This window comes from Chloroflexus sp. (assembly GCF_056331925.1).
Map to the genome: position 1 here is coordinate 155,040 of NZ_JBWGQH010000002.1, position 57,671 is coordinate 212,710.

The 57,671-nt window shown below is 55.3% G+C and carries 48 protein-coding genes and 1 tRNA gene (1 of these 49 only partly in view); 18 read left to right on the forward strand and 31 right to left on the reverse strand.

What is annotated here, in order from left to right:
- Nucleotides 1–616 precede the first annotated feature (616 nt).
- The 6 genes from AC01ZF_RS02035 (at nucleotide 617) to AC01ZF_RS02060 (ending at nucleotide 8,598) form a co-directional block, all read left to right on the forward strand.
- Nucleotides 617–889, forward strand: a complete 273-nt coding sequence (locus AC01ZF_RS02035) for a hypothetical protein (protein ID WP_428131080.1) — start codon at nucleotides 617–619, stop codon at nucleotides 887–889.
- Between the two features lie 318 nt (nucleotides 890–1,207).
- Nucleotides 1,208–1,672 (forward strand): hypothetical protein, encoded by a 465-nt coding sequence (locus tag AC01ZF_RS02040; protein WP_424675293.1) that lies wholly within the window; start codon nucleotides 1,208–1,210, stop codon nucleotides 1,670–1,672.
- A 676-nt stretch (nucleotides 1,673–2,348) separates the two neighbouring features.
- Nucleotides 2,349–2,654: a hypothetical protein gene (locus AC01ZF_RS02045; protein ID WP_424675294.1), complete on the forward strand. Its 306-nt coding sequence runs from the start codon at nucleotides 2,349–2,351 to the stop codon at nucleotides 2,652–2,654.
- A 460-nt stretch (nucleotides 2,655–3,114) separates the two neighbouring features.
- The gene (locus AC01ZF_RS02050; protein WP_424675336.1) at nucleotides 3,115–3,297 is read left to right on the forward strand and encodes a zinc-ribbon domain-containing protein; all 183 of its coding nucleotides are present in this window, start codon (nucleotides 3,115–3,117) and stop codon (nucleotides 3,295–3,297) included.
- A gap of 160 nt (nucleotides 3,298–3,457) precedes the next feature.
- A complete protein-coding gene (locus AC01ZF_RS02055; protein WP_428113163.1) occupies nucleotides 3,458–4,906 on the forward strand; it encodes a tetratricopeptide repeat protein in 1,449 nt (482 codons plus the stop codon).
- Between the two features lie 86 nt (nucleotides 4,907–4,992).
- A complete protein-coding gene (locus AC01ZF_RS02060) occupies nucleotides 4,993–8,598 on the forward strand; it encodes a substrate-binding domain-containing protein (protein ID WP_428113166.1) in 3,606 nt (1,201 codons plus the stop codon).
- A 12-nt stretch (nucleotides 8,599–8,610) separates the two neighbouring features.
- Here AC01ZF_RS02060 and bcp read toward each other — a convergent pair whose 3' ends face one another.
- Nucleotides 8,611–9,084, reverse strand: coding sequence for a thioredoxin-dependent thiol peroxidase (gene bcp, locus AC01ZF_RS02065; protein ID WP_424675297.1), 474 nt, complete (start codon nucleotides 9,082–9,084; stop codon nucleotides 8,611–8,613).
- A 153-nt stretch (nucleotides 9,085–9,237) separates the two neighbouring features.
- On the opposite strand from bcp, the gene AC01ZF_RS02070 reads away from it, so the two are divergent.
- Nucleotides 9,238–10,272 (forward strand): ketopantoate reductase family protein, encoded by a 1,035-nt coding sequence (locus AC01ZF_RS02070; RefSeq protein ID WP_424675298.1) that lies wholly within the window; start codon nucleotides 9,238–9,240, stop codon nucleotides 10,270–10,272.
- Nucleotides 10,273–10,333: 61 nt separating this feature from the next.
- Here AC01ZF_RS02070 and AC01ZF_RS02075 read toward each other — a convergent pair whose 3' ends face one another.
- The 9 genes from AC01ZF_RS02075 to AC01ZF_RS02115 form a co-directional block, all read right to left on the reverse strand.
- Entirely contained in the window at nucleotides 10,334–11,077 is a 744-nt protein-coding gene (locus tag AC01ZF_RS02075; RefSeq protein ID WP_424675299.1) for a response regulator transcription factor, read from the reverse strand.
- A gap of 73 nt (nucleotides 11,078–11,150) precedes the next feature.
- Entirely contained in the window at nucleotides 11,151–11,753 is a 603-nt protein-coding gene (locus tag AC01ZF_RS02080; RefSeq protein WP_424675300.1) for a protein-methionine-sulfoxide reductase heme-binding subunit MsrQ, read from the reverse strand.
- 136 nt (nucleotides 11,754–11,889) lie between these two features.
- Nucleotides 11,890–12,837: a protein-methionine-sulfoxide reductase catalytic subunit MsrP gene (gene msrP, locus AC01ZF_RS02085; RefSeq protein WP_428113172.1), complete on the reverse strand. Its 948-nt coding sequence runs from the start codon at nucleotides 12,835–12,837 to the stop codon at nucleotides 11,890–11,892.
- 80 nt (nucleotides 12,838–12,917) lie between these two features.
- A complete protein-coding gene (locus AC01ZF_RS02090; RefSeq protein ID WP_424675302.1) occupies nucleotides 12,918–13,502 on the reverse strand; it encodes a hypothetical protein in 585 nt (194 codons plus the stop codon).
- A 155-nt stretch (nucleotides 13,503–13,657) separates the two neighbouring features.
- Nucleotides 13,658–14,233 carry an ANTAR domain-containing response regulator gene (locus tag AC01ZF_RS02095; RefSeq protein ID WP_012257866.1) on the reverse strand — a complete coding sequence of 192 codons (576 nt, stop codon included), beginning with the start codon at nucleotides 14,231–14,233 and terminating at the stop codon, nucleotides 13,658–13,660.
- A 137-nt stretch (nucleotides 14,234–14,370) separates the two neighbouring features.
- The gene (locus AC01ZF_RS02100) at nucleotides 14,371–17,037 is read right to left on the reverse strand and encodes a CapA family protein (protein WP_476575072.1); all 2,667 of its coding nucleotides are present in this window, start codon (nucleotides 17,035–17,037) and stop codon (nucleotides 14,371–14,373) included.
- A 70-nt stretch (nucleotides 17,038–17,107) separates the two neighbouring features.
- Nucleotides 17,108–17,944 carry a metal ABC transporter permease gene (locus AC01ZF_RS02105; RefSeq protein ID WP_476575073.1) on the reverse strand — a complete coding sequence of 279 codons (837 nt, stop codon included), beginning with the start codon at nucleotides 17,942–17,944 and terminating at the stop codon, nucleotides 17,108–17,110.
- A complete protein-coding gene (locus AC01ZF_RS02110; protein ID WP_424675305.1) occupies nucleotides 17,937–18,773 on the reverse strand; it encodes a metal ABC transporter ATP-binding protein in 837 nt (278 codons plus the stop codon). Before AC01ZF_RS02110 ends, AC01ZF_RS02105 begins: the two co-directional genes overlap by 8 nt.
- Before the next feature lie 91 nt (nucleotides 18,774–18,864).
- Nucleotides 18,865–19,962, reverse strand: a complete 1,098-nt coding sequence (locus AC01ZF_RS02115; RefSeq protein ID WP_476575074.1) for a metal ABC transporter substrate-binding protein — start codon at nucleotides 19,960–19,962, stop codon at nucleotides 18,865–18,867.
- A gap of 155 nt (nucleotides 19,963–20,117) precedes the next feature.
- On the opposite strand from AC01ZF_RS02115, the gene AC01ZF_RS02120 reads away from it, so the two are divergent.
- Nucleotides 20,118–21,086: a GDP-mannose 4,6-dehydratase gene (locus AC01ZF_RS02120; RefSeq protein ID WP_424675308.1), complete on the forward strand. Its 969-nt coding sequence runs from the start codon at nucleotides 20,118–20,120 to the stop codon at nucleotides 21,084–21,086.
- Between the two features lies 1 nt (nucleotide 21,087).
- Nucleotides 21,088–21,954, forward strand: a complete 867-nt coding sequence (gene rsmI, locus AC01ZF_RS02125; protein ID WP_424675309.1) for a 16S rRNA (cytidine(1402)-2'-O)-methyltransferase — start codon at nucleotides 21,088–21,090, stop codon at nucleotides 21,952–21,954.
- 382 nt (nucleotides 21,955–22,336) lie between these two features.
- On the opposite strand, the gene AC01ZF_RS02130 is transcribed toward rsmI, so the two are convergent.
- The 13 genes from AC01ZF_RS02130 to AC01ZF_RS02190 form a co-directional block, all read right to left on the reverse strand.
- Nucleotides 22,337–23,416, reverse strand: a complete 1,080-nt coding sequence (locus AC01ZF_RS02130) for a CHAT domain-containing protein (protein ID WP_428131094.1) — start codon at nucleotides 23,414–23,416, stop codon at nucleotides 22,337–22,339.
- Nucleotides 23,417–23,742: 326 nt separating this feature from the next.
- A complete protein-coding gene (locus AC01ZF_RS02135) occupies nucleotides 23,743–23,967 on the reverse strand; it encodes a TIR domain-containing protein (RefSeq protein ID WP_476575077.1) in 225 nt (74 codons plus the stop codon).
- 778 nt (nucleotides 23,968–24,745) lie between these two features.
- Nucleotides 24,746–24,943, reverse strand: a complete 198-nt coding sequence (locus AC01ZF_RS02140; RefSeq protein WP_424675311.1) for a tautomerase family protein — start codon at nucleotides 24,941–24,943, stop codon at nucleotides 24,746–24,748.
- Nucleotides 24,944–24,960: 17 nt separating this feature from the next.
- Nucleotides 24,961–25,782, reverse strand: a complete 822-nt coding sequence (locus AC01ZF_RS02145; RefSeq protein ID WP_424675312.1) for a 2-keto-4-pentenoate hydratase — start codon at nucleotides 25,780–25,782, stop codon at nucleotides 24,961–24,963.
- Nucleotides 25,764–27,218, reverse strand: coding sequence for an aldehyde dehydrogenase (locus tag AC01ZF_RS02150; protein ID WP_424675313.1), 1,455 nt, complete (start codon nucleotides 27,216–27,218; stop codon nucleotides 25,764–25,766). Before AC01ZF_RS02150 ends, AC01ZF_RS02145 begins: the two co-directional genes overlap by 19 nt.
- The gene (locus AC01ZF_RS02155; protein WP_476575075.1) at nucleotides 27,218–27,952 is read right to left on the reverse strand and encodes a 2-keto-4-pentenoate hydratase; all 735 of its coding nucleotides are present in this window, start codon (nucleotides 27,950–27,952) and stop codon (nucleotides 27,218–27,220) included. The genes AC01ZF_RS02150 and AC01ZF_RS02155 overlap by 1 nt, the downstream gene beginning before the upstream one ends.
- A 42-nt stretch (nucleotides 27,953–27,994) precedes the next feature.
- The gene (locus AC01ZF_RS02160; protein ID WP_424675315.1) at nucleotides 27,995–28,210 is read right to left on the reverse strand and encodes a tautomerase family protein; all 216 of its coding nucleotides are present in this window, start codon (nucleotides 28,208–28,210) and stop codon (nucleotides 27,995–27,997) included.
- 79 nt (nucleotides 28,211–28,289) lie between these two features.
- Nucleotides 28,290–28,790, reverse strand: coding sequence for a flavin reductase family protein (locus AC01ZF_RS02165; RefSeq protein ID WP_428113191.1), 501 nt, complete (start codon nucleotides 28,788–28,790; stop codon nucleotides 28,290–28,292).
- The gene (gene dmpG / locus AC01ZF_RS02170) at nucleotides 28,787–29,818 is read right to left on the reverse strand and encodes a 4-hydroxy-2-oxovalerate aldolase (protein WP_424675317.1); all 1,032 of its coding nucleotides are present in this window, start codon (nucleotides 29,816–29,818) and stop codon (nucleotides 28,787–28,789) included. Before dmpG ends, AC01ZF_RS02165 begins: the two co-directional genes overlap by 4 nt.
- A complete protein-coding gene (locus AC01ZF_RS02175) occupies nucleotides 29,815–30,726 on the reverse strand; it encodes an acetaldehyde dehydrogenase (acetylating) (protein ID WP_424675318.1) in 912 nt (303 codons plus the stop codon). Before AC01ZF_RS02175 ends, dmpG begins: the two co-directional genes overlap by 4 nt.
- Complete coding sequence (locus AC01ZF_RS02180; RefSeq protein ID WP_428131098.1) at nucleotides 30,678–31,484, reverse strand: IclR family transcriptional regulator; 807 nt, start codon at nucleotides 31,482–31,484, stop codon at nucleotides 30,678–30,680. Before AC01ZF_RS02180 ends, AC01ZF_RS02175 begins: the two co-directional genes overlap by 49 nt.
- Nucleotides 31,485–31,566: 82 nt before the next feature.
- The gene (locus tag AC01ZF_RS02185; RefSeq protein ID WP_428113195.1) at nucleotides 31,567–32,547 is read right to left on the reverse strand and encodes a catechol 2,3-dioxygenase; all 981 of its coding nucleotides are present in this window, start codon (nucleotides 32,545–32,547) and stop codon (nucleotides 31,567–31,569) included.
- Between the two features lie 24 nt (nucleotides 32,548–32,571).
- The gene (locus AC01ZF_RS02190; RefSeq protein ID WP_424675339.1) at nucleotides 32,572–34,161 is read right to left on the reverse strand and encodes a 4-hydroxyphenylacetate 3-hydroxylase N-terminal domain-containing protein; all 1,590 of its coding nucleotides are present in this window, start codon (nucleotides 34,159–34,161) and stop codon (nucleotides 32,572–32,574) included.
- A 266-nt stretch (nucleotides 34,162–34,427) separates the two neighbouring features.
- Between AC01ZF_RS02190 and AC01ZF_RS02195 the strand changes: the two genes are divergently transcribed.
- Entirely contained in the window at nucleotides 34,428–35,243 is an 816-nt protein-coding gene (locus AC01ZF_RS02195) for an enoyl-CoA hydratase (RefSeq protein WP_424675320.1), read from the forward strand.
- A 45-nt stretch (nucleotides 35,244–35,288) separates the two neighbouring features.
- On the opposite strand, the gene AC01ZF_RS02200 is transcribed toward AC01ZF_RS02195, so the two are convergent.
- Together AC01ZF_RS02200 and AC01ZF_RS02205 are read right to left on the reverse strand one after the other, a co-directional pair.
- Nucleotides 35,289–35,365: transfer RNA gene (locus AC01ZF_RS02200), tRNA-Glu, on the reverse strand.
- 619 nt (nucleotides 35,366–35,984) lie between these two features.
- Nucleotides 35,985–36,548: a hypothetical protein gene (locus tag AC01ZF_RS02205; RefSeq protein ID WP_424675321.1), complete on the reverse strand. Its 564-nt coding sequence runs from the start codon at nucleotides 36,546–36,548 to the stop codon at nucleotides 35,985–35,987.
- Nucleotides 36,549–36,716: 168 nt separating this feature from the next.
- On the opposite strand from AC01ZF_RS02205, the gene cysK reads away from it, so the two are divergent.
- On the forward strand, nucleotides 36,717–37,646 hold the full coding sequence (gene cysK, locus AC01ZF_RS02210; RefSeq protein ID WP_424675322.1) for a cysteine synthase A: 930 nt from the start codon (nucleotides 36,717–36,719) through the stop codon (nucleotides 37,644–37,646).
- Between the two features lie 471 nt (nucleotides 37,647–38,117).
- Here the strand turns inward: cysK and AC01ZF_RS02215 are convergent, their stop codons facing one another.
- Entirely contained in the window at nucleotides 38,118–38,498 is a 381-nt protein-coding gene (locus AC01ZF_RS02215; protein ID WP_424675323.1) for a single-stranded DNA-binding protein, read from the reverse strand.
- A 161-nt stretch (nucleotides 38,499–38,659) separates the two neighbouring features.
- On the opposite strand from AC01ZF_RS02215, the gene AC01ZF_RS02220 reads away from it, so the two are divergent.
- From AC01ZF_RS02220 to AC01ZF_RS02230, 3 genes are all read left to right on the forward strand, one after another.
- On the forward strand, nucleotides 38,660–41,674 hold the full coding sequence (locus AC01ZF_RS02220; protein ID WP_428111945.1) for a GAF domain-containing protein: 3,015 nt from the start codon (nucleotides 38,660–38,662) through the stop codon (nucleotides 41,672–41,674).
- Complete coding sequence (locus AC01ZF_RS02225; RefSeq protein WP_424675325.1) at nucleotides 41,671–42,198, forward strand: hypothetical protein; 528 nt, start codon at nucleotides 41,671–41,673, stop codon at nucleotides 42,196–42,198. The genes AC01ZF_RS02220 and AC01ZF_RS02225 overlap by 4 nt, the downstream gene beginning before the upstream one ends.
- A 457-nt stretch (nucleotides 42,199–42,655) precedes the next feature.
- On the forward strand, nucleotides 42,656–44,266 hold the full coding sequence (locus tag AC01ZF_RS02230; protein ID WP_428131100.1) for a C40 family peptidase: 1,611 nt from the start codon (nucleotides 42,656–42,658) through the stop codon (nucleotides 44,264–44,266).
- 92 nt (nucleotides 44,267–44,358) lie between these two features.
- On the opposite strand, the gene AC01ZF_RS02235 is transcribed toward AC01ZF_RS02230, so the two are convergent.
- The 3 genes from AC01ZF_RS02235 to AC01ZF_RS02245 form a co-directional block, all read right to left on the reverse strand.
- Complete coding sequence (locus AC01ZF_RS02235; protein WP_428111941.1) at nucleotides 44,359–45,147, reverse strand: hypothetical protein; 789 nt, start codon at nucleotides 45,145–45,147, stop codon at nucleotides 44,359–44,361.
- A 380-nt stretch (nucleotides 45,148–45,527) separates the two neighbouring features.
- On the reverse strand, nucleotides 45,528–46,382 hold the full coding sequence (locus AC01ZF_RS02240) for a BtpA/SgcQ family protein (RefSeq protein WP_428111938.1): 855 nt from the start codon (nucleotides 46,380–46,382) through the stop codon (nucleotides 45,528–45,530).
- 17 nt (nucleotides 46,383–46,399) lie between these two features.
- Complete coding sequence (locus AC01ZF_RS02245; protein WP_424675329.1) at nucleotides 46,400–47,374, reverse strand: carbohydrate kinase family protein; 975 nt, start codon at nucleotides 47,372–47,374, stop codon at nucleotides 46,400–46,402.
- A gap of 124 nt (nucleotides 47,375–47,498) precedes the next feature.
- Here AC01ZF_RS02245 and AC01ZF_RS02250 point away from each other — a divergent pair, with 124 nt between their 5' ends.
- Entirely contained in the window at nucleotides 47,499–49,904 is a 2,406-nt protein-coding gene (locus tag AC01ZF_RS02250; protein ID WP_424675330.1) for a hybrid sensor histidine kinase/response regulator, read from the forward strand.
- 90 nt (nucleotides 49,905–49,994) lie between these two features.
- The gene (locus AC01ZF_RS02255; RefSeq protein ID WP_424675331.1) at nucleotides 49,995–50,927 is read left to right on the forward strand and encodes an eIF2B alpha/beta/delta subunit family protein; all 933 of its coding nucleotides are present in this window, start codon (nucleotides 49,995–49,997) and stop codon (nucleotides 50,925–50,927) included.
- Here the strand turns inward: AC01ZF_RS02255 and AC01ZF_RS02260 are convergent.
- Together AC01ZF_RS02260 and AC01ZF_RS02265 are read right to left on the reverse strand one after the other, a co-directional pair.
- Nucleotides 50,918–52,039, reverse strand: coding sequence for a glycosyltransferase family 4 protein (locus AC01ZF_RS02260; protein ID WP_424675332.1), 1,122 nt, complete (start codon nucleotides 52,037–52,039; stop codon nucleotides 50,918–50,920). The genes AC01ZF_RS02255 and AC01ZF_RS02260 overlap by 10 nt on opposite strands.
- Entirely contained in the window at nucleotides 52,036–52,809 is a 774-nt protein-coding gene (locus AC01ZF_RS02265) for an MBL fold metallo-hydrolase (protein WP_428111931.1), read from the reverse strand. Before AC01ZF_RS02265 ends, AC01ZF_RS02260 begins: the two co-directional genes overlap by 4 nt.
- 359 nt (nucleotides 52,810–53,168) lie before the next feature.
- On the opposite strand from AC01ZF_RS02265, the gene AC01ZF_RS02270 reads away from it, so the two are divergent.
- Together AC01ZF_RS02270 and AC01ZF_RS02275 are read left to right on the forward strand one after the other, a co-directional pair.
- On the forward strand, nucleotides 53,169–55,427 hold the full coding sequence (locus tag AC01ZF_RS02270; RefSeq protein ID WP_424675334.1) for an ATP-binding protein: 2,259 nt from the start codon (nucleotides 53,169–53,171) through the stop codon (nucleotides 55,425–55,427).
- A gap of 112 nt (nucleotides 55,428–55,539) precedes the next feature.
- On the forward strand, nucleotides 55,540–57,671 hold part of the coding region annotated (locus tag AC01ZF_RS02275) for a Calx-beta domain-containing protein (RefSeq protein ID WP_476575076.1) (this coding region is incomplete at its 3' end). Its footprint extends 885 nt past the window's final position; 2,132 of 3,017 annotated nt are visible.

The window sequence follows — 57,671 nt, forward strand, 5'->3', positions numbered from 1 at the left end:
GCGCCGCGAACGTGGAGGGTGCGGCGAAGGGGTAACGCCAAGGCGCCGCGAACGCGGAGGGTGCGGCGAAGGGGTAATAGGGACCCCTAGCAGTATAGATACCCCTTGGCAATGATGGCGAAGGAAATGAGTCGTCGCCACGCCTGCTCGCTTGCGAACAGATGCTGTTGAATTCCACGTCGCTCAGAATCGTGAAAGACCGACAGGAGGAAAATTGGTGTTCCCATATCTTGGTCAGTCAAGCTGTCTAAACCAAGGGACAGGGAAGCGACTACGATACGGCATGCTAATCATGGTGGCTATGCTCGCGTCGGTGATGAGCGGGTGGTGGAGGATTCCCTTCACGGGCGTCGCCGGTGGGCCGGCAGTTGTCTACCAGGCCGCGACGAGCGGTGCCGCGGCTGGACCCCGCTTCCACCGAAGCTACGGTTTGGCAGGGAGCAATGAGAGAGTTATTACGGTGCTACCCACGTCTGATAGCGGGTTGATATTGGTCGGTTTTACCCACCGAAACTCACCCTGGTATCTAGGACCTTATGTCGTCAAGATAGACGCTGCCGGGAATGTCTAGTGGAGCCGGACGTATGGAGACGGGAACAAATGGACCGGCCGTGCTGTGGCTGCCACGGATGGAGGGTTCTGGCTGGTCGGTTCCACCGACCGCGACATCTACCTGGCAAAGATGGATGCGGCCGGGAACGTGGAGCAGACCAGCACTTACGACGGCGGCGCCATTGAGGGAGCAGGAACCATCCTGACCACCTCCGACGATGGTTTTCTGCTAGTGGGCAGCACTTCGCCTGGCTACCCCTCTCCTGTGCAGGCGCTGGTGATCAAGCTGGAAGTCTCAGGCAGCGTGCAGTGGAGCCGCACCTATGGGGTCTTCTAGAGGAACAGGAGCGTTCTTGTCTTCCACGGTTCAGACTTCTGATGGGGGATTCCTCTTGAGAGGGAACCGATCCGTCTACGACTATCGGACAGGTCAGTATACATATTCTATTGTCCTGTTGAAATTGAACGTGGATGGCACGGTTCAGCAGGGCTGGGAGCTAAGCATCCTAGCTTCGGAAGCATTAGCCTGGGGGATATGGTGACCACATTCCGACGGTGGTGTTCTGCTGGTAGGGACCACCATAGTTGGGATGAATGGGAATCTGGAGGACGACGATGTGCTGGCGGTGAAACTAGATGATGCGGGGAACCTCCAGTGGGCTGCATCGTCGCCGGCAATACCCAATCTTTCAGCGACTTTGACGGTGACTTCTGGGTGCTCAAGCTGGATGGTTCCGGCAATATTCAGTGGCAGAAGACCTACGGCGGGCCAGATTGGGACTTGGCCCAGGCAAACTATCCGACTGCGGATGGAGGATACGTGGTTGCGGGACTCACGGCGTCATTCGGGGCCGGCGGAGTTGATGCGTGGGTTTTGAAGCTGGACGGGCAGGGGGATCTGTCCGACTGCGCGTCGGCCATCGTCGGCACCCCCTCGGCGGTGCCGTCCCCGGCTGGTCTCGTCGTATACACATCCAACGCCACGCCGGCGGTTTCTTCGGCCACCGTGAGCGTTTCCTCCGCTACGCCTGTCGCGTCTTCCGCCATGGTTGGAGACCAGTGCCCGCCGTCGGGACCGGCTCACAGGCTCTATCTGCCGCTGGTGGTCCGAGCACAGTAGGTAGTAATGTACGCAATCTGAAAAGGAGGTGACGGATATGAAGAGCAATGGTAATAACGCTCGGAGGTTTCTCCGGATTCTCCCTGGGCTTCTGCTCACCGCAACAGCCCTGTGGGTGGGCATCACTGTCCGCAACGAGCCTGTTCAGACCCAAACCACCTTTACGGTGACGATAAGCGGCACAGGCCTTGGGAGCGGAGTGGTAACGGATTTTGACTTACCATTAACTGCACGATCACCGCAGGTGTTTCTTCAGGGATTGTACGGAAAGTTATCCATGGAGGAACTACGTCTCGCTGAAAGCTTCACCTGCCCCTGGCTCCATTTTCGTCCGCTGGCTGGGCGACTGCTCCGGCTCTTCGTCTGACATCACGATAGGTCCACTAAATCGAAACATGACCTGTATTGCCTGGTTTGCGCCGCCGATAACCTTGCTGGAGGAGCATTTCGACCACGACATCCCCAGCACGTTGGAAATTGTAGACGGGGGGAATAACGCCGGCAATCAGGCCGCCCGCACATGGACCACCGATAACCCCGGCAACCGCAATTTCGGCCCACCCTTCGAACCACCGTTTGCCATCGTGGATTCGGACGCCGCCGGTCCCGGGGCAACCCAGGCCGAACGACTCATCACGCCCTGGGTCTCCGTCGAAGCATGTGGGGGAAAGTGTTCGTGTCCTACGCCGACTACATGCTCGGCTTCGAGGCTGAGATCGCCGACATGGATATCCTCACGAGCACTAGTTGGGTGCGGCTGCACTGGTGGGTTGGGGGAAGTTATCCCGTCGCGCCACGAACAACCGCCCTTGAGCTGACGCCCAAGCTGGGCAATGCCAGCTTGTTCCGTCTGCGCTGGCACTATTATAATGCGAGCAATGAAATAGTACTGGGCAATGACAGTGTGCGCGTTTTCTGCCAGCCGCCCGTGCCCTCAGGTGGCTATCCGCTCTACCTACCCCTGGTGGTAAAGGGGCCGTGAGGAGGCGAGGTGTTGGTGCAGAAGCGCGCAGGAGTCATACATCTGATCAAGTGAACTCTTTCCCATGAACGGCTGAACCGTTGTCTCAAGGAGGTCGCAATGAAGGGGAGGGGAGAAGGTGCGTGGGGCTGGGAGTGTGAGGCCCTGCAAGGACGCCGGCGGCTGCTCTCGTGCTCGCAGCAGAGGTACGGCGCTTCCAGGCCGGTTTTCGGCCTCTGCACGCGCCTGGATTAGGCTAGACCTGGTTGTCGTCTGGTAGAACGAGCGTGTGCTCAGTCGGGGCAGTTGAGTTTTTAAGAAGAGACGTCGTTGCCAATCAATGTACCAGTAGGTGCGAAGCACGCGCTGCCGTGTAGTGTCGGTCTCCATGCACATGGTGCGTTGCTTATGGTACAATAAAAACGCGGTCTATTGCTCATACATTCGGTAAGCGCTTATGGCTATAATCTTTTACCGCGATATGGAATTGATTTGCCGCAGTTGCGGCGCGAAGTTTATCTTCACTGCGGGTGAGCAGGAGTTTTACGCTGATAAAGGCTTTCTTCACGAGCCGACACGTTGCCCCAAGTGCCGCAATCGTCGAGAAGCCGCATCCTTACGGCGGCGCGCGGCCACCCCCCTGTCGGAGGATGAGGAAGAGTGAGGGTGGAAACTCGGTGTGCTGGTTGCGTTATGTACAGTGCTTCTCGGTTGGGTACAAAAGCTTATTGTTGTGTTGACCAAAGCTATCATGCGAATTGCTCGACACTCAGATAAGCAGTTCCTCCTAACGCTGCATTGATACCACTTCGACTCACATATCCGTGAATCATCGTTGGCAACGGATCATTGCTTGGCTCGGTATTACGCTAACGGCGTATATCGCTGTCTCTATCGCGCTCCGTCCTGATCCTTACGATGCGCTCCGGACAGCCGACGCGCAATTTGCCGTTGGTGCGTATCACGCTGCCCTCACTACGTACACGGCGCTCAGTGCCGATCTGGCCGAGGCAGCGTTGCGCCGTGGCATTGTGTATGCGGTGCGAGGTGAGGCCGATCCGGCGCGTCGGGCATTAGCAGCCGCTATTCAGGCCGGGCTGCGTCCACCGGATTATCAGCGTGCCGTGCTTTATCTCGGCGACGTTGCTTTGCTGGAGGGTGACCGCGATGCGGCGCGTCGCACGTGGCAGTTGCTGACCGTCTGCACGCCAATCCATTGCGCAGTACGTGATGTGTTGCTGGCCGATGATGATCTCGTTGCCGGACGGTTTCAGGAGGCGTTGGTCGGCTATCACCGTGTACCTCTTGAGTTATTGCCTACCGATTGGGCATCGTTGATCATGATACGACGAGCATGGCTCACAACGTTACTTGACCCGGCGCGACCGCCGGTATTCCCTGCTGTATCCACCGATGTGCCGTCCGATCCACTGTTACGGCCATTGTTACTACCGACGCCCGATCCGGTGACACTGGCCGAGGTGTTAGCGGCAGAACCAGCAGCGCGACCACAACTGCTTGGTCAATTGGCGCTCGATCTGGGCTATGACCGTCTCGCTCTCGCGTTCTTTGCGCAGGTTGATCCAGCAGGGCCATATGGATTAGCTGCTGCCATTTATCGTGCCTATGCTCATCTCCGGCTCGGCGACCGTCAGCAAGGCGTTGAGCAACTCGAACAATTGTCTACCGCACACCCGAACGATCCACGGCTTGGCCCACTGTTGGCACTGGCCTATGTCAACAGTGGAGACCTCGATGCTGCCGCCGCACGGTTACAACGGATCCGCGACGCCGGCATCAGCGGCCCGGCGGTAGCGTTGGCCCAAGCCGGGCTGGCTCTGGCACAACGCGATTTCGTTGCCGCCGCCGATGCCTATGAACAGGCGGTGATCGTAGCACCGGCTGCCGACCGAGCGCGCTACGTTACCTTGGCCGCCCGTTTTCATCTCGATAGTGGCTTTGAGCGTTGTACAAGCGGGTTACTGGCCGCGCAAGCGGCAGTCAATGCGCAGCCGTCTGATCCGGAGGCGCTGACGATTCTCGCCGGTACTCGCTACTACTGTGGCGATTTTGCCGATGCACGGGATACCGCAGCGACAGCGCTTGCTGCCGGTGCAGGGGTTGAGGCTCGGTTCTACTACGGCTTGGCGCTTAGTGCAACCGGTGATCTGGCCGGAGGTAGCGCCGCACTCATTGCAGTAGCCGATCAAGCGCCGGCAAGCCGGTGGCGTAGACGGGCAGAGACGGCGCTTGCACTGATTGAGGGGCGATGACGCGGCGTGGTCTGATTTGTTGATCAGCCCATTCTACTTTATGATTCTCCATACACGAGACATTCACCGACTTAGAGACAGACCCTATGCACACCATTGCTGCAACGACGCAACGCCGACGACGTCCAACGGTGGGAGTCATCGCTGGCTGGCAGTTTTATGGCACCATGCTGACGATGAGCTACCTTAGCCCGATTTATCAGGGTATTCGTCAGGCTGCGTATGATCTCGGCTGTAACCTCTTGTTGGCCTGCGGTATGGGTCCGTCCGGTCAGATCAATGAGCCACTACGTCCGGCTTGGTTCGATGTGATCGAAGATACCGATTTCGTACCGGTGGGGCCATGGAACACCCACGGACTGATTATCATCAACCCCCTGCAACGCCCCGAACGGTCGCAGGCGGTACAGGCTACCCGTGCATCCGGTCATCCGGTGATCTTTGTGGGGTCGGGGGAACGAGGACCAACCATTGTCGCTGACAACGTCGGTGGGATCTACGCAGCACTGCGCCATATCGTGGAACATGGTCATCGCCAGATTGCCTTTATTGCCGGTAGTCAGACCGATCTCGAAGGTGATTCGGGTGATCGATTACGTGCTTTTCAGGCGGCGATGGTCGAGTTTGGCTTGCCAATCGATCCGCGGCTGATCGTGTTTGGTCGGCATGTCTTTACCGGTGGTTATGAAGCGATGCACCGATTATTGGCAACCGGCGTACCGTTCACCGCGGTGTTGGCGAGTAATGACGAGTCGGCAATTGGAGCCATCACAGCTCTGCGTGAAGCCGGTAAGCAAGTGCCGCACGATATTGCTATCATCGGCTTTGATGATCGGATCGAGGGATTGTTGCAAGAACCGGCCCTGACGACGGTACGGATCCCTCTCTTCAAATTAGGCTATCAGGCGCTTGAGCTGATGGTGCGCCATATACGTGAGCGTGAACCGTTGCCCGAATTGGTGCAAGTGCCTACTCGCTTGATCGTCCGTGAGTCATGTGGGTGTAGCCAGAGTGCTGTATTGGCCGATACGCTGGAGATGATTGCTCATCACCCAACTGAACCGACTGTGACCAATTTGCCTGCACAAGCCGCCCAAGCGATGAGCACGATGCTGGCACCTAAAATGCATGGGTTCACAGCAAGCGAGGTGTCTCGACTTTGCCAACAGCTTATCACGGCATTCAGGCAGAGTGTGCAATCTGCTCGTTCGGTTGCCTTTCGTACCGAGTTGGCACAGGTGCTCAAGCAAGTCGCTGCTGCCGGCGATGACACCCATGATTGGCAAATTGCTATTTCCTTCTTGCGCGATCTTGTGCCGCGGATGTTCGATCCGACGTTGCAACCACTTGCCTTTGAGTTACTCGACGAAGCTCGGGTGACGACAAGTGCGGCCATGCGTTGGCAGTATTGGCAGTATTTTAATCGGCAACAACAGACCAACAATCGGGTAGGGCGATTGACCGCACGCTTGTTACATACGCTGGCTGAAAGTGATATTTACGAAATTTTGGCCCACCATCTCCCCGAACTCAATATTCCCTTGCTCTGGATTGGCTTCTTTGAGGCCGAAGATAGTGATTCAGTGGCATGGTGTCGGTTGCGCGCCGTGACGGCGTCGCAGCAACCCGTTGTGCGCATTCGCAGCCGGGCCTTTCCGCCTCGTCAGTGGTTACCGACTCGCCAATCGTTCCAGCTTGCCTTGATCCCACTTGGTGGGACGGGCAGTGAGGCGGGTTTTGTGACGTTTGATGCATCACGCCTTGACCTCTACGGCACCATTACCCAACAAATCAATGCCGCTCTCAACACTGCTCGGCTTTACCGAGCGGCGAGCGAGGGACAGCGGCTGGCCGAAGAGGCTAATCAACTCAAAAGTCGCTTTCTGTCAATGGTAAGTCACGAATTGCAGACACCGCTGAATCTGATCGTCGGGATGAGTGATCTCCTTCTGCGCGAGATTACTCAGAGTGGAAACCCATTACCGTCATCGATCCGTGATGATCTCAAACGCATCTATGCTAATGCTCGACATCTCGGTCGGTTGATTAGCGATGTGCTTGATTTGGCAAGCAGCGATGCCGGCCAATTGCGGCTAAACTGTGAGATAGTTGATCTCGGTGAAGTGATGCGGGTAGTGGCCGATGCCGGTCGGCAAATGGCTGCCGATAAACAGTTGACGTGGTACGACTCGATTCCTGCCGAAGGGCCGTGGGTTTGGGGTGATCGGACCCGCCTCCAACAGATCGGGCTTAATCTCGTTGTCAATGCGATAAAGTTTACTGCTCGCGGTCGTGTTGGCCTGATTGTGACCCCTGAAACCGATGCGGTTACCGTTACTGTGCGTGATACCGGCATTGGTCTGCCGCCTACCGAACAGGCGCGTATCTTCGAGGAGTTTCAGCGTTCCGAACGGAGTGTCAGTCAGGGTTATGGTGGGATCGGCCTGGGGTTGGCAATCTGTAAACGGTTGGTCGCGATGCACGGTGGGGAGATTGGAGTGCGTTCGAGTGGCATTGAGAGTGAAGGTACAGAGTTTTTCTTCCGCTTGCCGACTATCACCGCCCCTGCACCACGTCGACGACCCAATCCACCGGCGTTGCCTGTCCAGCCGCGTGTGTTGCTCCTTTCTGCCGACCACGATGAACCGTTGCAGCGTTACCTCGAACAGCGAGGCTTTACCGTGACCGTCTTTTCCATTGACGCGAGTGCTGCATGGTTGAATGAACTGCTCCACCGTAGCTACAGTGCGGTCGTTTTGCATGCCACCCAAGGTGAGCGGGCATGGTGGCAGACGATCCAAGTGTTGAAAGCCAACCCAACGACACGCGATTTGCCGCTCTTGTGTTACGCCATGACCGAGCAACATGGTGCAGTGATGGAGTTTAACTACCTGACCAAGCCGATTGAGTTGGCCGATCTGTCGCGTGCGCTCGATCAGTACTGGCGAGTTACCGGTACCATCGGTACGCCCCAGATCATCCTCGTGGTTGATGACGATCCCGATACGCTCGATCTGCATGCGCGCCTGATACAGGCCCACGGTATCGCAAAACTGGTCTTGCGGGCACGTTCGGGGCGCGAAGCGCTGGAATTGATGGAACAGCAGCGTGTCGATTTGGTGTTGCTTGATCTGATGATGCCCGAGATGGACGGGTTTGACGTGCTGGTGGCAATGCGGAACCATAAGCAGATGCGAGAGATTCCGGTAATCGTGATTACCGGACGTGTTCTCAGCGAAGAGGATATGGCTCGTCTCAATCAAGGGGTAACTGCGGTACTGAGCAAAGGTGTGTTCAGTGCGCACGAGACTCTCGCCCGCTTACAAGCTGCGCTCGAACGTCGCCGACGGCTCAGTGATCAGGCGCAGACACTGGTACGTAAGGCCATGGCGTATATCCACAGCCATTACGACCACCCGCTCACCCGGCAAGATATTGCGCGTTACGTCGGCATGAGTGAAGACTATCTTACCCACTGTTTTCGGCAAGAACTCGGCACCACGCCGATTGATTATCTCAACCGCTATCGGGTGTTGCAGGCACGCCGACTGCTGCTCGAGAGCGATAAGAGCATTACCAATATCGCGCTAGAAGTCGGCTTTTCGAGCAGCAGTTATTTTAGTCGCGTGTTTCGTAAGGAGACCGGTCACTCACCGGAAGAATATCGCCGACAGGGGCGAAGTACGATCTGAGGGGAAGCCGTTTCACGGTTTTATACCCAACGCAGCTAAAGCTCGTTTGACGCTATCGGCAGGGCTAACTTTCACTTCGGCTTGTACAATACGCCCCTCTTCATCGATCACGAAGTGGGAACGGATAATGCCCATATACTTCTTGCCCATCATCGACTTCTCGCCCCACACACCATACGCTTCGGCCACGCGATGTTCTTCATCGGCGAGCAAGATGAACGGTAAATTGTGCTTAGTCTTAAACTTCGTGTGTGATTTGGTACTGTCAGGACTAATCCCGATCACAACCGCATTCTGCTCTTCGATCTGCGGGTACGAATCGCGAAACCCGCACGCCTGTGATGTACAGCCGGGCGTATCGTCTTTCGGGTAAAAATAGAGAATGACGCGCTTTCCGCGAAACTGGCTGAGCGAAACCGGTTCGCCGGCTTCGTTCGGCAAGGTAAAATCGGGGGCTTGATCGCCAACTTGTGGTGGAATTGTCATAGCTCGGTTTCCTTCTCAATCCAAATCCAGCACGATCATGCTACCACGAAAAAACGGTGCCGTCTGCCGGTTGTTTTCAGGTATACTACACCGTTGTTGAAAGAGTTCATCCGGCGGGCGCCGGATTATGGTCAAGCCGCGTTGGAGGCATGCATGGCTATCGTAATCGTCGGTGGTGGTGCGATTGGGCTGCTCGTCCTGTCGCGGTTAGCGCAAGCGGCCAACATCCCACCGGTAGCGCTGCTGACACGGCCAAAGGGTGTCGAAGCACTGCGCGCTCATCCACTATCGGTCAGCGGGGTTGGTGCGTGTACATTGACGGATCTCACTGTCGCCGGCTCGGTGGCCGAATTATCATCGGCGTTTCACCGACCGGCGTTGGCGATAGTCTGTGTCAAGGGGTACGACACCGCCGGCGCGATTCCGTCCTTGCAAGCTCTGAATCCGGCTGCTATCCTCACGTTGCAAAACGGGATCGGTCATGAAGAGACGTTGGCGGCAGTATTCGGCGCCGACCGGATCATTTCCGGTGCGATTACCACCTCAGTTGATGCGACCGGCCCAACGACGATTACTGTCACGAAAGCCGGTGGGATTGGATTAGCACCGGTCGGTGTGGCGAGCGATCTGGTGTTGGCCGAGACGGCCCTGAGTGCCGCCGGATTTATCGTTCGGCGCTACCCCGATTATCGGGCAATGAAATGGTCAAAGGCGTTGTTGAATATGTTGGGCAACGCGACGGCTGCAATTCTCGATTGGCCGGTCACAAAAGTCTATGCTGATCGCCGGCTGATTGCACTTGAGCGGGCGGCAGTGCGTGAAGCGTTAGCGGTGATGGATGCACTGCGCATCAAGCCGGTCAATTTACCACGCTATCCGGCGGCCCTGTTGGCGTTTGGTGTCCGCCGGATACCGCCGGTCGTGCTCGACCCGATCTTGCAGCAGCGGGTGGCCGGTGGACGTGGTGGCAAGGACCCGTCCCTGTTGCGCGATCTCCGTGCCGGGCGGTCGCGTTCCGAGGGTGAATTTCTCTACGGCGCCGTTGCTACAACGGCGCAGGCGCATGGGCTAGCTGCGCCGGTCAATGCCGGGTTATGGCGGATTTTAAGTGGAATCGCGCGTGGTGAATTGGCGTGGGATACGTATCGGGGTCAGCCCGAACACCTGTTAGCCGAGTGTCGGCCATAACAGTGCTGCCCACCGTGGTGGTTCCTGTTAAGATCGCCGGCCTATCAACCGGTACGGTCGTTCAGACCACCGGTGTTTCGGTCGTATTGAGCCGGCGTGCGCCGGGAAAGTCAACAAACCGATACCCTACCCCACGTTCGGTCAAAATGTAACGCGGATTGGAAGGGTCTTCTTCAATCTTTTGGCGCAGATACGTAATGTACAAACGCAGATAATGGCTTTCGTCACGATATTCTGGCCCCCACACTTTGCTCAGCAACATCTCGTGGGTTAACACATAACCGGCGTTCTGCACCAGATGGTACAGCAAGCGATATTCGGTGGGGCGCAGATTGACCCGCTTCCCGTCAACCAACACTTCACGGCGGGCGAAATCGATACTAAGTCGGTCGTCAACCTTGACCAGTGTTTGTGGGATGGGCGGTTGGGTGTAGTGGCGGCGTAAGACGGCTCGAATGCGACTGATCAGTTCACGTTGGCTAAACGGTTTGCCGACGTAATCGTCAGCGCCAAGTTCGAGACCACGCACCCGATCCTCTTCCTCATCTTTTGCCGTGAGAATGATCACCGGTACTTGTGAGAAGCTACGGATGCGGCGCAGTGCCTCGAATCCGTCCATCACCGGCATCATCACATCGAGCAAGACGATGTCGGGCATCTCCTCGCGCACCTTATCGACGGCCTCACGGCCATTGGTGGCAGTAGTCACCCGCATCCCCTCGAGTTCTAAATTCATGCGCATGAAGGTGATCATGCGCGGCTCGTCATCAACGACGAGGACAAGTTTGTCTTTTAATTCGCTCATGATTGCATTGTATCACGTTCATCCGACTTTGCCTAGCCAGTATGATACCATCACCTTGATCCATGTGGAAGCTCTACTCCACATCGGTTTTCAACTGCGCGTGCTGTCTCGGTAGTCTCACCTGTAGCCAACGGGCGAGCAGTAGTCCGATCAGGACGCCACCCGCCACGAATGCCGGGCGAGGGTCTTTGCTCAGCCATAGGTAATGGAGCACTGCCAACGAGGCTGCGAGGTAAACGAGGCGATGGAGGCGACGCCACCAGTGTTTGAGGCGTCGTTGCCAACCGGTTGTCGAGGTGATGGCGAGTGGCACGAGTAGCAGAAAAGCGAATAGTCCGGCGATAATATAGCGTTTCTCGCCGATGGCTTGGACGATCAGGCCGAGATCAAGCCCATAATCCACGCCTACAAAGATGGCGACGTGCATTCCGGCATACGCAAAGCTGTAGAGGCCAAGCGGGCGGCGCCAGCGCATAACTTGTTTCCAGCCTAGCCAGTGATTCAGCGGGGTGCATGCTAATGTCGCTAGTAATAAGACCAACGCAAACCAGCCGGTTCGCTGGGTCAGATATTGGATCGGATTCACCGTTAGTCGATTGCCGAGCGCATCGCCGATGAGCAGGGCGAGAGGTAGCCAGCCGATCAGGTGCGGGGCCAGACGTATCAATTTCGTCATCGTCAATACCCTCGAAGGGTAACGTGGAGTTGGTAGCAGCAGGTCTGAACACCCACGGTGCAAAACCACTCGGTGGTTCTAGCGCAGTAGGCCGCACAACGAACTTCGCGCTACCAAATCTAGTCATGTGGTAAAGCTAATAATTCTTGCGTAAATCCATACCGGCGTAGAGTGCCGCTACCTGTTCCGCATACCCGTTGAACGGTAACGTCTTCCGGCGGCCCAACTCGCCGATACGCCGCTCGGTCGCTTGCGACCAACGCGGGTGTGGTACGTCGGGATTAACGTTGGCGTAGAAGCCGTATTCGTGCGGGGCGACTGCCATCCACAACGAAACCGGCATTTTGTCGGTTAGTTCGATCTTAACAATCGATTTGATACTCTTGAAGCCATACTTCCACGGAACAACCAACCGTAGCGGCGCACCATTTTGAGGCAAGAGGGTTCGCCCATAGAGGCCGGTGCTGAGGAGCGTCAGATCGTGCATTGCTTCATCGATCCGCAACCCTTCGACATAGGGCCAGGGAAAGTAGCGATCGCGTTGTCCCGACATCTGATCGGGGTCGTACAGGGTCTCAAAACGGACGTATTGAGCCTGTGCTGTCGGCTCGACGATGGCCAGCAATTTACGGAGCGGAAAACCTTGCCATGGGATGACCATCGACCAGCCTTCAACGCAGCGCAGACGGTAGATCCGTTCTTCTTGCTCGAACTGCGTTAAGATATCTTCAATTGCAAAAATCTGTGGGTTACGCACCATCCCCGTCACCTCAACCGTCCATGGGTGAGTGACGAAATTGGTGGCGAGTCGGGCCACATCTTCCTTATTCGTCGTAAATTCGTAGAAATTGTTGTAGGTCGTAATTTGCTCAAAACTGTTCGCCGGATCACCTAGCTCATCGCGAAGACCGGTCGTGTTGCTCGCTGATGGCGAATCGATGGTACTGGCAGGTGCCGGTACGCCGCAGGCATGCAGCAGCGCACTAAATCCGAGCACACCCAAGCCGCGCAAAATGGTGCGGCGACTGAAATAGACCGATTCGGGGGTGATCTCTGACGAACGTATCGTAGGATCGCGGTACATAGCAGGACTTTCTAGATTGCCAGCCTTATGCAGTCGTCATGGGTATTATACGACGCTCGATGCGAAAAGGATGGCTGGTTTCATTCGTCAATGAGGGTAAGGATGAGTCGCCGCACCTGCCAAAGCCGTCGGTCAACCCCTTCGGGGCGGATGCCGAGATCGTCGCGGATCTGGCTCATCTGCAAGCGAATAGTATCGATAGGACCTTTTTGTGGCTCAACGCTGAGTTGATACGCATGATCGAGCGCGCGACGAGCCGACATTAATGCGCGGTCGGCTTCGGCGAAGTCGTTCCGTTGCAGCGCGCTGACTGCTTCATCAATGGTGATGGCTGCGCGAAGCAACAGCGTTGCCGCCCGTAAGCGTGCGTTTTCGGCTTGCAGATCGAGAATGGTGAGACGGATCAAGCCATCGTCAAGTAGCGCTGCCGGTACGGTTGGTAACGGGGTGGGTAAGGGCGTTGGGGGGATGGTAGGCGCAGGGGTGGCGGTCACAAATTGTGGTCCGCTCGGTGATGGTGTGGGGAGAAACCAGTAGTGAAGAGTAGTGAACAACAACAAACTTACGACAAGTGTCACGAAATGCGGCCCGATCAGCGCTAGATACCGTCGCCAACGTACCGGTAATGGTGGTTCGGGAGGCAAAGGGGCATCGGCGGATGACATGAACGTAACCTCATGAGTGACTGCAACATCCGCAGAAGGGAGAGAAACATAGCGGGAAAACAGTCATCAAACTACCCGTATCGAATACGTCGCAGGGTAGCGTTCGAGGCTGTACATTCGCTCAACGACCCGCTTGTCTCCCTTGCAATTTACCCCTAAATCTCGTGCGCTAGCAGGATTGCTTGGGCAATTTCTTTCATTGACTTGCGTGTATTCATCGACAGTTGCTGAATCTTGCGGAAGGCCTCGGCTTCCTTCAAGCCTTGCGTATCCATCAGAATGCCTTTGGCACGTTCGACCAGTTTGCGCGTCTCGAGCGTCTCTTTCAGATCCGCGACTTGCCGATCCATTTCGAGGAACTCTTGATAGCGGGCAATGGCGATCTCGATGGCCGGCAAAAGTTCGGCCTCGCGGAATGGCTTCACAATATAATTGACGACCCCCGCCTCTTTGGCCCGCTCGACCAGGTCGCGGTCGGAGTATGCCGTCAGCAGCAGGACCGGGGCAATCTTCTCTTCGGTCAAAATGCGTGCGGCCTGAATACCGTCAAGTTTCGGCATCTTGATGTCCATCAAGACGAGATCAGGACGTAACTCACGGGCGAGATTGATGACGCTTACGCCATCACCGGCTTCGCCGACTACCAGATAGCCGAGACTGACGAGCGTCTCTTTCAGATTCATGCGGATGATCGATTCATCGTCGGCGATCACCAGTCGCGTCTGGGGCATACGCTCTTCTCCTCTATCGTGATTAACAACCTGTGCAGGCTGCACTGCTGTGCATTGTATGTATGCAGGCAGTATAGCATTCAACCATTCACCGATCAACCGTCATGCGAACGATTTTGTGCCCGCCTGACACTATATTAGTATATACCAAGCAGTTTTTGCAATAGTTCATCGTCATCACCAGACGATTGCTGCGGTGGTTCGGCGATTGTATCGTCAAGACGGCGCGTGGCACGACTGTTCGCCGGTAGTGAGACCGGTGGTTCGGTGCGGTCCCAATCCGGTTCAACCATTGGGGCCGGTGTTTCGATTTCAGCTTGCCAACGGGCGCGCTCTGCCGGTGGTACATCGGTATCCGTTGTCTCGGTCAATGGTTCCAATTCTTGCATCCACCGCTCGCGCTCGGCCGGTGGGAGATCACTCCAGTCTACCGGATGGTCGGTTCTGTTCGGGAAAAGGTTGGACGTTGTTTCATCGAGCCACTCTTGTTCTGCCCGGTTGTTCGATGAGTCAGGTGATCCAGACTCGGCTGTACGCTGCCGCAGGGTCGCTTGATCTATTGTCCGTGGATTGGTTGGCCGTTGGTTAGTGGTGTGCGCAGATAATAGTTCAGTTGGTTGGGTCTGGTGCGTTCGCGAACGTGAAGGTTGGCGCCAGGCCGATCGGTTGCGTGTCGCGCTGTCAGAGTCACGTTTACCTATGTGCCGTTTGAAAAGGAAAGATTTGAGTGTAGTGAGCAGGTCGGTGTCTTCACGTGACTCTGACTCCGAAGATGATGCCGGTCTGCGCCGCCACGCGGTAATCCGCTTCAGTTGTTCTTGCCATGTTTCAGTTCGCGTAGATGGTGTATCGTTGATCGCCGCTTGATAGTTACGTCGTCTGCTAAGACCAGGGATCGCTTTTCGTTCGGCATAACGATACAAATCGTACATTGCGGCCATGAGGGTTATGACGAACGCGAGCGCAAGTACGATAAGAAATATAATCGCCAATGTTTCTCCACCGTCACGTTGGGCTATGTCGGCGATCGTCGGGGTAAGCGCAGGGATTGTCGCCGGTAGACTACTACTCGCTGCCGGTGCGATGCTGGTTGGGCAGAGAATGTTCATCGCTAATGATCCTACTTCACGTCCGAGCAAGCCCAAACGTACTTGCCACAGTGGGTTCTCTGGGGCCAAAGCAACCGGGTCTAGCTCAAATCTGGCCCGCTCAAAGTATTGCACTACCAGATCGCGCCCGGTGGTGGGGTCGCGTTCGGTTAGAGCACCGCTAATCGGATACCCGAACATGCTTAGCCCACCGTAGCGTTCGTAGAAAGCTCGAAAGTGCGGATGCGCAAAGGTTGCCGGGTCGTCTAGATTGGTGCGTGGTCTAACCGCTTCGCTGGGATAACTGTAGCGAAATGCAACCGTGCCGAGATGCGAACCCAGGACACGATATGGCCAATCGTTCTCTGGGTGTAACTCTAAGCGTTGACGTTCAGTGTAGAGCACGGCAACCTCTTGACGACAATCTCCGGTCAATTCACGTCGAGGTGATTCAAGTGGTAAGCCAAGCAAGGCGATTGCATTGATCAGGTCTTGCGCTCGATCACTCCCGAAAGTCTGATAAAAGCGGGCAAAATCACCGGGTATCGGTATGTTTGGCGCTTCGGGCAAGACGATTGCCGGACACACCTCGACCTTGGTGGGTGGTGGCGTTGATGGTACAGCATGGAGCCGGCCAGGATCGCCGAGCAACGTTGCCAATTCGTTGGGTACGTCCGGCAACGGGGTAGGACCACGATTGCCGTTGCCAGGGTTGATCGGCAAATAGCGAAAGCCGGTTACGCGCACGGCACCATCGGTATCACGTGCCACACCGATGTAAGCAAGAAATGCCGGTGTGGTTGCATTACTAATCAAATCACCCGGCGAAACGATCAACAACCCCTCCCGCTCACCGGCCTGTACCCAATTGACGGTAGCAGTCGTTCCCGGAATACTTCCGATTACTACATCGGCCCCGGCGGCAATCAAGTTACGCGCTGCGTTGAACCGTGCCTGGTTGGGATCGGGATCGCTCGGCTGTCCCCATGCTGTCATGACAACAACGAGTTCGGTTTGCCGGCGGGCCTGTTCAATCGCCGTGGTAATGCTCGGCAATACCCCGGCTACGTCGGCTAAGATGTTGAGCTGACCCCGTGGATCGGCGTTACCATCTAACCCCCACGTCGCACTAAGAAAGCCAATGGTCAGTGGTGCGTTCGGATGGGGAACGGTAACTTTCAAGAACGGTGGTGCATCCCGATTATCGGCAGCACCGTGCTGATAGATACCGTGGCGTGATAACGTCTGGAGTGTAGCGGTAACACCGGACGGGCCGAGGTCAAGAAGGCGGGGATGCGCTGCCCCAAGCAGTAACAGCTTATGTTCGGCCAACGCTGTCGCAAATACCGGTGCGGTTCCACCGGCGAGCGGACCGGCGAGTATTGCCATTCCTAGATCGGCTGCTGCCAGGAATGGCTGCAACGGCCTAAATGCCTCGGTGTAGCTGGGAATTTCCACCCCGCCGGGAGAAAGTGCTGCTGGATCAATCGCACCGGCCGCCAGTAGCGTATACTGAACGGTATCGCCGGCGCCACAGCGGTTCAGTGCCCAAAGCGATGCCGTGGTGGACTGAGCAGTGACCGTTGGAACGGGGATCACCACCAGGAAGGCCACGATTGCAAGCCAATGCCGGATGTTCATACCGCGTCGCAGTGCGTGGGCTGACGTTCCACTCGTCGCAACAGGCCCGACGCTGTGTCGGGGAACGATGATCACACCTATTGTCTGATCACACCATCGCCACACGACGACCGCGTGTGCCGATTGCAACAATTGTACTACATGATCAGACGTTACGCCGACGCAGACGCGAACCGATCCATACCAACACGAAGATGAGGGTGCTGGTCAGCACAATCGCCGACCCCGAGGCGATGCTAAAGTAGTATGAGGCATAGAGGCCTACTACACCGGCGATCATTGCCAGGCCGGTGGCTGCAATCATCATGGTATGCATATGATGGGTAAAGAACGCTGCGGTTGCCGGTGGTGTCACCAGAATGGCGATGGTCAGCGCAACGCCGACCGTTTGAATGGCAACGACAATCGCGATAGCCAGTAACGTGAGCAAGAGCACATCGAAGAATCGTACCGGTAAGCGCAAGGTCGCGGCAAGAATCGGGTCAAAGGTAATCACCATCAGCTCTTTGTAGAAGAGGACAATCACCGTGATGACCACTATGCCAAAGAGGGCGATCCGCCAGAGATCGCTCTCGCTGACCCCCAAAATATTGCCAAACAGGAAGTGCGACAGATCAACCGCCGAATTGCGCACGGTCGAAATGAGGGCGACACCCAGCGCGAGCATCGCGGCAAAGACGATCCCAATGGCAGTGTCTTCGCGAATCTTGGTAGCCCGGCTGATGGCGCCAATTGAAAGTGTGCTGACCAGCGCCGTTCCCAATGCCCACCAAAACAGCGTCCCTCGGTCGGCCCCGTTAACGAGGTAGCCGACGGCAATACCAGGTAAGATGGCGTGGGCCAGTGCATCGCCCAAAAACGCCATCCCGCGGAGTACGACATACACACCGACGACGGAGCAGACAATACCGACCAACAGCGCTGCGATCAGTCCGCGCTGCATGAATGAATACACCAACGGAGCTGTCAGAAGATCAATCATGGCGTGTCATTTGTGAGGAATCACAACAACTATCGGCGATAGTCAAGATGCTATCACCGCTGCTGGTCAGATGGAGATGGCCGCCGTAGGTGGCGACGAGATTCATCGCGGTAAACGCTTCACGAGCCGGCGCAAAAGCAATGAGCCGTCGGTTGAGCAGCATCACACGGTCGAAATACCGGCTTGCCTGTTGCAGATCGTGCAATGCGGTCAAGACTGTCACTCGTTCACTCCGTAGTGAAGCCAATGCACGGAATATCTCATCTTGTGATGGAATATCCAAGCCAACTAGTGGTTCGTCCATCAACAACAAACGAGCTTCTTGGGCCAACGCTCGTGCCAGGAAGACCCGCTGCTGCTGCCCACCCGACAACTGCCCGATTTGACGGTTGGCAAATGCGGCCAGTCCTACTCGTTCGAGCGCCCGCTGAACGAGTAAACGATCGTGGGCCGATGGCCGGCGGAATAAACCGATCCGGCCGACCCGCCCCATCAACACCACGTCACTGACGGTCACCGGAAAGCGCCAGTCTACTTGCAGTCGTTGCGGAACATACGCGATGGTGTTCGGTTCGGCTTGGGTATTGCCGAACCAGCGAATGTCACCGGTAGCAATTGGTTGCAGACCGGCAATTGCCTTCAGGAGGGTACTTTTGCCTGCTCCATTTGGGCCAACAATCGCGATGTGTTCGCCCACAGTAATCGTGGCTGAAATATCACTGATCGCTTCGATCTCGCGATAGCGAATGGTGAGATGACGAATGTCAAGCGCCGGCGCAATTGTCGAATCGGCAATTTGCACCGAAGCGGGGGATGCTGCAACCATCATTGATAACTCCATCCGCCCTATACAATGAAGGGTGGGCGATGCATTGCATCGCCCGCTGTACTGTCTGTATTGTAACCGAGAAACCGGGCTGTTAGCGTAGCGCATCAACTATCTGTTGCACGTTAAAGCGCATATAGTCGATATACGTTGCCCCCGGTCCGTTGGCATCAGTCAGAGTTTCGGTAAGAACCGTCACGATCTTGGCTCCTGTATCGCGTGCGATCTGCTCGGCCAGTTGTGTGTTGGCTATATTACCGACGAAGATCGCCTTGATTCCCCGTTCGGTGATCAGATCTTGTAAGGCAGCGAGTTCTTGGGCCGAAGGTGTTGCGCTCGTGCTGACACCGGGAATAATGGCACCAACCTGCTGCAAACCGTATCGATCGGCCATGTAGCCGAAGATAATGTGATCCGACACGATCAAACGTCGTTCAGCAGGGATTGTGGCAAACTGCTCGGCGATCCAGCGGTCGAGTTCATCGAGCTGGCGCTGATAAGCGGTGGAACGCTCGGCGTAGAATGATACATTCGCCGGATCGAGCTGGCTCAGGTTTGAGGCAATCACATCGGCCCAAATCTTGACGTTGGTCGGATCGGTCCATGTGTGGGGATCGGTTGCACCAGCACCGTGCTTATCACCGTGCTCATCACCGTGCTCATCACCGTGCTCGTGGCTCTGCAAAACATTGCCAACCTCTTCCTCGCGCAGCGTGCGCAAGGTGAGGTTCTCGGACAAGCTAATGACTTCGGCCTTCGTCCCCGAACTGGCGATTAGCCGATCGAGAAACTCTTCGTATCCGGCGCCAACGGTAAAGATTATCTTGGCCGTGCTAACCCGAGCTAAATCTTGTGGTGTTGGCTCATAGTTGTGACCATCGGCGCCGGGCGGTACGATGGTCTCCACCTTCACCCGTTCACCGCCGATCTGACGTACTATGTCGGCCACGATGGTCGTGCTGGCCATGACGGCAAGCGGTTCGGAGACTACGGTCGGCTGAGTGGTTGGCGCTACGGTCGGTTGAGCAGTTGGTACTTCGGTCGGCGCTGGTGCTGTTGTTGGTGCAGTGGTCGGCAGGGCGGCTGTTTCGTTACCCGGTGTTCCGGTCGGTTGGGCTGCCGGGGTTTGACCACATGCGACAATTAGCAATATTGTCAATAGGATACCGATGATTCGCTGTAAATGTCGCATAGTATCTGCCTCCTTAATGAAACCATGTTTCAATTACATAATGTACCATCTTACCGAAATTGTCAAATAGCTGCAACGGCAAGATTGGCGGGCATCACCGAGCGTAGCGGCATAACGTGGTATGATAGCGACGGCACGCACAATGGAGAGGTTGTATGCGAGTCTTCATTACCGGCATTACCGGCCCGGTCGGCAGCTTTCTGGCCGATTACCTACTGACCATACCCGGCCTTGACATTCACGCATTCAAACGCTGGCGTAGCGATCTGCGCCCGATTGAGCATTTGCTGGGCAAGATCACGATTCACGAGGGCGACATTGAGGATGCTTTTTCGGTCGACCGCGCGATCGCTGTTGCCCGGCCCGACCGCATCTTTCACCTTGCCGCGCAAAGTTACCCCAGCGCCTCGTGGGATGCACCGATCTTGACCATGCGGGCCAATGTCGAAGGCACGATCAACCTGCTCGAAGCGGCCCGCCGCCACGTGCCGCATGCCCGCATCCACATCGCCGGCACCAGCGCCGAGTACGGGCCGGTGCGCCCGGAAGATGTGCCCATCCGCGAAGATCACCCGCTCCGCCCGGTCAGCCCCTACGGCGTGAGCAAAGTTGCCGCCGAGCTGAGTGGTTTGCAGTATCACGCCAGCTACGGCCTGCACGTTGTCGTTACCCGCTCGTTCAACCATGTCGGGCCGCGCCAAGGCGACCGCTGTTCGATCCAAACCTTCTGCCGTCAGATGGCGTTGATCGAAGCCCGTCAGCAGACACCGGTGATCTATGTCGGCAATCTGTCACCGCGTCGCGATTTTACCCATACCCGTGATGTAGCACGCGCATTGTGGTTGTTGCTTGAACACAGCACACCCGGCGAGGTTTACAATCTCTGTTCAGGTCAAGCTGTGCGTATTGGCGATATTGTCGATATGGTGATCGCGATGGGGCGCGTGCCGGTGACAGTGCAAGTCGATCCGGCCCGCCTACGTCCGGTCGATGAGCCGATTTTACAAGGCGACAACAGCAAACTGCGCGCAGCCACTGGCTGGCAGCCTGAGATTGGGATCGAGCAGATTGTGGCCGAGGTATTAGCGTATTGGCGGGAACAACTTGGCGTTCCACGGTCGTAGTATGGGCACGTTATATCTCGTCGCCACCCCGATCGGCAATCTCGAAGACATTACCTTGCGCGCGCTGCGGGTGCTGCGCGAAGTGCGGCTAATCGCCGCCGAAGATACGCGCCATACCCGCATCTTGCTCGATCACTATCAGATCGTGACGCCGTGCATTTCGTACCACGAACACAACAAACTGGCCCGGCGCGATGAGATACTGGCTGTGTTGCAGACAGGTGACGTGGCGTTGGTGTCTGATGCCGGCACGCCGGCCATTGCCGATCCGGGCCACGAGCTAGTCCAGGTGTGTCTGGCAGCAGGGCATACCGTGACCCCGATCCCCGGCCCGAGCGCGCCAGTAGCGGCGCTCGTCGCTTCGGGTATGGCCACCGACCGGTTTGCCTTCATTGGTTTTTTGCCGCGCCAGCCGCGTGAACGGCGCGAATTGTTGCGCGAGATCGCCGATATGACGTTGACGATCATCTGTTTCGAGACGCCGCACCGCTTGCTTGAGGCGCTCCACGACATCGCCGCCACCTTGGGTGCGCGTCAATTAGCCGTCGCCAACGATCTCACCAAACGGTTTGAGGCGATTGTGCGCGGCACGGCTGCTGAACTGGTCGAGCACTTTACCCAACACCCGCCCCGCGGCGAGTTTACAATCGTAATCGCCGGGGCAGTGCCGTCTGGGGAACGAAAGCGCAATCGCCGGCGTCTCCGAGCCACTGCTGAGACGGTTTCGCCAGAGGCTATCGCCGCCTATTTGCGTGAACTTGTCGCACAAGGTGTCAGTAGCAGCACTGCTGTGCGTCGTACTGCCCAGGAATTAGGGGTCCCTAAAAATGCAGTTTACGACGTGTGGCACGACATCTTTGGTACCTAGGCATCATCGTGGCCCGGTGGCGTTGGACAACGTGCGATTGTGGGGTAATTGGGGTACCCACGAGGGGTGTCCCTACCCCGATACCTGTTGGGGTACTCACGGGGATCACCCACGGGGGGGGCCTCTACCCCGATACCTGTTGGGTCACCCATTGGAGGGTGCCCCTACCATATCCGCCGCGGTCGTTGGGGCAATCGGTGGGGCACCCACGCGGGGTAACTGCCTGTTGGGGTACCCACGGAAGGTGCCCCTACCCCTACCCCGATACATGTTGGGGCAATCGCCCGTTAGGGTAATCCGCCCGTTGAGGCGACCCCCTATGGTTGCCCACCTCCCCGTAGTTAGTCATTGACATCTTCGTCTTTGATCAGCAGGACCGGTACTAGATGTTCTTCAATCCCTTGAAGTCTAATTTACACCCGAGTTTGTAAGCTTTCTCAATGGATAAGCCATCCCCCAATGCTTGATAGAATCTGATAGAAAAGGCAATCGCCGCGCTATCTCTAATTGCTTGCTTCAACCCTATTACATAGGGAGCAATTTTGGCAATGGCTTGTATCTGTCGTGCTGAATAGCAGGCATTCAATATCACACAATTTACAGAAAATACACTTAACAGATCGGCAATTGCTTCAGGAGATACCGGTTGAATAACACCCGATCGATTCTCGAAACAAATTTCGCCTGTTTTCGTACCATGTCCAGAAAAATGGATAATATCTGGCTTCACATTTAACATTGTCTGACTTATATCTTCAGGTTGGACCGATATTCTGAGATGCAGATCAAATTGCTCCCGATACCTGGCTAATTGAAGCTTCTCGCGGATCTCACGAAACTCTTCTCCCACACGAATGTGACTTGCATCAGAAGGATCAGCAGCTAGAAACAGCACCGAAATTACCTTCTTCGACTCGACAACCTGTCCTTGTAACGATGCCAAGGTCTCTTGAGCGAGACGCATCGTCGGTGTTCGTTCTGGAGTTTTTCCGTCCGAGATGATTTGTGAGAGTATGTGCTGCGCAATAGCTTTGTCTGATGCAGCGATATTCCCGAATTCAATTTTTCTACGAATATAGGTAATAATCCTCTTCCTTGCCACCCAATATTTCATTGTGGAGAAGGACGCTAGAGTTTGAAGCGAGTCTTCGTCATCAATGTCAATTATTGTTTTTACACAATCATATTTTACTTCCCACGATGGATATTTCGCTCCGGACAGAAAGATACTTGTCGTGTAGCCTGCACCCCGTTCAATACATGCTTTTACCATGGCTCCCAAGCCATTACTGGACCTGGGTAGCCGAGGGTTTGAAAATAGCAGCTTTACTTGCTCTTCTGATAGAATAATCTTTCTTGCTGTTGTAAAAAACGCAATAAGCTCTTTAAGTAAATCTGTGTTCTCTGTGCGGAGCACTATATTGAAATCATCATTAGTAGCAATTCCTAACTCAACAAGCATCTATAGCGCTCGTGTTCGCATTCGTGGGTTTATCTGCTCATTGAACAACATTAAGGTTAAAGCTGTTCTTATGCTCTGCGGTGGATAGTCGCTATAGATGTTCGTTATTTGCTGAAAATAGTCTTCATGAGTAAGAGCCTGATATATCTTTCCATACACTTTGGTTTGGAGCTGGAGGGAATTATCTTTCTTTTCAGGTGTGACGATTGCCAAGATCGTTTCTACGACACGCTCGATCCCATCTTCCCACCTAATAGATACTATATCGCTCATCAATGGCGAAAAATTTGTAACATCCGAAGCGGAAAGGTTATACCAAATCGGGATTATAAAGGGGCGATCACCTGCTTGAACCGAACGTTGGTATAAATCTGACAACTCGCGTATCGGCCATTCTTTTGCAAAAAGTTCGGCGAAAGTACCACAATCCCAAATCTTGATTCTTTTAAGCCTTCGTCTATTGACCTGAGTAGCAATTTCCTTGGAGTTAGCTCAAAAATGTCATACCAAACCGTAGGATCCTTGGCGCAAAGTGATTCCACCAAGGGCATGACAATCACTTCTCTATCCTCAGACGCATAAGAAATGAAGATATCCCACTTTCGAGAGGGATGTTCTTGTGCTATTGACACATGACTTCTCCGAACATGCTAACGAAGCAAAAAGTCTGACCTCGAAGATTTGCCTGTAAGTCCAAACTACCCTTCGGTCACCAGCACTCTTACTTGACGGTCGGGGACCGCTTTCTAGCCGGATGAACGAGTTATCTACACGTTCTTCATCCGCACTGTTAGTGGATCGTTCTCGTAGGCTGTTATTTCACATCAAAAACATAGCACGTCTCTCAGGATAGGATGACATTCAACTCATTCGTCTGGGTTTATGTTTTTTATCAAATATTATACTAAACCATCACCTCCAACTGTAATGATAACTTTGATGACTCCACCCGGTCTCCCACCACACGAGCACCTGCTTCCCTGAATATTACACCTGCCGCTGTTGCATTATTGACGTGCAATTATGCAGTAGGTTAGTAACACTAATTGTAGGTCGTTCTATATACGAAATCAATATCTAAAATTTGGTAATCCCCAAATGTCCGCATCCGATTATCTTTCCGGCCAGCTTGATCAGACGCGCACTATTCCCCCTCATTCCACACGAAGAGGCGTTTATCGCAAGGGTACGCGATGGGATGACGTGTCAATGGGGGCCCGTTGGGGCAATCCGCCGTGATCGTTGGGGCAACCCCGTTAGGGCACCGACGGGGGGTGCCCCTACCGTATCTACCGTATCCGCCCGTTGGGGCAACCCCCGCGGTCGTCCCTATTCCTCCTCCTCTTCTCTGTCGTCGAGGATAGCTAACGTATCTTCACGTTCGAGAACCCGTATCATCAGTTGTAACCGCCCCGGCGAGGTCCCGATCACCCGCTGGAAAATCGTACTGGCCGCAGCAGCAAAAGCCCGCTTCTGTTCGCGCGTCGGTGGATGATCGCCACTGTAAAACACTTCGAGCATTGGCATACGTTAACCTCATGATCCTATGTAAACCGCAAGCTGAGTGGCGGCTGACCATGCATCTCCAATACGAAAATATCACCTTGCTGCGCCGGAATGGTTGCCGCTAGCGCGCCTGAAATGACAATATCACCGGCTTGTAACGGGATGCCAAAGCTGCGCAGTTTGTTGGCCAGCCATGCAACCGCCACCGCCGGATGACCGAGTGCCGCTGCACCGGCACCGAACACTGTCGGTTTGCCGTTGTGACTCATCACCATACCGATGGTTCGCAGATCGCTCCCTCGTAAGGCTTTGCTCCACGGGCCAAGGGTGATCCCGCCATACGAGGCATTGTCGGCGATGGTGTCGGCAAGTTTGATCCGCCAACGGTCGATCCGGCTATCGACAATCTCAATCGCAGCAGCCAGCGCTGCCGTCGCCGCCATCACCTGTTGTGGCGTAATCTCGGGCCAATCGAGTGTTTCACCGATAAGAAACGCAAGTTCCCCCTCAACCCTCGGTTGGAGAAAGATCGCTGCCGGTGCCTCGGCGCGCCCGTTGACCGCCGGGAAGTAGCGCGATGCCCAGAGTGTGCCGTAATCCGGTTCGTTGACCCCCATCTGCTCTTGCACCGCTTTGCTGGTGAGGCCAATTTTACGCCCGATGATCCGCTCTCCCCGCGCCAACCGCAACGTTGTCCAGTGCGTTTGAATGCGATACGCGGTTGCAGCATCTTCTATTCCCTCGCTCTCGGTCAGCGGGGCAATGGTGAAACGCTCTTCCCACGCTCGGTCGAGACGCTGCGCTAACGTTGCAATTGTTGCTTCCGTGACGCTGCTGCTCGCTACTGATTGCTCAGGCATATCGTCTTGGCCTCCGTGTAGAACTCTAGGCTGTAGTGGCCGCCTTCTCGCCCGATGCCGCTGTTTTTCATACCGCCAAACGGTACACGCAGATCACGCACAAAGAAGTCGTTGACCCAGATCGTACCGGCCTCCAGGGCAGCACCAAGCCGCACCGCCCGTCCTACATCGCGGGTCTGAACTACTGCCGATAGGCCGTAGCTCACGCCGTTGGCAATCGCAATGGCCTCTTCTTCCTCATCAAACGGTGCCACCGTTACCACCGGCCCAAAGATCTCTTCTTGACACACCCGATCCTGTGGCTTGACATCGACGATTATCGTTGGCTGGAGAAAATTTCCTTGATCGAACGGTGCTGGTAGTTCCGGACGACCCCCGCCAAGGACGATCCGTGCTGCACTTGTGCGGGCCACCTCGATGTATCCGCTGACACGGTCGAGATGCTCACGGGCGATCAGTGCGCCGACCTGCGTTGCCGGATTGAACGGGTCACCAACGTTGAGCCGCTTCGTCGCCGCTTGAAACCGTTCGAGAAAAGTTTCGTAGATTGGTCGCTGAACGAGGATCCGTGGCCCGGCCAGACAAAATTCACCTTGATTGAAGAAGGACGAACGTAAGCTGATCGCTACCGCCCGTTCGAGATCGGCGTCGGCAAAGATGATGTTTGCGCCTTTACCACCTAATTCAAAGGAGACTCGTTTGAGGGTGGCAGCCGCAGCAGTCATGATGATCTTGCCGGTGGTTGTCTCACCAGTGAACGAGATTAACTTCACATCAGGGTGTTTGGTCAAGAATTCACCGGCTGAGTTGGGGCCAAAACCGTGGATCACGTTGACCACACCCGGTGGCAGACCGGCTTCGTGCGCTAGTTGAGCCAACCGCCATGTTCCAATCGGGGTTAACTCGGCCGGTTTCAGAACTACCGTATTGCCGAACGCGAGCGCCGGCCCCATCTTCCACGTGGCCTGCAAGAGCGGAATGTTCCACGGTGCAATGAGCGCTGCCACACCGACCGGTTGACGTAGCACGTAGTTGATATAGCCGTTATCCATCGGATAGGCTTCGCTCCCATGCGTCGCCGCAAAATCAGCGAAAAATTCGATGTTCGCTGCAATCCGTGGAATGTAGCCGGCCCGATTTTCATTGATCGGTCGCCCGACATCCCACGTTTCAATCGCAGCTAGTTCAGCTTCATGCTCGCGGATAAGTTGCGCAAACCGCTTTAACATGAGCCGACGCTCGGCGACCGAGGTACGACTCCACTGCCGAAAGGCGCGTGCCGCGGCCTGCACCGCTGCATCAACTTCAGCCATCCCGGCTTCCGGCGCCGAACCAATGACGTGGTTGGTCGCTGGGTAAACAATCTCAAATCGCGGTCCACCATCAACAAACTGGCCGTCGATGTAGTGTTGCACCTGAAAAAATGGGTAATCCATCAGGCTTCTCCTACCAACTGTGCCTGTAAGATGTCTTCACCGATCGTTACTTCAAGCACACCGGGCATTGCCGGGATGGCCGGCGCCGGTGAGCCGAGAAAGATGATCTGCCCGGCTGCCAAACCGCCCACTGCCTGCGCTAACCAGCAGAGCTGTTGATTGAGGTTGCCCAACGCCGCTACCGGCCCGGCAGTGCGCAGTTCGCCGTTGAGGTATAGTCGCAGTTCGCCGTCCGGCATCTGTTCGTGCAACCGTTCACCGAGCAGAAAACCACCGCCCGACGCATTATCGGCGATAACCTCCACAGCACTAAATCGATAGTCTGACCATACACTATCGAGGATGTCGACACCGAGAAAGATACCGCCAATCGCACGTGCCGCCATTCCCGGCTCGGCCGTCGCCGGTAACGCTCTATCTAACACCACCGCCAATTCCGGTTCGAGCCGCGGCTGAATGTATTCGTTTAACGGCACCACACGCTCCCGAATCATCGACCGTCCGATCCGACCGTAGATCGGTCGATCGATCCCCATTTGGCGTTGCTTTGCCGGACTAATCAGGCCAAGTTTGTAACCGATGCACGTTGGATCGGGTAGGCGGGTTCGCTGAATCCGGTATGCCCCTGCGAGATCAACACCCCAATCACGGTTGCGGCTCGCAATCGACCGCCGCGCCGATCGTGCATCGGCAATTGCGTTGGCTAACGCGAGTTCGGTGCTCGCGAGTTCCATGCCATTCTCCCTATCGCTTGCGATATTGTTCAGGCGACTCAGCTACTGTCCGCTCCCGGCTGCCTTATTGCGGCGCAACTCGGCCATCGACTGACCACCGACAGTCCAGTGCGCGGGTGGTACCTCGTGGATGACAAGCCGTACTTCAGCGAGTGGTACGTGAAACACTTCTGCGGCTGCTATCGATAGTTCATGGGCCAGCGCCGCTTTCTGTTCGGGGCTGCGTCCTTCCAGCATGGTAATCCGCAATAACATCATGACGGTAATCCTTATCGAAAAGGTGTTCGGTAAGCTGTCACGACGACATTGTAAAATATTTAGAATCACTAAATAAAGGTTAGAGTGCCGCCATCCGGCCATACCGACCACGGTAATACAACAACGGTCGCCCATCGCGATACGCGAGATGCTCCACCAGCCCTATGAAGAGGGTGTGATCGCCTGCCGGGTGGGCATCAACGACGCGGGCAACAACGTGGGCCAGTGCGTCAGCGATCAGCGGCGTCTCGTTGTGCCAAACGAATTGTGGCTGAAGGTCGGTAATCGGTTTTCCACTAAAATGGCGGCTAAGATGCTCTTGCTCTTCACTCAGTTTGCTCACCCCATACCGACCTCCCGGCGCAAGGAGGCTGTGCATTTTCGCCGATCGTCCGATGGAGACCAACACCAGCGGCGGATCGAGCGAGACCGATAGGAAGGCGTTCGCAGTCATTCCATGCACATGACCATCGTGGGTAGTGGTGATAACGGTCACACCGGTGGCAAAGCAGCCCATTGTAGTGCGAAACAGGCGCTGGTCAATGATGTTTACCGCTACTGTCGCTGATTGATTACTCATCCGCGCGCCTCCTTACGTGTCCCTGCTCTCCGCCGGCGACTCAGATCGAGCGCTACGTCGATAATCCAGTCTTCTTGGCCGGCTACTGCTTGCCGCCGGCCAAGTTCGACGAGTATCTCCCGCGGATCGATACCGTACTGCTCGCCTGCACGCTTCGCGTGTAGGAGGAAGGTTGAGTAGACTCCGGCATATCCGATGGTGATCGCATCACGATCAGGAAAGGGCTGAAAGGGCATGATCGGAGCTACAATATATTCGGCAGCATCCATCAGCCCAAAGACATCAAGCCCCGGATTTAGTCCTAGCCGGTCGAGCACGGCTGCCAGCAGCTCGGTTGCAGCATTACCGGCACCAGCTCCTAATCCGCGCAAACAGCCATCAATCTGATCGGCGCCGGCTTCGAGTGCTGCGAGGGTATTCCCGATGCCTAACCCGAGATTATTGTGGGCATGAAAGCCAACTTGTACCGACAACGCTTCTTTCAACGCCCGAACTCGTGCCGCAGCGTCGTGCGGTAACATCGCTCCCGCCGAGTCTACGATGTAGACGCAGTCGGCTCCATACGATTCCATTAGTTTCGCCTGCTCGACTAACGCTGCTGGTGGACGCATATGCGCCATCATGAGAAAGCCGACCGTTTCTAGACCCAACGCTTTCGCCAAACCAAAATGCTGTTCTGAAATATCCGCTTCTGTACACTGAGTAGCTATACGTACCACCTGAATACCACGCGCTACCGCTTCTTTCAATTCTTGGCGTGTGCCAATCCCCGGCAGCATCAATGCGGCAATCTTGGCCCGTTCGGCATGACTACGCGCAGTTTCGATCAGATCAAATTCCGATGTATGAGAAAAGCCATATTGCAGTGACGATCCGGCCAACCCATCACCATGACTGACCTCGATCACCGGTACGCCGGCCCGGTCGAGCGCCTGCACAATCTTGGCTACTTGTTCGCGGGTAAACTGGTGGCGCATCGGGTGCGAACCGTCGCGTAAGGTTGTATCGGTCAAGCGCGGCGCCTTCATGCTACCACCTCCTTCAGTATGTGCAGTGCAAATACTTCCCCTACTCGCCGCGCCGCTGATGTCATGATGTCGAGATTCCCGGCGTAGCGTGGTAAGAAGTCACCTGCTCCCTCAACTTCGAGCAGCATAATCAACACCGGTCGCTCACCCCATGGGGTTGCCCGTCGCTCTATTACCGGTCGATTCTTCAGCCGGTACCCGGGAACGTACTGCTGGACATCGGCGACCATCTGCGCTACTGATTCTTGTACGGCCGTTTCGTCAAACTCCCCTTCCGGTAATACATAAATGGTATTCCGCATCAGAATCGGTGGGTTAGCCGGATTCAGGATGATGATCGCTTTCGCTTGGTGTGCCCCACCAATGACCTCCAAGCCACGTGCCGTGGTAAAGGTAAACTCATCGATATTTTGGCGCGTTCCCGGTCCTGCCGAACGGCTCGACACGGTGCTCACCATCTCCGCATAACGCACCGGCGTCACCCGGCTGACCGCATAGACCAGCGGGATGGTTGCTTGACCGCCACAGGTTATCAAGTTGACATTCGGCGCATCAAGATGCATCCCAAGATTCACCGGTGGCACGACATACGGCCCGCGCGCCGCCGGAGTCAGATCAATCGCGATACGCCCGTGTTCCCGTAACAGTCTCGCATGACGCACATGCGCCTTTGCACTGGTCGCGTCAAATACGATCCGAATCTCGGGATCGGCCAGAATCGCCTCAATACCGCCGGCACTGGTCGGAATGCCCAACTGCCGGGCTCGTGCTAACCCCTCCGACGCAGGATCGATCCCGGCTACCAGCGCCAGCTCCATCGGTCCCGGCTGTCGCAACAGTTTGTACATCAGATCGGTACCTATATTACCGGAACCGAGGATGGCGACTTTGACTTTGTCGGCTTGCATGCAGATGTTCCTCCATAATAGCCTAGCCGCTCTGAAATGCGCTGTGCGCCTTCGATAATTGCTCGCGTGTACTGATCGCGGTGGAGGCGAAAGCGATGGGTCGGCGCCGAAAAGCTAATGGCGGCAATAACCTGTCCCTCATAGTCACGGATCGGTGCTGCTACGCAACAGAGGCCGATTGAGACCTCTTCGAGATCGTAGGCGTAGCCGCATTGCCGCACCTGTGCCAGCTCTTCGGCCAGTGCGTCGAGTGAGGTGATGGTGTTGGGCGTAAAGGGATACAGTTGATCATTGCCGACCACACGCAATACCGCATCCCACGGCTGGTGAGCGAGCAAGACTTTCCCTACCCCTGAACAGTGCGCCGGTAGGCGCACACCAATCCCCGATAATTCCACCTGCAACCCTTGCTGGCCGCGCAACTTCTCCAGATAGACGACTGTTCCGGCTTCTAACACGGCCAAATGCATGGTTTCGCCCCATACTGCAACCATCTCCTGCATAACGGCTCGTGCTTCATCGCGGAACTCGGTTGTCTTGAGTAAGGTTTGACCAAGTTCGAGTAGCCGCCAGCCTAACCGATAACGCCCTACACCAATCCGACGGAGCAAACCCTGCTCGGCCAAACTACTGAGCAGCTCCGAGACGCTCGATTTTGGCAACTCCAATGCTTTTGCCATCTCACCAACGCTCCACTCTGGGTGCTGCGGCGTAAAAAGCGTGAGTGCTCGTGCTGCTTTTTGCAGGGTCTGCAACATAGCTCGTTCCTTTCACCGGGATAATACCGCGTTCGCCCTCTTCTCGGCCGAATCCGACCGGAAGAGGGCACGCTCCTCTACCTTACGCTGTTGCTTCGACCGGCTCCTGCTCGTGTACTATCGGTGTGCCGTAGAGGAAGAATTCACCGGGCAAATTGCCCCCAAACCAAACGATCCCTGCTGCCAGAGTTTCTTCCGTCCAGACAATCGGTTTCCAAGCCGGATCGAAGATCAGGTAGCCCGGATCACCGAACAATTCGACGCGATTGCCTCCCGGCTCATAGACGTACATAAACATCGCTTGGCTAATGCCATGCTTGCCGGGACCGGCTTCAATAAAGATGCCCTGCTCGCGGAAGACGTCGGCCAGATCGTTGAGGTTCTGCGGATAGCCGTACCAGTAGCAGACATGGTGCAAGCGGCCACGTGCACCTTTCCCGTCACGCATCAGCGCCACTTCATGTACCAGCGGCGAGACACTCAGCCAGCAACCGGCTTCAGTCCCATTGTTGAGCACGATATGCTCGCGTAATCGGAAGCCTAACTGCTCCATTAAAAAGTTTTTGTTGACCGTTACATCCGACGCTAGCAGGTTCACGTGGTCGAGACGACGTACCGGAACCCCGCGCAACGGTCGCTTTTGTGGCCGGTTGAGGAGTGGAGTCTTCTGATCTTCAGTCGGTTGGAAGTATTCAACCTCCCACAGAATCTCCATGGGGTGTCCATCAGGCGTAGTAAACTGATAGGCCGCCCCGTGCCCGAGATCGCCGTCGATCCAGCCCTTGCCAAAACCCGATGCCTCAATCGCCTTGACCCGACGTTCTAGCGCCTGTGGTGAGCTGGTGCGCCACGCTACGTGACCCAAGCCCGGCTCTTTGGCTTCGGTAATTTTGAGGGTATGATGGTACCAGTCCTCGTAAGCACGCATGTAGACCGATTGCCCCTCCTGCTTCGTCAACTCCATGCCCAGCAGATCGCGGAAGAACCATAGTGTCTGATCGGGTTTGGGCGTGAGAATCTCAACGTGCGCCAATTGATGAGTATCAAAGATCGGTTCGCTCATGGAAGCCCTCCTTTGGGTCACCTATTACTTCATCACCACATTGACATCGGTTGGATTGATCAGATCGTCCACCGTCCAGCCGTCGAGGTCGTATTCAGCCATGCAACGTTCGGCAAATGCCTTCAGGTTTGCCGTCACCCCCATCGCCATCGCCGCACCTAACGTCTCGATGCGAATGTTTTCATGGTTGCCGGCATAGTTGCGCTCGTACAATTCATGCCGACCACCAAACTCGGTACCGATGGCATCCCAGAGCAGTTTCATGAGCTTGATTCGGTCGAATGCGCTATAACCGTTTGAACCGCGCACGAAACGGTCGAGGTAGGCGCGCACTTCAGGGTTCTTCAGATCGGCTGCATGTGATGGCAGATAGATCAGCGCGCTCGCGACGTCTTTCTCGATCAGGTCTTTGATCTTGACGTAGGCATCCGGGGCAAATACTCGGTAGGCGAAGGCGGCTTCGAGGTTGGGTAAGAGGTACCCATCTACCCACGGCATCGGATTACGCACCATTGCCTCGGTCAATTGCCAGAAAAGGTTGCGATAGGTGACAATCTCGCCAAGCCGTGCCTGCACACCGCGAAATTCAGCGACACCGGTAGACTCAACCGCTTTGAGCATAAGCCCGGTAATGAAATCGAGCTTAACGGCAAAGCGCGCACCACCATGCAACGGGAAGCGATGGCCGAAGCCGGAGAGCGGGAAGAAGGTGTTGACCCTCTCAACGTCACCGTACACAAAGATGTTTTCCCACGGGATCAGGACGCGGTCGAAGACCAAAATCGAGTCGTTCTCATCCAGCCGGCTCGATAACGGGTAATCGAAAGGGCTACCGACGATTGCCGCGTTGTATTCATACGAGGTGCGTGCAATCAACTTGACGCCGGGCGCGTTCATCGGTACCGCAAAAATAAGTGCAAATCGCTTCTCTTTGATCGGCAGTGGACCATAGTGAGCGATAAAGTTCACATGGGTTAAGGCACTACCGGTCGCTACTACCTTCGCCCCCGATACGATCAGCCCGGCATCCGTCTCCCGTTCGACATGCATGTACACGTCGGCAACTTCGTCCGGTGGTCGATTGCGGTCGATGGGCGGATTCACAATCGCATGATTCCAGTAAATCAACTCCTCCTGCGTCTTCCGATACCAGCGCCGCGCATTCTCTTGATAGGGTGCGTAGAACTCGGCATTCGCTCCTAGTGTGCCGGTAAATGCTGCTTTGTAGTCAGGCGCACGCCCCATCCAGCCGTAGACCGCGCGCTGCAACTCGGCAATAGTATCCCGTGCCCGTACCAGATCCTCGACCGTCCGCGACCCGACAAAGAAGGGATGGGTCCAGCCACCACTGCCGGTATCGGTCGGCATTGTCCACTTCCACTGATCGGGACCACCGCGTGTTACATCCTCCTGATGCAGTTCATGGAGCCGGTCGTACCATCGTGCTACCATGCGCGCCGAATTGCGGAAGGCTGGGTGAGTCGTGATATCCTTGACCCGTTCCCCTTGAAAATAGACGACCCGATCATCGCGCAGGCTTTCGAGATACTCCCGCCCGTTCATTGGACGCACACTGGCTATGGTGGTCTCCGTCGTTACTTCGGATACCGTCATCACATCACCTCCTTGTACACGAATCCCTAGCGCCATTGCCGCGTTTTGATATTATTTAGTTTCCTCGCCGCGGTAATTCCGATTATAGAGAGGGATGCCACCATTGTCGATAACCAAATTCGGTATAACCGAACGTGAGTTGGGATTTTGGAAAAGATTGGTTGTGAGAGGAGTAGCCAACCTCACACCCGTCGATCCATTTGCCCTTATCGTGTACAATACTCGTGACGATCCCACATTGCCGATCACTAAATGAGGAGGTTGCTATGCGGGCCGGTGAAATAGCGGTCGAACCTTATGTCTTGTGCGAAACCGATGGTCGTGGCGTTGCTCGGATCACACTCAACCGACCACGCCAATTCAACGCCTTATCCGAAGAGATGTTAGCTGCGCTGCAAGCCCAACTCGACGCGATTGCCGCCAATCCGCAGATCCGCGTTGTCGTACTGGCCGGCGCCGGTAAAGCGTTTTGCGCCGGACACGATCTGAAACAGATGCTGGCCCATCCCGACCAGCACTATTACGAAGACCTCTTCGCCCGCTGCTCTCACATGATGCTGACGATTCAGCGCATGCCGCAACCGGTTATCGCCCGCGTCCACGGAATTGCGACTGCCGCTGGCTGCCAGTTGGTGGCGATGTGCGATCTCGCTGTCGCTTCGAGTGAGGCTAAGTTTGCGGTATCGGGAATTAATGTTGGTCTGTTCTGCTCGACGCCATCGGTGGCGCTATCGCGCAATATCGGTCGCAAAGCAGCCTTCGAGATGCTGGTTACCGGCGAGTTTATCGATGCCGAAGCCGCTCACCGCCTCGGCTTGGTCAACCGGGTTGCACCACCCGACCAACTCGACGCCGCGATCGAGCAACTAGTCAGTGCTATCTTGACCAAACCCGCCGAGTCGATTGCGATTGGCAAATCGCTCTTCTATCGCCAAATTGAGCTGCCAATGGCTGAGGCGTACCAACTGGCCGGGCAAACAATGGCCTGCAATATGATGGAACCGTGCGCGCAAGAAGGGGTAACTGCGTTCGTCGAAAAACGCCCGCCAGCGTGGGCATCGACCGAACGTCAGCCAAGCTAATCGGAGAAATACGAAGCGCGCCACCACGTGGTGGCGCGCTTGTGCTGGTGCCCCCAGCGGGATTCGAACCCGCGATCTCCACCTTGAAAGGGTGATGTCCTAGGCCACTAGACGATGGGGGCCTGACGCTCGTGCATTATACCATACTTTGCGATTGTTGCAACTGTTGCGCAAACTATACCCAAATCGTTTTGATACCTGCTTCAACAGCCGAATACGCGGAGACCGGTAATCACCGTTCCGCCGCAGAACCGATCTCCGTAAACATCATTCGCATGCTTCTCATATAGGAGTGCGATGCTCTGGATTCTTCGTCGCATTCACGTCGCAATCATGTATCCATTCGCACACCGAGAGCGGTATCGCTCCGGCACCAGCACTATTCGCGGGGCAGGGTCTTCAAGGAAGGAAACCAACGTTCCACCTCAATGCTACTGGCTCAACAGCGTTCAGCCCGGTCGGATAGCGGCTGCGAGCAGCGGTCTCCGCCGCAGCCGGTGTGCGTGGCGTTTGGTCATATCGGACAGGCCCAGCGAGCAGCGGTCTCCGCCGCAGCCGGTGTGCGTGGCATTTGGTCATATCGGGCAGGCCCAGCGAGCAGCGGTCTCGCCGCTGTTGGCACTCTTCCACAGCCGCCACACAACGTGGTACGAGGTACTGGTCCGTCTTGCCCGTTCGCCCAGGGTTTTCGGCGTTGTTGTGCCAAGAAAATATATGCGTTAGCCGTTACCAACCAGCCGCCTACGCCTCCGGTAATTCATCGTAGTAATCAGCCAACCCGGCCAGCGTCATCTGGACCAAAAACGGCGTCACTTCGTTGCCGAGCGAGGTGCGGAACGCGCTGTAATCAATTGCCACCGCTGCCTTCCAATCGCCGACCTCGGTAAAACGTGGTAGGTAACGACGCAGTTGCGCCGCTAGCAATCGGCGTGGGTTGGGCAGCGCAAACAACAGCACTGCACGTTGCAAATACTCTGAAAAAGCAGTCGTGTTCGCCTCATCGTCCACCGGTGGTTCACCGAGCTTGTCAATGATCCGCCGGATCACCTCTGGGCCAATATGCAATGGATCAAACATTGGGTCGCGAAACAATTCGATACAATATGCATCGAGTGCTGCTTGATCACGATGCAATTCGAGTGCTAAGGTGCGCTGCTCACTCACAGCCCGCACCGCAGCCGCAATCCGCGCTTGCTCGGCGTCATCGGGTGGATCGGCTAACCACGTTCCGGCACACCGTGTCAGCCGAACTGCTTCTTCGCCACCACCGGCTCGATCAACCGGACGTATTGCGCGACCGCGCATACTTTGCCCTCCGTTACTTGCGTTCCTTCGCGTCAGTTCAGTATAGCATGATTTTCGTCGGTCACAGCTATAGTTAATCTTAACTTTGTCAAGCAACAAATTGACATTTCACACCGATCCAATTACAATACGATAAATAAGGATCTGCTTAGTACAAAGGAGCCTACCGTGGCCCGCATCTACAATTCGATCACCGAACTGATCGGTAATACACCGCTCGTCCGTCTCAACCGCGTTAACGACACCCATGCTACTGTTGTTGCCAAACTCGAATTTTTCAATCCAGCCGGTTCGGTGAAAGATCGGATAGGTTTGGCGATGATCGACGCCGCCGAGCGTGAAGGTCTGATCCGTCCCGGTGAGACGGTGATTATCGAGCCAACCAGTGGCAATACCGGTATCGGCTTGGCGCTAGTAGCCGCCGCCCGCGGGTATCGTCTCATCCTGACAATGCCTGAAACAATGAGCATCGAGCGGCGTAAACTTCTGCGCGGTTTCGGTGCTGAATTGGTACTGACACCGGGTAGTGAAGGAATGCGCGGCGCCATTGCCCGTGCCGAAGAGCTACTGGCCGAGATTCCGAATAGTTTTATGCCTCAGCAGTTTAAGAACCCTGCTAACCCGGCTATTCACCGCGCTACTACCGCTGAAGAGATTTGGCGCGATACTGATGGTCAGGTTGATATTGTCGTCGGTGGTGTCGGTACCGGCGGTACCCTCACCGGCATTGGTGAAGTACTCAAACCGCGCCGGCCTAGCCTGCGTATTGTTGCCGTCGAACCGGAAGCTTCACCGGTGTTATCAGGCGGTAAGCCCGGCCCCCACAAGATTCAGGGCATCGGCGCCGGCTTTATTCCCGATGTGTTGAATACCTCCATTCTTGATGAGATCCAGCAAGTCAGCAACGAAGATGCCTTTGCGATGGCTCGCCGCCTCGCCCGTGAAGAGGGATTGATGGTCGGCATCTCAAGTGGTGCTGCCGCTACCGCCGCCCTCCGCGTTGCTCGTCGTCCTGAAAACGCCGGCAAATTGATCGTTTTTATCGTGCCCTCCAACGGTGAACGCTATCTCTCTACTCCTCTCTTCGCTGAAGAGTAACTCACACCGCAATGCACAGGCGCGGAGATGGTCGGGGTGGCAACCCAGCTGCCGTCGTCACCCACACCGTAATGCACAGGCGCGGAGATGGTCGGGGTGGCAACCCAGCTGCCGTCGTCACCCACACCGTCACGCACAGGCGCGGAGATGGTCGGGGTGGCAACCCAGCTGCCGTCGTCACCCACACCGTCACGCACGGGCGCGAAGATGGTCGGCGTGGCAACCCAGCTGCCGTCGTCACCCACACCGTCACGCACAGGCGCGAAGAATACGGAGTAACTACCTCATCTACTCTCTGCGCCCTTTGCGCCTTTGCGTTAACGTCCTTTGCGTTAACTGCGTTAACCTCTCCGCGCCTCTGCGCCCTTTGCGCCTTTGCGTTAACGTTCTTTGCGTTAACTGCGTTAACCTCTCCGCGCCTCTGCGCCCTTTGCGCCTTTGCGTTAACTGCGTTAACCTCTGTACGCTCCCCTACTCCTCATCTCCCTCTTCTTGCCGGCCAGCTCCACCGTCAAGGAAAATCACCTCATCGGCCCGTACATACGTCCGCCATCGCGTTTGCCCACTCTCACTATCTTGCCATTTGTCGGTGCGCAAACTGCCCATCACCATCACCCGCCGCCCCTTTTGCAGATAATTACCGCACACTTCTGCCAAACGCTCCCATGCCTCCACCGTCGTCCACTCAGTTTCACTGGTCCGATGTCCCTGCTCATCGTTGCCACCCGGACGGTTGGTCGCCAGATTAAACCGACAGACCGTTACACCATTTCCTACATGTTTTAGTTCAGGATCGGCCCCCAATCGTCCGATCAACTCGACCCGATTCATCGTCCCTTTGAAGCTACGCATCGTGCCCTCCTCTGTGCTCAAATTGACTATTCAATTGCCGTTGCATGTAGTAAACCGTAGAAAGAGGGCAAAAGTTGCGCGATTCGCAAAAAATTTGCAGTATTTCCAAAAGTATCCACCAGTATATGCTATTGGTAACACCGGGAGTGTATAATAAAGTCATGACGAACCAAGACTTACCATCTGACCAATCTGCCGTCACCTCACCGATCGCCACTATTCTTGCACTCAGTAAGGCAGTTCTTTCATGGCTCGAACTGCCGGATGTGTTACAGCGTGTATTAGTCGCCACCCGTGATCTAAGCGGAGCCGATGTTGTGACTATCTGGCTGCTCGATGAGCAAGGCGAGTGGTTGACAAGCGCTGCTATTCTTGGGCTTGAAGACCGTTCTGAGCATGAACGTATCTTTCGTTTGCGGGTCGGTGAAGGCATTGCCGGTTGGTCAGTTGCCTATCGTCAAATCCTCCAAATTACCGACCCACTTCATGATCCTCGCTACGTACCCAAACTCGAACGCCATCCGGCTATCATTCTCTCTATCCCCCTGATCGTTCGCGAGCAGTGCGTCGGTGCGCTTAGCCTATCTCGCTACAGTGTCGTCACACCGTTTAGCCAAGAAGTTATCGAAACGATTTCTATTTTCGCCGATCAGGCTGCCATCGCTATCGATAACGCTACAAAGGTCCAGATCCTGCGTTACGCCACGGCACGCGAACGAATATTGGCCCATAGCACCGAATCGACCCAAGCCGAAACGTTGATCTTGGCCGAATTAGCCGTCGTCCTTGGAGTCGAACCTCTCCTTATTAGCACCACGTATGATGGGAACCTTCTTGATCACGCCGGTCACAACGTTCACTACGATGACCTAAACTGCTGGCGCAATGAAGGCGCGCTGATCACCGATCTACGTTTCGATGGATTACCGGCATGGTTAGTAGTCAACCAACCGGGTCGCTATTGGAGCAAAGAGGATACTAACCTGCTTACTTTTGCGGCCAATCAATTGATGCGTGCCCGCCAGCGCGCTTTCGAGCAGCGCGCACATGCTCGCGCCGAAGCGCTGCACCGTCTCGTGGCACTGACCAACGCACGCATCGATCAGGCCAGCGTGCTTGATCAGATCCTGGCCGAATTGCAACGATTTATCCCGTTCGACTCGGCTTGTGTCTTCGTTGTGCATGACGATGAGTATGTCCGACTCATTGCCCAGCGTGGTCTGCGTACTCCGGTCGATCAAGTAACGCTCTTCGCCGGACCGGGTTCAACGATTTATGAGCTGCGTCAACTCGGTACGGCACGGTATTATTCTGACGTACAGCAATTACCCGGTTGGCAGAAGGTACCCGATAGCGAGATCATCCGTTCCTGGATCGGTGTGCCACTGCGGGTTGATCAGACCACAATTGGCTTTTTAACGATTGATAAATGGACACCCAATGCCTTCACTGCCGAAGATGTCGGTACGGCACAGATGTTTGGCGAACAGGTTGCCGTCGTCATCAATAACGTTCGTCTTCTCCGTGAGGCACAAGAACGGGCCAGCCAATTTCAGGTTCTGCAACAGTTCACCGTCCGTATCGGCGCCATACGTGATATCGATCAATTGCTCGATGAAGCTACCCAATTGCTTCACCGTACCTTCGGGTACTATCAAGTACTCATTAGTGGCATTGAGCATGATCAGCTCGTCGTGCGTGCTGCCCATGGTTGCCTGATGCACTGCCAATCGAGTGAACAGGTCTTTCCCCCCTTGCCGTGTGATGTCGGTATCAGCGGTTGGGTCATTCGCCATGCCCAACCGGCAATCGTCAACGATGTCCTCCGCGACGAACGCTATGTCTGCCATCCCTTTCTGCCGGCTACTGCGGCTGAAATGATCGTCCCGATTTTGGTTGACGAGCGTGTATTCGGCGTCATCACCATCGAAAGCGATGTTCGCGGGGTGTTTGCTCAAAGTGACCTCGACTTGGTGACGGCAATGGCTCATCTGATCGGTGTCACCATCGCTAACCTTCAACACGACGCCGAACTCCAGCGCGCCCGTGAACAGTTGATCGAACGTGACCGATTACGGGCGCTTGGTGAGTTATCTAGTGGTGTAGCACATGATTTCAATAACTTACTGGCGAGCATTCTTGGTCACGTTCAGTTATTGCTCAACGAGTACCACGATCCACGATTGCAAGAGGGGTTATGGGCAATTGAGTTAGCAGCGATCGATGGCGCAGCTACAATTAAACGTCTGCAAGGATTTGCTCAAACCAGCCAATCGACTCCGCAGGGTGCCGTTGATCTTAACCAAGTGGTCGAAGAGAGTCTGGCGCTGACTCGCCCCCGTTGGCGCGACGAAGTACAGAGTCGTGGGATTGTGATCGAGGTGCGTACCGACCTGAAAGCGTTGCCAATAATTACCGGTGACGCTCCTGCATTACGCGAATTGATCATTAATCTCGTGTTAAATGCTATCGATGCACTACCGAATGGTGGGACGATAACGATCCGTACTACTCCTGCACCTCCTGAGGTGTTCGGCGCAGCCGGTGTGCTGTTGATAATCCAAGATAATGGTGTCGGGATCGATCCCGCCCTCCACGAACGGATCTTTGCACCCTTCTTTTCGACCAAGGGTGTGCACGGTACCGGAATGGGACTGGCGATTGTCCGTGGTATCGTGCAACAGCATGGTGGACGGATTACGCTCGAAAGCGAACCCGGTAAAGGTACGATGTTCCAGATTTGGTTGCCGGTAGGACAACCACCAGAACTACCCACCTCATCATCACAACCGTCACCTATGATGCCGCTGCATATTTTAGTGGTTGATGATGAAACGGCGGTGCGGCAAGTACTGACCCGCATTCTCGAGCGCCAAGGTCATCGGGTCGTCGAAGCTACTTCGGGCGAAGAAGCGCTTGCCCAGTATCGGCCCGGTCGGTACGCGATTATCTGTACCGATCTCGGCATGCCCGGTATGTCAGGCTGGGAATTGGCCTCACAGGTGCGACAGATCGATACAACGGTTCGGATCGTTCTGGTGACCGGCTGGAGCGAACAGGTTGATCCGGCTGATATGCAGCGGTACGGTGTCAACGCGATACTCGCCAAACCGTTTACAATCCAATCGGTGCAGAATCTCATTGCTAGCTTAGTCGACGCAGCCGAACAAGTATGAAGACACACAACTTCTGGCTCCAATCGCTTCGCTCTGCCTTCCGTTGGCTCCTCGGTGGTATCGTCATTATCGCTGCAATTACGCTGTGGGTAGTGGATCGGCCACTTGCCGAACCCTTCCCGCTCAGCGCCGATGCCGTACTGGTTGTCGCTACAGAGTCACCTACCGTCGAAGTGAGTACCCAGCTTGCCGATCTTCTCAATACTGGTGCGATACCAGTCGCGTATCTGGCCGGTCCCAACACCGAAGCGTTGGTCATTGAGCTGAGCCGCCGTGGTGTGTCACATGATCGGTTGCGGATACTGGACGACACCGATCAGTTGCTATCGACCGCGCACACTGCCGGTTTGCGCCGACTAATGATTGCTGCGCCGTTTAGTCATCGCCTGATGTTCGTTCGCCAGGCACAAACAATGGGCTTCGCCGTCGCCGCACTTGATAGTGGCACTGCTCCGACTCTGTCCGAACGGGTGACTGCTGCCTTACTCTATTGGCGGATGCTGTTATTTTGGCGTGCATCCTGATAACGGTTATCAGATGTTGCTCAGCAATCTGCATACGGTCGCTTCGACACGCAATATGCCGCAATGCGATATGCTGTCGCTCAGATGACGGTATACGCTCATATTCATTTCAAAACACTTAACATAGGATCGGTTCAACGAAGGTGGCAAGGTCTTCTCGTGGCGCATTCCAACGCATGAATCGCCTCATGTATCGGTTGAAGATTGACAAACGGCGCAACTTGTATTACTATTTTTCTACTTTTGCGACGAGACGCTGTGACTAACGATTTGATTCAAACACAGTGTGAACGCCGGCAAGAAGCTGAAGCACGACTGATAGCACGCTGATATTGTCTCCCCAACGTCTGCTTCGCTTCCAAGCCTGCCAACCTCAGCTTCACCATGACCGTGTTAATCGCTTGGCGATGCAATCTAGGCTGACCCGGTTGGCAGACAGAAAGAGGAAAGACGCTCCATGATTGAGCTGCAACACGATCGATCTGGTGATCTACTACCCCTTGAACTACAACGCTTACGTCAACGCGCTGTTCATCATCGGAGTAGACACCGACAACGCTCGCGACCGTTTGCTACAATCGTCGCCTTTGTTCGTACCTCCTTAGATATCCAACAACAACTGAACCGACTTCCTTCCCGCTATCTTTTCCATGCGGTAATTACCTTCTTTCTACCGGTCGCTCTCCTGTTAGGGCAATTGCCACTACGCCCGGTGAAGCCGATCCCCGTCCAACCCACTGCTGCACCTGTGGCACCCGACGGAGACGTTCCGCTCATCATGCTCGGCCCGATTAACCTCGACCAAACACGCACCGGTGCGGTAGTCGGCGATCTACCCCTCGCTACCGATGAGTCGTTACCGGTACCACTCACGATCCTCTCGCGCAGTGAAATCAATGCTCCGCTCATTGTGCCGGCCACCGTTACCGCCGACGTAGCCAAAGTACGTAATGGCCCCGGTCTTGCCTACGACGACATCGCCCGGCTGAATGGTGGTACCACCATTGAAGTTGTTGGTCGGCATAACGAGTGGCTTCAGTTCCGCACTACCGACGATCCTACTTTGCGCTGGATCGCCGCCGAGCTGGTCGATTTGCCGGAAGCGATCTTCTACAACCTCAAACCGGTAGACGAATCCACTATTCCCCCTCCACCCCCACCCAAGGTGGCAATCGTGCGTGAAGACGGCCTTAATCTGCGTGATGGCCCCGGCACGAATTATGTCAGTATGAAACGGTTGACCGCCGGTGAAGAGTTGAACCTGGTCGAACAGTATAACGGCTGGTTCCTTATCGAGACCGGTGGTATCTACGGATGGGTAACCTCTGAGTTTCTCAACATCGCTCCCGGTGTGATCGAACGAGTGCCGGTCGCGTCATCGATCCCCGATCCTAACCCACCGCTTGTCGGGTCTGTACTCGAAAACTCGGTTAATCTCCGCAAAGGTCCCGGTTCTGCATACGAACGGATTGGCTCGATCAATGCCGGCGCTGAATTGAAGCTGCTGGCTCGCCACAACGATTGGTACCGCGTTGAGCTAAGCAACGGGACGCGAGCATGGATCTATTCGGAGTTGTTGAGCGTGACACCGATGGCCGCTCGCCGCGTGCCCTATACAAACGATATCCCCCCCCTTCCCAACCGTGCTCGCCTGGCTAATAGCGGTCCGGTGAATATTCCGGCCAGCGGTGATGTTGCCAGCTACGCAGTGCAGTTTGTCGGGTATCGCTATGTCTGGGGCGGTGCTAGTCCACGTACCGGTTTCGATTGTAGTGGCCTCACGTGGTACGTCTATCGCCAGTTTGGCGTTAACCTACCGCGTACCGCTGCCTCCCAGTTCAACTCTCGATACGGTGCTGTGATTGGTAATCTAAATAATCTGGCTCCCGGTGACCTGATGTTCTTCGCCAATACCGGTGGTGGCCGTGGGATTACCCACGTCGCGATCTATATCGGCGGTGGTCAAATGGTGCATGCGATGACGCCTGCCTACGGTGTCCAAATCTCAAGTATTTGGGGTGCGTATTGGACGAGCCGTTTTGTCGGCGCGATTCGACCGTATCGCTAGCGTTGTCTCCGATTCGGTATACCACCTACAAGCACAAACAGGAAGGGACAAGCGGCTAACTTGTTCCTTCCTGTTCGCTTTCCTTCCCCAACTTATTCGTTCATCTGCTGCCGACATGACTCTACCACTGTGTAGGTAAGTTCAAGGCGTAGCAACCAGTTATTGAGGTTGGCATCAAAGCGATCTAGCCACGCTTGTGGCCCTCCCAAGGTGGTGACTTCATCTTGATACCGATCGAGGGTCTCGAATTCTAAGCCCTCCGTTTCCCGATACGCAAGCTGCAAACCGGCTCGCTGCGCTAACAGCAACCACGTGCAATCGGCGCCAATACTATCATCGCGGCTGGCCGTAACGATCAGATCGGCTGCCCGCCGTGACAAACCGCGTGCCGCCGCCATTACATCCCACGTCAAACCCGTCATGCGGGCAAAGACCTCATTCACAATCGTCTCCGGTAGCACCTGTGCCCGCGGATGACTATAGAACGCACGCGCTGTCCGTCCCAGTACTGTCAGATCAGCCTCCGGTAGCGCAGCTAACGTCACTGCCAACTCATCCGGCCAGTACTCGGCCCAATGCAAGACACGATCAAGATCGCAGAAAAGGAGCCACTCTGCGTTGGCAAAGGTCGTTAACGCCGTCTGCACTGCCCCCCGCCGCCACCGACCAAGATGGCGATGGCCAATCGGCGCATCCGATGGTGCAACATGCAGTGCCACCTCGGATCGGGCCAACCATGCCTGGGTCTCGGTAGCACTCGTTGGCGTCAACAAAATCGCGATACCGTCGAAATACTGCTGCAACGTCGGAAAGACTCGTACCATCTGCGGATAGAGCCGTCCATCCGGATCATGATGGGTTGCGGCCAATACAACCGTCATACCGTTCTCCTTGCACCTCGCCGATAAAAATCAACACCCCGCGCAACGGCGGGGTGTTGAGGTAGTTCAGACTGCTGATGGAAGTTACTTAACAACGTACTGTAAGATGAAGGCTTCTACAACAATACGATCAACTGCGGGAAAGATCGGTGCTGCGATGTCGGCTACGATGAAGGTCAGATGCTAGCTGTGACGTTGGTTCGATGGCAGTTGTACTCTCGTAAAGTCGTTTTAGCAGTCTGGACGTTGGACGGCTAATCAAATATCAACTTCAACGCACCGTCCAGGAATAACTATACCCGCTGCCCGGTCTGTCCACAATAGCGTGATAGTCCTATTACAGGGTCAACCTGGTACTATTTTCAAGTAACCTAAAAGTACTAATCAGCGCTCCGGGCTGCCATCACAAATCGTCGCACCCGATTGACATCGACGGGATTCGTAATTTCGCCATCTTGTTTAATACTACTCCCCACAATCACGCCATTGGCAATGCGCATAAAGGCAGCAATGTTCTGCTCATTCGTACCGCTACCGAGTAAGATCGGCGTATCGCCGGCTAACGACCGTGCTTGCTCAACCTTCGCTAAATCGGGCGCATCGCCGGTCATCCGGCCAGAAATGATCAGCGCATCGGCGCCAAAAAAGCGCGTCCATTCGATATGTGTCGCCAGATCGATGCCGGGAAAGCGCACTGAATGTTTTTTATCAACATCGGCAAAGATCTTGATCGATTCGGCGTGTAACTCCTTGCGACGACGCATCAGATCGGCTGCACAACCTTCATCCCAACTTCCGGCATCCCACACTCCAGCGCCGGTAAACATACAAACGCGAATGAAGCTGGCGCCGGCCGCAATGGCCATTGCCAAAAGCGCTACGCCACCATTATGCACCAGATTAAGCCCTAGCGGTAACTCTGGCACTGCCTGCCGAACGGCATACGCCACCACAGCCTGGGCGGCAATACTTTCAGGTTGTACGTGGGGGCCGGCGCGGAAGGGAATATCCCACATATTTTCGACGATCAAACCATCGCAGCCACCTTCAGCCAAGGCTTCGGCATCGCGAATTGCATGATCGATAATTGTCTGCATTCCATAACCGGTGTAACCGGGTGCGCCGGGCAACGGCCAACAATGCACCATCCCAATCACCGGTTTTGCGGTACGAAAGATCTCGCGTAAATCGCGCAGACGCAACCGGTCGAGCTGTTCTTTCCAAAGCGGCGGCATTGCGTATCTCCTCTTCCTCACCTATTAGCCGGCCAAAGTCGTTCGTTGATCGCCGTACTGAGCCGACTGCGAATGTCGTCACTCTTAGGAATGGCTTCAACTGCTCCGTGGCGTGTTGCCGTTAATGCCCCCATCAGATTGGCAATGGTAGCACTCTCCGAGAGATCAAGCCCGTGCGCCAATGCCCAAGCGTAGGCGGCACTGAACGCATCACCACAGGCTGTTGTATCTACTACGGTTACTGCCGGCGGTAACACATCGAGCCGCCCACCATCAACACTGGCAACACTACACCCCTGTGCACCTCGCTTGATCGCTACATGGCGCACCCCCGATCCTATCAGGCTATCGATTGCCTGAGGTATGTTTTGTCCCGGCAACAGTGCTCGTAACTCATCTTCATTCATCGTGAGCAACCACAACTGCGGTAGGAGTCGCACGATCAAGCGTCGTGCCATCCGTACTGCCGGCAAGCAGAGATCAAGCGCAATCGCACATCCCTGCTCAATCGCTAGCTCCATTGCGTGCAATGCAGCCGATCGCTGCGGATCATCAAGCAGTGCATGGGCTCCTACCAACAGGATACGACTCGACCGGATAAGGGACGACGTGACCGTCGAAGCGTCACAATAGATATTTGCCCCCCGAAAACTCATAAAACTTCGCTGACCATTCGGGGTGACAACAATTCCGCACAGGCCGGTTGCTGCAACCGGATCGACCTGCACCGCACTCACCTGTACTCCATGCGCACGCGCAGTTTGCAACACAAATGATCCGGCGAGATCATTCCCAACCCGACCGATTACATATGGTGTCGCCCCTAACCGGCCCACGGCAACGGCCATATTTAATCCAGAACCACCTCCACCCCAATGTACCGTCGTGGCTGGGTTGTCATCACCTTCGCGGGGAAAGTGCGGCAACATAAAACCGAGATCGACATTGATGTCGCCCAGGGTCGTTACCACTCGCCGCGTATCCACATCCATGGTTATCCTTTACATGTTGCAGCTGATGGCGCTTACGTGTACAATTCTACAATAGAGCTGGCAAGACACTGCCGTCAACAACCCCAGCAACTTCCTTCCTAGAATACAGATTGGGCTCTCCATTATGGAAGAGATCCTTGTTATTGATGATAGTGAACAAGTTGGCCGCATGTTGGCCAGTAGTGTTCTCCCTGAGTTGGGATACCGAGCCACGATCGCTCTGACCGGTAAGAGTGGTCTGGATCGGTTACGAGCACGCCAGCCTGATCTCATCTTACTCGATCTGCAATTGCCCGATATGAACGGGCTTGACTTCTTGCGTATCTTAACACAAGAAGGTATTGATGTCCCGGTTATTCTTATGACTGCGCACGGCTCTGAGATGATCGCCGTTGAAGCGTTTCGTCTCGGTGCCCGCAACTACTTGATCAAACCGTTTTCGGATGCCGAAGCCCGTGAGGTTATCGATCAGGCATTACGTGAACGCCGGTTGCAACGTGAACGCGACCGGCTCCTGTCGCTTTTGCAACAACGTGTACAGGAATTGACCGTCTTGACCCGTGTCGGTAAATCGGTCACCACGTTGATGGATCAACGCCAGTTGTTAGATCGGATTGTTGAAGCGGCAGTCTATGTGACTCAAGCAGAGGAAGGCATCTTGTTTGAACGCGCCGCACAGGAGGATCGCTTACTCCTCCGCGCATGGCGTAATCTTGCGGTCCAACCACCTGATAATCTCCGTCTGAACACTGCACTGGCTGGGCAGGTGATACGCAGCGGTAAAGCGTTACGTCTGAGTGGCGCCGTTACCGGCGAGCCGATCACGATTATGCCGTCCGTCACCGTCCAAGCGACATTACAGGTACCGTTGCAGCTTGGCGATCGGGTGATCGGCGTGTTGGCCGTCAATAATCGGCGCACCGGTCGAGCATTTAGCGAAAGTGATCAATCGCTCCTCTCTGCATTGGCCGATTACGCGGCTATCGCCATTGAAAATGCACGCCTTTATCAAGCAGTCCGCAGTAGTGAGGCTCGTTATCGCACTATCTTTGCCAATGCCTCCGATATGATACTGATGCTCGATACCGATTGGCGTATCGTGAGTAGTAATCAGAGCGGCGCCCAGATTCTGAATGTCACGCTCGATGAGTTGATCGGTCAGCCCTTGCAACGGTGGTGCCTGCCGACAGAATGGCCAACCATCGCCCAAGCTCTACAACGAGTGACTGCCGGTCAGCAATCGCTACCCTTCACCGTCTCATTTCAACGCCCCTCCAACGAATTCGCCATTGTCGAGATGAGTGCCCAACGCCTCGCAGTTGATGATCAGGTGATGATTGCGTGTATCGGTCGCGATCTCACCGAACGACGGCGTCTTGAACAACAATTGATCCAGTCAGATAAACTTTCGGCGTTGGGCCAGTTGGTCGCTGGTGTAGCGCATGAGCTGAATAACCCCCTCACCAGTATCTCGGGCTATGCCCAGTTGTTGTTGCGTAAACGTGCCCTCGATGAAGATACCCGTAGCGATCTCGAACAAATCCATCAGCAGGCTGATCGGGCCGGTCGGATCGTGCGCAACCTGCTGATGTTTGCCCGCGAGCATAAGCCAGAACGGTCGGTTGTGCAAATTAACGATGTGGTCCAGCGTGCGTTGGCCTTGCAAGTCTATCAACTACGGGTCGATAATATTACCGTGCAACTCGAACTCGATCCGCAGTTGCCCAAGACGGTAGCCGACCCTCATCAGTTGCAACAGGTGCTCCTGAACCTGATTACGAATGCCCGCCAAGCAATGATCGAACGTGGTGGGGGTACGCTGACCATCCGCACTGCCCTCTGTGATACGACCGATGGTCCCCAAATTGAGATTGTCGTCGCTGATACCGGCATCGGTATCCCGGCTCAGTATCTCGATAAAATCTTTAATCCGTTTTTTACCACGAAACCGGTTGGTCAGGGTACCGGTTTAGGCCTCTCAATCTGTTACGGAATTATCAAAGAGCATCAAGGCCAGATCTGGGCTGAAAGCCGTGAAGGTGTAGGGACTCGGATCTTTATTCGCTTGCCACTGATCGAAACCCACGATGAGATACTAGAAGAACCACCACCACCGGAGCTGACCGAGAGCGGCCCGTTGCAGCGCGTACTGGTCGTTGATGATGAAGAGTCGGTCCGCCAGATGCTAGACCGTCTACTCAAAGAACTCGGCCACGAGGTAACGACTGTCGGTGATGTCGATACGGCACTGAACGAATTAGCCCTTCATCCATACGATCTCGTCATTACCGATGTCCGCATGCCGAGGAAGAGCGGTTTTGAACTCAAAGATGCGATTAGTCAGATCCATCCGCATCTTGCCGAGCGGATCATTTTCATCAGTGGCGATACACTCAATTCTCTCAAACCGCAGCAGAAAGAGCAATTGCAAGATCGGCTCCTGAGTAAGCCTTTCTCCATTCTCCAACTGACCGAACTGTTGCGTAATCTCCCTCCCAAACGAATGATCAATTCATCCGAACACGTCTAACATATGCTATGGTAAGATCAACCCAGTGGAGGGTAAGCCGGCAATGAGGCCGGCCTGAGCCATGGCTTGAATACTGGCACAGGAATAACCATGGATCCATTTATCGCCCAGTCCGTTGCCGCGATTGCGGCCGATACGGTCTCAGGTGCGGTGGAGATTGCTAAAAAATGCGCTGAGGTGTTGGCCCGCGCTGTCCGCAGTCGGCCGATGAGCGGTCGCGTTGATGTACAACACGAGGTGCTGACCGTCGGGCGGGCATTGATGCGTAGTCATCCGACGGTGGCACCGCTGGTGAATCTCGTCAACAGTTTACTCTGGCGACTTGAAGAGGCGGGAGATAGTGAAAGCGCAATCCGGCTGGTTGACGAGACGACCAACGATTTTCGCCGTCGCTTGCACGTCCACGAAGCAGCCATCGCGGAAACGACGCTGCGGTTAATCGGTGAGGAAGCGCGGATTTTGACCATCGGGCGTAGTACGACGGTTCGCGCTGCTTTGCGCCATGCCCACCGCGCCGGACGACGACCGCGCGTGATTTGCACCGAGAGCCGCCCACTCGGCGAAGGGCGCATGCTGGCCGGCGAGCTGGCCGCCAGTGGCATTCATACGACGTTAATCGCCGATGCCTCAGCAGCGACGCAGGTCGCACAATGCAATCTTGTGCTGGTCGGTGCAGATCTCATTAGTAGCGACGGGTTGATCAATCGCGTCGGTACCTATCCTCTGGCACTCGCCGCACAAGCTGCCGGTGTCCCCATCTATACGCTCTGTTCGAGCGAAAAGCTTTTACCATCGGGGTATCGTTTGCCGACTCAATCAATCCAGTCGATCAAGCAGTTGTGGACCGAAGTACCACCAGGTATTACTGTACATACAGCGTACTGTGACCGCACGCCGCTCGATCTCCTCACCGGTATTATTTCTGAACGAGGGATTGCACCGCCGGTTGGGATTGAAGCGTGGTTGGCGGCAACGCATCTCCATCCGTTGCTTCGCAACGGTCTGGATGAGCCTCACTCGTGATGCCTGATACATCGCCGGTAAAGCGCCAGGGTCTGTTGCGCGGTTGTCTGCCACGAGAAACGGGCTGCCTGTCGCGGGCCGCGGCTGCTGAGGTCGGCCCGTGCTGCCTCATCGTGCCAGAGCTGCTCGATAAGATCGGCCCAAGCCAAGGGGTCGAGTGGTGGCGCTAACCATGCTGCATCACCGACGACCTCCGGTAGGCTGCTGGTGTCAGACACAATGGCCGGTGCTCCGCAGGCCAATGCCTCGAGCGCCGGCAAGCCAAATCCTTCGTATCGCGATGGATTGAGATAGATTCGACAAGCAGCATACAGCCAGCGTAGATCCTCCCTGCCCACAAAGCCGATGCGGATTACCCGATCACTCAAACCTAACTCACCGATCTGCGCCAAAATCGGTTCATCAAGCCAACCACGCGCACCGGCCAAAACCAGCCGGTAGCCCGCCGATGGGCGCCGATCGCAACAGATCCGTAACGCTTGCAGCAAGGTGGGGATGTTTTTTCGCGGCTCGATGGTACTGACGAAGAGCAGAAACGTGTCGGCGATTAATGTTTGACCGTCGATGATGCGGGCCGTACCGGCGGGTATAGTCAAAGGTCGAAAATCATCATCGGCTGCCTCATAAATGACCGTTACTCGCTCCGGTGGCACACCTAGTCGTTCGACAATATCATCACGAGTCGCCTGTGACACCGCAATAATCGCATCGGCACCGGCTACTGCCTGATAGATACGGCCATAATACCGCCGAGCAGCACGGTCGAGGATCTCGGGAAAATAGAGGAACGCCAGATCGTGGATCGTGATGACCGTCCGCCATGCATGTACGAGCGGTGGTATAAAATCGGGGCTATGCAAGAGCATCGGTCGGCGTAACCACACTTCTACCGGCAAACTGAGTTGCTCAAACCGATGGTGAGGCGGCGTGAGCAACCGACTACGCCGTAGACCATCTACCGGTGGCATACGCGCACGGACGTGTTCAAGGACGAGCAGCTCTTCCTCATCGGCCAGCAGTGGCGCCATAGCTCGCACGAGGCTCTGCGTGTAATGAGCAATACCACCCTGCCGGTACGCATTGAGACGGGCATCGATGGCAAAACGGATCATGGGCAACTCGACGGTGTTTCGATTTCGACCTCAAGGCCATCGTAGGCAAATGTCACCTCAGGCGGTAACCCGTAGTCAGCCCGATAATCGACGGTATGGGTCATGTGAACGAGAAAGGTACGAGGTGCGCCTATGGCTGTTGCCACTTCCGCCGCTTCGGCAATCGAGAGATGGGTTGGGTGCGGTTCAACACGCAAGGCATTTAGTACCAACACCTGCACCCCTCGTAGGGTAGTGACCGCATCCGGTGGTACTGCACTCGCATCGGTAACATACCCTAATGGGCCGATGCGGTAGGCGGTAATCGTCCACGTGCCGTGAGGAATTGCGATCGGTACGATGGTCAGCGCGCCAAGCTGGAATGGCGCTTCAACCGGATGTAGCGTAATTGCCGGACGTGACGAACCTGACGAACTCTCATCAAATGCGTAGGCGAAACGTCGACGCACATCGGCGAGTGTTTGCGGGCTACCGTAGATCGGCACCGTTCCTTGGCGTAGACAAAGCGGCCGTAAATCATCGAGACCGGCCACATGATCGAAATGGGCATGGGTAAGCAGGACTGCATCGATCCGACATAACCCGGCAGCAAGCGCCTGCAACCGAAAGTCTGGTCCGGCGTCAATTAAAATGGTGAGACCATGACTGCGAACAAGCGCCGAAGTACGCAAACGGTGGTGACGTGGATCGGATGAGGTGCAGATCGGGCAATTGCAGCCGATAACGGGAACGCCCATCGAGGTACCGGTGCCGAGAAAACGTACCTGCATAACGTCCGTACAGGGGTGAATAAATGATGAAACAACATGTACACCGGCATTATAGCATGGCTGTTGGCGATTAGTCGTTGTCGGTATGGTAACACTTATCAAAGGATTACAGCTTGCTCATCATTTACTCGCCAGCGCCTATGGAGAAATGATGTCACCTTTCATCATAAATAAACTGTTAACTGTTTGCCATCAAATATGTATTCGCGATGACCACAACCTGTCTTATACTATCGGTAAACGGTAAGGTATGCGGTCAACGATCTCAGTCTCAGTGATACTCTAGAATAATTAGGAACGCACATTCGTATCCATTCGTATCATTGCTGACCGGTTACCTTCCAAGTAGGAGATCTGTCATGCGACGGCTGATTGGCGAGTTGCGCACGCAACTCAAGTATCAGATTATCGGCCCCTTCCTTATCCTTGCGATCGTAGTCGCAGTGGTAGGGCTGTCGATCGTCGCATTTTTTATCGCCCGTCAGCAACAAGATCGCTTTGACAATGAGTTGGCTGCCGCCACTCGTACCGTTAGCGACGCATTTCTTGCTCAAGAACAAGCCAATCTTGATTTTTTACGCGAAGTTGCTTTTGCTCAGCGCAACGATAGTATCGGTGCACCGGCCGTCGCCGAGGCGTTTCGCACGAATGATGTCGCTGGCTTGCGGACCGCGCTTGAACCATTCTTCCTGCAAGGTACACGCCGGAGTGATGTCCGCCTTGATCGACTGATTGCCTTTGGCCGTGATGGTCGCACTATCGCCGATTTTGAGCGACCGCCGCAGGCATCTGATACCTATATTACCCACGATTCGTTCGATCTGAGTGGTGCGTGGTTTACACCGAAAGTCCTCAACGGCGAGTCCGATTCGCGCGGCGATAAATACGCCGGTTTGATCCAATTTAGCAATACCCAAACGCTCTACCTTGCCACGATTGCTCCTGTTCGGGTTGATACCGAAGTGGTGGGCGGGTTAATCGTCGCGATCCGGTTTGATGGATTACTTACTACGATTGTGCAACAAGCCCGTCTCGATGGCATAGTTATCTACGACCAAAACGGTAAGGTTATTACCGGCACCTTCGGAAATATCACACCAACACTCACCCTAAACGCCGATCAGGTGGTGCGCATTAAGGCTAATCCCGATCCGTTTGGACAGACTCTCTTTACCGTTCAAACCGTCAATGGTACTGAGTATCAATTTGCCTATGTCCCGTTCACTATTCGCGGTAGTCGCGTTGGCATCCTCGCAACTGCCCGCGCACGTGAAGAGGTCCTGACGACGTGGGCAGATATTAGCCCGGTGTTGCTGATGATCACCCTTGGTCTGGGCGCCGGGATTGCTATCCTCGGTCTATGGGTCGCCAGACGCATTACCCGACCACTAGAAGAGTTGACCAATACCGCAAATGCCATCGTGAACGGTGATCTCCAGCGGCGGGTTCAGTTAAGTACGGCCACCCAAAATGAGATCGGCGTGTTGGCCCATAATTTTAATCGCATGACCGAATATCTGATCGAGCTGCTGGCCCAAGTCCGCGCCGAAGCCGGTCAGCGTGCGGCCATTGTTGAGAGTATTACCGACGGTATCATCTTTACCGACATTCATGGCGAGATTCGGTCGATTAATCGTGCTACCCGTCGTTTACTAGGGTTGGCCGACGACAATCCCATTCCCAAACGGCTGAGCGATCTGCCGTTACAACCGCTGCAAGAAGGTATTCCCGGTTTTGGTGACCAACGAGCGCAAGATCTCTTTGCGCTCGGTGATGCATTTATTCGCCTCTCGGTTGCTCCGGTGAAGGAAGAAAACGGTACGTTGCTCGGCTATGTGGCCGTCTTACAGGATCTCACAGAGGAGGTGATGGTCGACCGAGCAAAGACGAACTTCATTGGTACAATTTCGCATGAGTTGCGCACGCCTTTGACGGTGATTCGTGGTAATGCCGATCTGCTGCTGCGAGGGCTAGCCGGTCCACTCGACGAAGAGCAAAAGAGTTTTGTCGAGTCTATCCGGTTGCACGCGAATAATATGACTAACTTGATTAGTAATGTTATTACCATTGCTAATCTCGACTCTGGTTCGCTCAAATCCAATTTAGAACCAATCGAAGTGCGACGCCCGATCGAAGATGCGGTTTGGCAAGTGCAATCACAGATCAAGGCGAAAGGATTGCAGCTCGAAATCGCTATTCCCAAGAAGCTACCCGCGGTGTTGGCCGATATTGATCATGTGCGAACTATTATGATCCAATTGCTCGATAATGCACGTCGCTACACAAGTGCCGGTACCATTACGATTCGTGCCATTCCGCAACCTGATATGATGCGGATCGAAGTGAGCGATACGGGTCGTGGTATTCCGCCCCATATGCACGAACAGATCTTTGAGCGCTTTATTCGCGGTGAAGGTACCAGTGAAGGGATTAACTCGAGCGAACGTGGGATCGGGCTTGGCTTAGCGATCGCTAAGCAGCTTGTCGAACGCTTAGGCGGCACGATTGGAGTAGAGAGCGCGCCGGGACAGGGCAGTACATTTTTCTTTACCTTGCGATACGCCGATGATTCCGCCAGTCCTGAAAAACCGGCAGCCCGCGTGGAATCGGCTGCTTGACCGAGAGCGCCTACAACAACCTCAGCTATGGTTGTTCCTCGCGTCGCTGTTGCTACTGTTTCTGCTGATCTCCTGTGTTGCCAACCTGATGATCGATCAGGTTGCGCCACGCATGGAGTGGTTTCGCGGTGATGTTAGCAACAGTGGACGGGTTGACTATAGCCTGTGGAGCGGTGGACCGCAATTGCCTCCGCTGAATCCTGAAGCGATCGCTTCTCCTAACGAGACGCCAACCCCGATCAGTACCCCCGGTACCGAACCAGAACCTGAGGAAGAAGTACCGCCGGTGATAGTTATCGAGGTGCCCACGGCGACGCCAACCCCAACGGCGACGCCAACCCCAACGGCGACGCCAACCCCAACGGCGACGCCAACCCCAACGGCGACGCCAACCGCAACGCCGCCGGTGCTACCAACGGCAACACCAATACGCACTGCGACGCCGCTTCGTACCGCAACGCCTATTCCGACGGCAACGCTGACTCCAACGACTATTCCTACGGTAGAAACACCATCGCCATCGCCACCACCGCCATCGCCAACATCACCGCTACTACGGCCATCTGCCACGGCGACACCGACGCGGACAGCTACACCGTCGATGACGGCAACTCCTACCCGGAGTGCTACGCCGGTTTTAACCGCTACTCCCACCCACACTGCTACACCACAACCGACGAGTACGCCAACGCCGCGCCCAGGCGAATCGATCTTTTTCTTCGCCAACGCAAACCTGAGCGTTAATGAAAATGCCGGTACGCTAACCGTAACCGTGCAACTGGGCGCCCCTGCAGAGCAAACGGTACGGGTGCGCTACGAGACGGTGAATGGTAGTGCCGTAGCCGGCAGTGACTATACAACTACCACCGGTCAACTAACGTTCGCTGTCGGTGAGCGCCAAAAGATGTTTACCGTCCCGATGATTGCTGACGATCTCTATGAACCGGCGGAAACGTTCACGTTACGCTTATTCAATCCTGAGGGTGGTTTTATTGGCTTGCCCAGTACGGCCACTGTCACCATTATCGATACGAGCTTGCCCCCAGAAGTAAGCTTTACCGGTGCTTCTAGTACTGCTGAGGAGGGAGACGGAATCGTTGCGATTACCGTTAGCCTAAGCCGTATTTCGGCTGTCGATGCGCGGGTGTCGTATACTGTCACCGGTACGGCAGACCTCACCGATCATGGACTGCGCAATGGGACAATCGTGATACCTGCCGGTGTTCGATCGGTTCGCCTATTAGTTCCGCTTAGCGATGATCCTCAAGTTGAACTAGACGAAACAATCGTTATTCGCCTTACCGCACCAGTCGATGCAATACTTGGTGAGCCAACTGCGCATACGATCACGGTGCAAGATAACGATCAGGCAGGAATTGTCTTGCAACCGACACGGATCGATATCGGCGAAGGTGGCCCTGATGGAACGTATACCATCCGCTTGAGCAGTCGGCCAATTGCCCCGGTGACTATTACGCTTAGCGGTGTACAGGTGACCACGAACCCGACGACGCTGACCTTTACGCCTGCTACGTGGGATACGCCACAGACAGTTATCGTACAAGCGATTGATGATCAGGTGGCCGAACCATCGCCACATACTGGTACAGTGTTCCACACGAGTACCAGTACCGATCCGTTCTATCAAGGTCTGAGTTTGTCTCCACTGGCAGTGCGGATCGCCGATAATGATACCGCCAACATTATTGCCTTACCATTCAGTATAACGGTCGCTGAAGGTGGTCCAGAAACAACGTATCAGGTACGACTGGCAACCCAACCTACCGCGAATGTTACTCTTACGATCACCCCATCTGTGCAAGTACTCCTCAATGGACAAACCACGCCGGCTCCGATCACGTTGGTCTTTACACCGGCAAATTGGAATGTTGTTCAAACCGTTACGGTCCGCGCCGTCGATGATTTAATCGATGAGGGAATTAGTACGGTCGTGCAGATTGCCCACGTCGCCAGTAGCACCGATATTTTTTACAATGGGCTAACTGCGAATGTGGATGTCACTGTCATCGATAATGATCTGGCCGGTATTGTTCTGTCATCGAGTAACCTGACCCTCACTGAGGGAGATACCGATACGTATACTGTCCGCCTCAACAGCCAGCCCATTGCGCCGGTGACAATACAGATCACACCGGAAATCGTCGCACCAGCTTCACCACTGATTACCGGTAGCGGACAAGTGTTGCTCAACGGCCAGCCAACCCTCACCTTGACCTTTACACC

Coding starts and splice junctions, on each gene's coding strand:
- AC01ZF_RS02075 (WP_424675299.1), bottom strand. CDS start 11,077: ATGAGCGAATTAAAAGACAAACTTGTCCTCGTCGTTGATGACGAGCCG.
- AC01ZF_RS02145 (WP_424675312.1), bottom strand. CDS start 25,782: ATGCCTGAGCAATCAGTAGCGAGCAGCAGCGTCACGGAAGCAACAATT.
- AC01ZF_RS02250 (WP_424675330.1), top strand. CDS start 47,499: ATGGAAGAGATCCTTGTTATTGATGATAGTGAACAAGTTGGCCGCATG.
- AC01ZF_RS02090 (WP_424675302.1), bottom strand. CDS start 13,502: ATGTCATCCGCCGATGCCCCTTTGCCTCCCGAACCACCATTACCGGTA.
- AC01ZF_RS02205 (WP_424675321.1), bottom strand. CDS start 36,548: ATGCGCGGTCGCGCAATACGTCCGGTTGATCGAGCCGGTGGTGGCGAA.
- AC01ZF_RS02220 (WP_428111945.1), top strand. CDS start 38,660: ATGACGAACCAAGACTTACCATCTGACCAATCTGCCGTCACCTCACCG.
- AC01ZF_RS02240 (WP_428111938.1), bottom strand. CDS start 46,382: ATGCCGCCGCTTTGGAAAGAACAGCTCGACCGGTTGCGTCTGCGCGAT.
- AC01ZF_RS02270 (WP_424675334.1), top strand. CDS start 53,169: ATGCGACGGCTGATTGGCGAGTTGCGCACGCAACTCAAGTATCAGATT.
- AC01ZF_RS02080 (WP_424675300.1), bottom strand. CDS start 11,753: ATGACGAAATTGATACGTCTGGCCCCGCACCTGATCGGCTGGCTACCT.
- AC01ZF_RS02060 (WP_428113166.1), top strand. CDS start 4,993: ATGCACACCATTGCTGCAACGACGCAACGCCGACGACGTCCAACGGTG.
- AC01ZF_RS02130 (WP_428131094.1), bottom strand. CDS start 23,416: ATGCTTGTTGAGTTAGGAATTGCTACTAATGATGATTTCAATATAGTG.
- AC01ZF_RS02230 (WP_428131100.1), top strand. CDS start 42,656: ATGATTGAGCTGCAACACGATCGATCTGGTGATCTACTACCCCTTGAA.
- AC01ZF_RS02265 (WP_428111931.1), bottom strand. CDS start 52,809: ATGCAGGTACGTTTTCTCGGCACCGGTACCTCGATGGGCGTTCCCGTT.
- AC01ZF_RS02120 (WP_424675308.1), top strand. CDS start 20,118: ATGCGAGTCTTCATTACCGGCATTACCGGCCCGGTCGGCAGCTTTCTG.
- AC01ZF_RS02105 (WP_476575073.1), bottom strand. CDS start 17,944: ATGATTGATCTTCTGACAGCTCCGTTGGTGTATTCATTCATGCAGCGC.
- AC01ZF_RS02185 (WP_428113195.1), bottom strand. CDS start 32,547: ATGAGCGAACCGATCTTTGATACTCATCAATTGGCGCACGTTGAGATT.
- AC01ZF_RS02160 (WP_424675315.1), bottom strand. CDS start 28,210: ATGATGTTATTGCGGATTACCATGCTGGAAGGACGCAGCCCCGAACAG.
- AC01ZF_RS02195 (WP_424675320.1), top strand. CDS start 34,428: ATGCGGGCCGGTGAAATAGCGGTCGAACCTTATGTCTTGTGCGAAACC.
- AC01ZF_RS02070 (WP_424675298.1), top strand. CDS start 9,238: ATGGCTATCGTAATCGTCGGTGGTGGTGCGATTGGGCTGCTCGTCCTG.
- AC01ZF_RS02115 (WP_476575074.1), bottom strand. CDS start 19,962: ATGCGACATTTACAGCGAATCATCGGTATCCTATTGACAATATTGCTA.
- AC01ZF_RS02255 (WP_424675331.1), top strand. CDS start 49,995: ATGGATCCATTTATCGCCCAGTCCGTTGCCGCGATTGCGGCCGATACG.
- AC01ZF_RS02245 (WP_424675329.1), bottom strand. CDS start 47,374: ATGGATGTGGATACGCGGCGAGTGGTAACGACCCTGGGCGACATCAAT.
- AC01ZF_RS02135 (WP_476575077.1), bottom strand. CDS start 23,967: ATGCCCTTGGTGGAATCACTTTGCGCCAAGGATCCTACGGTTTGGTAT.
- AC01ZF_RS02180 (WP_428131098.1), bottom strand. CDS start 31,484: ATGTTGCAGACCCTGCAAAAAGCAGCACGAGCACTCACGCTTTTTACG.
- AC01ZF_RS02095 (WP_012257866.1), bottom strand. CDS start 14,233: ATGCCCCAGACGCGACTGGTGATCGCCGACGATGAATCGATCATCCGC.
- AC01ZF_RS02050 (WP_424675336.1), top strand. CDS start 3,115: ATGGAATTGATTTGCCGCAGTTGCGGCGCGAAGTTTATCTTCACTGCG.
- AC01ZF_RS02110 (WP_424675305.1), bottom strand. CDS start 18,773: ATGATGGTTGCAGCATCCCCCGCTTCGGTGCAAATTGCCGATTCGACA.
- AC01ZF_RS02150 (WP_424675313.1), bottom strand. CDS start 27,218: ATGGATTACCCATTTTTTCAGGTGCAACACTACATCGACGGCCAGTTT.
- AC01ZF_RS02260 (WP_424675332.1), bottom strand. CDS start 52,039: ATGATCCGTTTTGCCATCGATGCCCGTCTCAATGCGTACCGGCAGGGT.
- msrP (WP_428113172.1), bottom strand. CDS start 12,837: ATGTACCGCGATCCTACGATACGTTCGTCAGAGATCACCCCCGAATCG.
- dmpG (WP_424675317.1), bottom strand. CDS start 29,818: ATGAAGGCGCCGCGCTTGACCGATACAACCTTACGCGACGGTTCGCAC.
- AC01ZF_RS02165 (WP_428113191.1), bottom strand. CDS start 28,790: ATGAGTAATCAATCAGCGACAGTAGCGGTAAACATCATTGACCAGCGC.
- rsmI (WP_424675309.1), top strand. CDS start 21,088: ATGGGCACGTTATATCTCGTCGCCACCCCGATCGGCAATCTCGAAGAC.
- AC01ZF_RS02140 (WP_424675311.1), bottom strand. CDS start 24,943: ATGCCAATGCTCGAAGTGTTTTACAGTGGCGATCATCCACCGACGCGC.
- AC01ZF_RS02190 (WP_424675339.1), bottom strand. CDS start 34,161: ATGACGGTATCCGAAGTAACGACGGAGACCACCATAGCCAGTGTGCGT.
- AC01ZF_RS02155 (WP_476575075.1), bottom strand. CDS start 27,952: ATGGAACTCGCGAGCACCGAACTCGCGTTAGCCAACGCAATTGCCGAT.
- AC01ZF_RS02215 (WP_424675323.1), bottom strand. CDS start 38,498: ATGCGTAGCTTCAAAGGGACGATGAATCGGGTCGAGTTGATCGGACGA.
- AC01ZF_RS02235 (WP_428111941.1), bottom strand. CDS start 45,147: ATGACGGTTGTATTGGCCGCAACCCATCATGATCCGGATGGACGGCTC.
- AC01ZF_RS02175 (WP_424675318.1), bottom strand. CDS start 30,726: ATGCAAGCCGACAAAGTCAAAGTCGCCATCCTCGGTTCCGGTAATATA.
- AC01ZF_RS02225 (WP_424675325.1), top strand. CDS start 41,671: ATGAAGACACACAACTTCTGGCTCCAATCGCTTCGCTCTGCCTTCCGT.
- bcp (WP_424675297.1), bottom strand. CDS start 9,084: ATGACAATTCCACCACAAGTTGGCGATCAAGCCCCCGATTTTACCTTG.